General features: G+C 67.4%; 37 protein-coding genes, 4 pseudogenes and 2 CRISPR repeat arrays (1 of these 43 running past the window's edge). Of the genes and pseudogenes, 10 read left to right on the top strand and 31 right to left on the bottom strand.

The features are described from left to right. The 4 genes and pseudogenes from ACFPCY_RS05945 to ACFPCY_RS05960 all read right to left on the bottom strand — a co-directional run. Positions 1-260, bottom strand: a pseudogene (locus ACFPCY_RS05945) (hypothetical protein); the annotation flags it as partial. A 195-nt stretch (positions 261-455) separates the two neighbouring features. Then, positions 456-875, bottom strand: a complete 420-nt coding sequence (locus tag ACFPCY_RS05950) for a group II intron maturase-specific domain-containing protein (protein WP_378253752.1) — start codon at positions 873-875, stop codon at positions 456-458. A 21-nt stretch (positions 876-896) separates the two neighbouring features. After that, positions 897-2,132: pseudogene (locus tag ACFPCY_RS05955) on the bottom strand (reverse transcriptase domain-containing protein); the annotation flags it as partial. Between the two features lie 287 nt (positions 2,133-2,419). Beyond that, the gene (locus tag ACFPCY_RS05960) at positions 2,420-3,211 is read right to left on the bottom strand and encodes an ISL3 family transposase (RefSeq protein WP_465251213.1); all 792 of its coding nucleotides are present in this window, start codon (positions 3,209-3,211) and stop codon (positions 2,420-2,422) included. A 291-nt stretch (positions 3,212-3,502) separates the two neighbouring features. Here ACFPCY_RS05960 and ACFPCY_RS05965 point away from each other — a divergent pair, with 291 nt between their 5' ends. Then, a complete protein-coding gene (locus ACFPCY_RS05965) occupies positions 3,503-4,750 on the top strand; it encodes an IS701 family transposase (protein ID WP_378252598.1) in 1,248 nt (415 codons plus the stop codon). Positions 4,751-5,146: 396 nt separating this feature from the next. On the opposite strand, the gene ACFPCY_RS05970 is transcribed toward ACFPCY_RS05965, so the two are convergent. From ACFPCY_RS05970 to ACFPCY_RS06000, 7 genes are all read right to left on the bottom strand, one after another. Continuing rightward, on the bottom strand, positions 5,147-7,177 hold the full coding sequence (locus ACFPCY_RS05970; RefSeq protein ID WP_378252599.1) for a DUF8189 domain-containing protein: 2,031 nt from the start codon (positions 7,175-7,177) through the stop codon (positions 5,147-5,149). A 231-nt stretch (positions 7,178-7,408) separates the two neighbouring features. Beyond that, positions 7,409-8,575, bottom strand: coding sequence for an acyltransferase family protein (locus ACFPCY_RS05975; protein WP_378252600.1), 1,167 nt, complete (start codon positions 8,573-8,575; stop codon positions 7,409-7,411). A 92-nt stretch (positions 8,576-8,667) separates the two neighbouring features. Continuing rightward, positions 8,668-11,505 (bottom strand): stealth conserved region 3 domain-containing protein, encoded by a 2,838-nt coding sequence (locus tag ACFPCY_RS05980; protein WP_378252601.1) that lies wholly within the window; start codon positions 11,503-11,505, stop codon positions 8,668-8,670. Continuing rightward, positions 11,502-12,608 carry a hypothetical protein gene (locus tag ACFPCY_RS05985; protein ID WP_378252602.1) on the bottom strand — a complete coding sequence of 369 codons (1,107 nt, stop codon included), beginning with the start codon at positions 12,606-12,608 and terminating at the stop codon, positions 11,502-11,504. Before ACFPCY_RS05985 ends, ACFPCY_RS05980 begins: the two co-directional genes overlap by 4 nt. Before the next feature lie 22 nt (positions 12,609-12,630). Next, on the bottom strand, positions 12,631-14,745 hold the full coding sequence (locus ACFPCY_RS05990) for a PIG-L family deacetylase (RefSeq protein ID WP_378252603.1): 2,115 nt from the start codon (positions 14,743-14,745) through the stop codon (positions 12,631-12,633). Beyond that, complete coding sequence (locus ACFPCY_RS05995; RefSeq protein WP_378252604.1) at positions 14,742-16,340, bottom strand: stealth family protein; 1,599 nt, start codon at positions 16,338-16,340, stop codon at positions 14,742-14,744. The genes ACFPCY_RS05990 and ACFPCY_RS05995 overlap by 4 nt, the downstream gene beginning before the upstream one ends. A gap of 329 nt (positions 16,341-16,669) precedes the next feature. Continuing rightward, on the bottom strand, positions 16,670-18,010 hold the full coding sequence (locus ACFPCY_RS06000; RefSeq protein WP_378252605.1) for a phospholipase D-like domain-containing protein: 1,341 nt from the start codon (positions 18,008-18,010) through the stop codon (positions 16,670-16,672). 253 nt (positions 18,011-18,263) lie between these two features. On the opposite strand from ACFPCY_RS06000, the gene ACFPCY_RS06005 reads away from it, so the two are divergent. The 4 genes from ACFPCY_RS06005 (at position 18,264) to ACFPCY_RS06020 (ending at position 29,661) form a co-directional block, all read left to right on the top strand. Next, complete coding sequence (locus tag ACFPCY_RS06005) at positions 18,264-18,602, top strand: hypothetical protein (protein ID WP_378252606.1); 339 nt, start codon at positions 18,264-18,266, stop codon at positions 18,600-18,602. A gap of 1,050 nt (positions 18,603-19,652) precedes the next feature. Next, positions 19,653-22,496 carry a LamG domain-containing protein gene (locus ACFPCY_RS06010; RefSeq protein WP_378252607.1) on the top strand — a complete coding sequence of 948 codons (2,844 nt, stop codon included), beginning with the start codon at positions 19,653-19,655 and terminating at the stop codon, positions 22,494-22,496. A 252-nt stretch (positions 22,497-22,748) separates the two neighbouring features. Then, entirely contained in the window at positions 22,749-29,165 is a 6,417-nt protein-coding gene (locus ACFPCY_RS06015) for an RHS repeat domain-containing protein (protein WP_378252608.1), read from the top strand. A gap of 19 nt (positions 29,166-29,184) precedes the next feature. After that, entirely contained in the window at positions 29,185-29,661 is a 477-nt protein-coding gene (locus ACFPCY_RS06020; protein ID WP_378252609.1) for a hypothetical protein, read from the top strand. 201 nt (positions 29,662-29,862) lie between these two features. On the opposite strand, the gene ACFPCY_RS06025 is transcribed toward ACFPCY_RS06020, so the two are convergent. The 10 genes from ACFPCY_RS06025 to cas3 all read right to left on the bottom strand — a co-directional run bounded on the left by ACFPCY_RS06025 (position 29,863) and on the right by cas3 (position 39,715). Beyond that, complete coding sequence (locus ACFPCY_RS06025; protein WP_378252610.1) at positions 29,863-30,321, bottom strand: DDE-type integrase/transposase/recombinase; 459 nt, start codon at positions 30,319-30,321, stop codon at positions 29,863-29,865. Then, complete coding sequence (locus tag ACFPCY_RS06030; protein ID WP_378252611.1) at positions 30,213-30,770, bottom strand: IS3 family transposase; 558 nt, start codon at positions 30,768-30,770, stop codon at positions 30,213-30,215. The genes ACFPCY_RS06025 and ACFPCY_RS06030 overlap by 109 nt, the downstream gene beginning before the upstream one ends. Further along, entirely contained in the window at positions 30,767-31,039 is a 273-nt protein-coding gene (locus ACFPCY_RS06035; protein ID WP_378252612.1) for a transposase, read from the bottom strand. The genes ACFPCY_RS06030 and ACFPCY_RS06035 overlap by 4 nt, the downstream gene beginning before the upstream one ends. Positions 31,040-31,119: 80 nt before the next feature. Continuing rightward, positions 31,120-31,542, bottom strand: a complete 423-nt coding sequence (locus tag ACFPCY_RS06040) for a DUF6193 family natural product biosynthesis protein (RefSeq protein WP_378252613.1) — start codon at positions 31,540-31,542, stop codon at positions 31,120-31,122. Between the two features lie 471 nt (positions 31,543-32,013). Then, a complete protein-coding gene (cas6e, locus tag ACFPCY_RS06045; protein WP_378252614.1) occupies positions 32,014-32,706 on the bottom strand; it encodes a type I-E CRISPR-associated protein Cas6/Cse3/CasE in 693 nt (230 codons plus the stop codon). A 6-nt stretch (positions 32,707-32,712) separates the two neighbouring features. Continuing rightward, a complete protein-coding gene (gene cas5e / locus ACFPCY_RS06050; RefSeq protein WP_378252615.1) occupies positions 32,713-33,459 on the bottom strand; it encodes a type I-E CRISPR-associated protein Cas5/CasD in 747 nt (248 codons plus the stop codon). Next, the gene (gene cas7e / locus ACFPCY_RS06055) at positions 33,456-34,601 is read right to left on the bottom strand and encodes a type I-E CRISPR-associated protein Cas7/Cse4/CasC (RefSeq protein ID WP_378252616.1); all 1,146 of its coding nucleotides are present in this window, start codon (positions 34,599-34,601) and stop codon (positions 33,456-33,458) included. Before cas7e ends, cas5e begins: the two co-directional genes overlap by 4 nt. Positions 34,602-34,615: 14 nt before the next feature. After that, positions 34,616-35,308: a type I-E CRISPR-associated protein Cse2/CasB gene (gene casB, locus ACFPCY_RS06060; RefSeq protein WP_378252617.1), complete on the bottom strand. Its 693-nt coding sequence runs from the start codon at positions 35,306-35,308 to the stop codon at positions 34,616-34,618. Between the two features lie 2 nt (positions 35,309-35,310). Continuing rightward, entirely contained in the window at positions 35,311-37,020 is a 1,710-nt protein-coding gene (casA, locus tag ACFPCY_RS06065; protein ID WP_378252618.1) for a type I-E CRISPR-associated protein Cse1/CasA, read from the bottom strand. Further along, positions 37,013-39,715, bottom strand: a complete 2,703-nt coding sequence (gene cas3 / locus ACFPCY_RS06070; RefSeq protein WP_378252619.1) for a CRISPR-associated helicase Cas3' — start codon at positions 39,713-39,715, stop codon at positions 37,013-37,015. The genes casA and cas3 overlap by 8 nt, the downstream gene beginning before the upstream one ends. Positions 39,716-40,663: 948 nt before the next feature. Here cas3 and ACFPCY_RS06075 point away from each other — a divergent pair. Beyond that, positions 40,664-41,437 (top strand): transposase family protein, encoded by a 774-nt coding sequence (locus ACFPCY_RS06075; protein WP_378252620.1) that lies wholly within the window; start codon positions 40,664-40,666, stop codon positions 41,435-41,437. An 81-nt stretch (positions 41,438-41,518) separates the two neighbouring features. Here ACFPCY_RS06075 and ACFPCY_RS06080 read toward each other — a convergent pair. Both ACFPCY_RS06080 and ACFPCY_RS06085 read right to left on the bottom strand, forming a co-directional pair. Beyond that, positions 41,519-42,301: pseudogene (locus ACFPCY_RS06080) on the bottom strand (IS5 family transposase). A 39-nt stretch (positions 42,302-42,340) separates the two neighbouring features. Continuing rightward, positions 42,341-43,603, bottom strand: a complete 1,263-nt coding sequence (locus tag ACFPCY_RS06085; RefSeq protein ID WP_378252621.1) for a hypothetical protein — start codon at positions 43,601-43,603, stop codon at positions 42,341-42,343. Between the two features lie 205 nt (positions 43,604-43,808). On the opposite strand from ACFPCY_RS06085, the gene ACFPCY_RS06090 reads away from it, so the two are divergent. Next, positions 43,809-44,252 (top strand): transposase, encoded by a 444-nt coding sequence (locus ACFPCY_RS06090; protein ID WP_378252622.1) that lies wholly within the window; start codon positions 43,809-43,811, stop codon positions 44,250-44,252. 303 nt (positions 44,253-44,555) lie between these two features. On the opposite strand, the gene ACFPCY_RS06095 is transcribed toward ACFPCY_RS06090, so the two are convergent. Further along, a complete protein-coding gene (locus ACFPCY_RS06095; protein WP_378252623.1) occupies positions 44,556-45,203 on the bottom strand; it encodes a hypothetical protein in 648 nt (215 codons plus the stop codon). A 279-nt stretch (positions 45,204-45,482) separates the two neighbouring features. Between ACFPCY_RS06095 and ACFPCY_RS06100 the strand changes: the two genes are divergently transcribed. Together ACFPCY_RS06100 and ACFPCY_RS06105 are read left to right on the top strand one after the other, a co-directional pair. Then, positions 45,483-45,608 carry a hypothetical protein gene (locus tag ACFPCY_RS06100; protein ID WP_378252624.1) on the top strand — a complete coding sequence of 42 codons (126 nt, stop codon included), beginning with the start codon at positions 45,483-45,485 and terminating at the stop codon, positions 45,606-45,608. 226 nt (positions 45,609-45,834) lie between these two features. After that, on the top strand, positions 45,835-46,206 hold the full coding sequence (locus ACFPCY_RS06105; RefSeq protein WP_378252625.1) for a hypothetical protein: 372 nt from the start codon (positions 45,835-45,837) through the stop codon (positions 46,204-46,206). A gap of 101 nt (positions 46,207-46,307) precedes the next feature. On the opposite strand, the pseudogene ACFPCY_RS06110 reads toward ACFPCY_RS06105, so the two are convergent. The 7 genes and pseudogenes from ACFPCY_RS06110 to ACFPCY_RS06140 form a co-directional block, all read right to left on the bottom strand. Continuing rightward, positions 46,308-46,883, bottom strand: a pseudogene (locus ACFPCY_RS06110) (hypothetical protein); the annotation flags it as partial. An 811-nt stretch (positions 46,884-47,694) separates the two neighbouring features. Further along, a complete protein-coding gene (locus ACFPCY_RS06115) occupies positions 47,695-49,227 on the bottom strand; it encodes an ISKra4 family transposase (RefSeq protein ID WP_378253756.1) in 1,533 nt (510 codons plus the stop codon). Positions 49,228-49,306: 79 nt separating this feature from the next. After that, entirely contained in the window at positions 49,307-49,894 is a 588-nt protein-coding gene (locus ACFPCY_RS06120; RefSeq protein WP_378252626.1) for a hypothetical protein, read from the bottom strand. Positions 49,895-50,449: 555 nt separating this feature from the next. Further along, entirely contained in the window at positions 50,450-51,787 is a 1,338-nt protein-coding gene (locus tag ACFPCY_RS06125) for a NucA/NucB deoxyribonuclease domain-containing protein (protein WP_378252627.1), read from the bottom strand. Between the two features lie 640 nt (positions 51,788-52,427). Continuing rightward, positions 52,428-52,822: a CRISPR direct-repeat array (repeat unit 29 nt; unit sequence GTGCTCCCCGCGCACGCGGGGATGGTCCC). Between the two features lie 115 nt (positions 52,823-52,937). Further along, positions 52,938-54,389, bottom strand: coding sequence for an ASCH domain-containing protein (locus tag ACFPCY_RS06130; protein WP_378252628.1), 1,452 nt, complete (start codon positions 54,387-54,389; stop codon positions 52,938-52,940). 17 nt (positions 54,390-54,406) lie between these two features. Further along, positions 54,407-54,979, bottom strand: coding sequence for an AAA family ATPase (locus ACFPCY_RS06135; RefSeq protein WP_378252629.1), 573 nt, complete (start codon positions 54,977-54,979; stop codon positions 54,407-54,409). Then, positions 54,976-55,926 carry a hypothetical protein gene (locus ACFPCY_RS06140; RefSeq protein WP_378252630.1) on the bottom strand — a complete coding sequence of 317 codons (951 nt, stop codon included), beginning with the start codon at positions 55,924-55,926 and terminating at the stop codon, positions 54,976-54,978. The genes ACFPCY_RS06135 and ACFPCY_RS06140 overlap by 4 nt, the downstream gene beginning before the upstream one ends. 522 nt (positions 55,927-56,448) lie before the next feature. On the opposite strand from ACFPCY_RS06140, the gene ACFPCY_RS06145 reads away from it, so the two are divergent. Next, complete coding sequence (locus ACFPCY_RS06145) at positions 56,449-57,063, top strand: hypothetical protein (protein WP_378252631.1); 615 nt, start codon at positions 56,449-56,451, stop codon at positions 57,061-57,063. Positions 57,064-57,330: 267 nt separating this feature from the next. Continuing rightward, positions 57,331-57,671: direct repeats of the CRISPR family, unit length 29 nt; unit sequence GTGCTCCCCGCGCACGCGGGGATGGTCCC; it runs 428 nt beyond the window's last position.

Below are 57,671 nucleotides of genomic sequence, written 5' to 3' on the forward strand. Positions count from 1 at the left end.
AGCTGGAGAACCGGGACCGCGGGGTCCTCGGCCCGGCGTTGACGCAGGTACTCGCGGTGGGGATCGACGAGCGTGGGCCGGTACTGCGGTGCTCGCCGCATCCGTTCGGGCTTGTCGATCCGGGCATGGCGTTTGACGGTGTTCAGGGCGAGGTTCAGCCGGCGGGCGCATTCCAGCAGGCCGACTCCCGCCTCGAGCAGGTCATGGACCTGCTGCCATCGCTGCAGGGCGGTGGTCGTTCCGCCGTTGAGTTTGCGCACCCGGGAGGCGGTAGCCCAGCAGCCGCTGTGAACGGCCACTTCCTTCCCGACGGCCTGGGCGAGGTTGGTGGGTCGGGCCGGGGCGCCCTGCCGGGGTTGCTCCCGGTGGGTTTCCCCGCCCCGCCCTCCGAACCCGGCGTGCGGCTCTCACCGCACCGGGCTCTCCACGAGGTCATGCCGTCGGGATCGGGCTGGTCAGGCGTCCGGCCAAGGGCTGGGGATGCCGAGAAGACCTCGGTAGCGGTGACGCGTGATCGTCACTCTGCCGAGGTCGAACAAGGTGATCCCGTCCAGTTCGATGGGCTTCCAGTGTCCTTGCGGATCTCGGAGCCATCGCTGGATGGCCGTCCACGTCATGCGGTGCCGCTGCATCACCCAGCGGATCATCCGCCACCAGACGAAGGTGTGCAGGCGTTGCAGGGTGTGCTTGGCGACCGCGTGTTTGAAGTAGTTGGCCCAGCCGCGCAGGATCTGGTTGATCCGGATCAGCGCGATCCTGTAGTCGAGATGCGACAACCTCTGGGTCAGTGCCTTGATCTTCCGCTTCAGCGACTCGACTGGCTTGTCGGCGATGAAGGTATAGACGTGCCACTTGTCCGTTCCTCGCTTGCGCATCCAGACGACGCGGAAGCCGAGGAAGTCAAACCCCTCCGCAAGATGGACGATCTGGGTCTTGGCCGGTGACAGCACCAAGCCCATCGTTGCCAGGACCTCACTCACCTGCCCGCGAAGGTCGTCGACGTGCTCCCGAGTGCCATGGACCATGATGACGAAGTCATCCGCGTAGCGGACCAGTCGCCAGGTGGGCAGGCCTCGGTTGCGTCGTCGTTCGCGGTCCCGCCGGGTGCCCATAGCGGTGTCCCAGGTCTCGGCGGCGAAGTCGTCGAGCACCGAGAGCGCGATGTTGGCCAGCAGGGGTGAGAGGATCCCTCCTTACGGTGTTCCGGAGTTGGTCTCGTTCCGTTCGCCGAGCTCGGTCATGATCCCGGCCTTGAGGAACGCCTTCACCAGCGCGAGCACCCGCTTGTCCTTCACTCGCATCCGGACGCGATCCCTCAGGGCCGCGTGGTCGATGCGGTCGAAGCACGCTTCGATATCTGCGTCCAGCACCCAGCGATATCCCTGGGAACCGAACAGATGAATCTCCGCAATCGCGTCGTGCGCACGCCGGTTCGGCCGGAACCCATACGAGCACGGACGGAAGTCCGCCTTGAAAATGGGCTCCAGGACCAGCTTCAGCGCCGCCTGCACCACCCGATCGGTCACGGTCGGGATCCCCAGCCGGCGCAGCTTCCCGCCGGTCTTGGGGATCATCCGCTCTTTCACTGGCAGCGGCCGGAAGAGGCCCGCTCTCAGATCGGAACGGATGCGGTCCAGGTGCGTGTTCACCCCGGACGCCTCAACGTCGACGGTGCGGACCCCGTCGACGCCTGCGGTCCGTCCTCCGGTGTTGCCTGCGACTCGTTCGAACGCCATCACCAGGACGGCCGGGTCGCAGACGAAGTTGAACACATCGTCGAACCGGAAGCCGTGATCGGCGACCGCCCAACGGTGCAGTTTGATCTGCATTCTCCGTACCCGTAGCTCAGCGGCTTCCACCGTGGGCCACGCGACCGGGGTATCCACCCCGGATTCTCCGGACATTGCAGTACCTCCCTTGCGATCTCGCTGCCGCCCTTCCCCATGTGCCGGGCTTTCCCCGGCTCGGAGTACTACGGCGGCTCCGCCCCTCACCCGGCCCGTTCGGCCGACGGTGCGCCCAGCCCATCCCGGCCGCGCTGGTAGCGCGGACGAGGGCGAGGCCAGGGAGGTTCCCGTGTTCACTGATCGATCGGTCGTCGGAGTAGGCACCCGGCTATACCCCCGCGGCATCGCCACGGCTACCCCGCAGCACGTCACCGTGGCCTCCCGGACCGTCTGGTACTCACGACCCGGAAGTTGCCCGTCCTGATAGAAGGACGAGCACGCACCGCTACCAGCCCAGATCCGCCAGGTTCGAGCTGATGGCACCTTAGGAGGCTTCAAACACCAGTTCCTCTCGTATACCTCTCCGTCTCGCTCGCCGGACCCGCACCATCTGGCAGTACTGACACGTCCCGGCTTTGTCGGGGCCGCTTGCCACCCTCCCCGGCACCTCCCAGGTCAGGCTGCCCCCAGCTTCACCGCCCTGCTGCGACAGGACAGCGGCGAAGGTCTCCCACCTCCACCCGATCAATCAGCGCCTCACGGCGCACGTGCCAGATGTGCCACCGGTCACCGACCTGCAGGGCATCGGGCAAGGCCTGGTGGACGGCGTCGGCATAGCCGGCGGCTCCGTCACGGCAGACGATCTCGACGCCCGGGTGTTCACCTAGCCACGCCGCGAGGGTGTTGGATCTGCGGTCGGGCAGGACATCGACCCGTCGGCGGGTCTCGGCGTCGATCAAGACGGTGGCGTAGGTCCGGCCTCGCCGCAGCGAGAAATCGTCCACGCCCAGCACTCGCGGCGTCTCCACTGCCGGCAGCGGAATCCCCAGGAGAGCCCGCAGCGCGGTGTGGCGGGAGATCCGCACTCCCAGTGCGGGTAACACACGGGCACTGGCCCGGCTCGCTAACTCCCGGACCACCGCGCTGAGCTGGCAGGTCAGGCGGGTGGTTCGTCTTTGGTGACGTTCCAGCACACCGGTCACCTGTTCGCGGAACGTCCGCTGAGGACACCGCCGGTCCCGGCAGGCCAGCCGCCGCACCCGCACATTCACCACCGGCCGCCCGTCGATCGGGACATCGGTCACGGTCCGCTCGCACCACGCGTGGACATGCGCAGTCTGAACAGCACATCGCGGGCACGGCACCGGAACCTCCCGGCTACGGGCCCGCACCCGAATCAGCTCACCCTCGTCGATCACATCATCGATGACCAGGCCAGACAGGCCCGAAAACATCACATCGACGAGCTGACCGACCTCAAGCATGCCCCAGCGTGACAGGACACCACCGTCCGTTACCACCGAAAGAACGACAGAGCCGAAAGAGCGACAGAGCCGTTAACTGGACAGTCCCCATGCGAGAGGCCGATGTCCAAGTCGACCATACTTCGACAACTAACCCCGCGTGTGCGGGGAGGACACTTCCTGGCGTGCGGCTTCATGAGTTCGCAGCGAAGGCCTGTCGGTGATTGTCGGTCGAGCGCTCGCTAGCCCTTCAGTTGGAGATCGGTCCTGCTGTGGGAGTTCGACGATCTCCGTGGCGGGCAGCGGCGGAGCATGCGTGCGCAGGTGTTGGATGTCCCGCCGGTCGTGACCGATGCCGAGCGTGTGGCCGAGTGGTCCGATCGGTTGGAGGACCTGCTGGTCGAGGTGGGGTGGGTCTTTCCTCGGGTGGATCTGCGGCGGCGGGCGGCCGCGTGTGTGCGGGGTCTGCTGGCCCCGTTGTCGCGTAAGAACGGCTGGCAGTTGGCCGAGTATGCCGGTGACAGCGAGCCCGGTGGGCAGCAGCACTTGCTGAGCCGGGCGCGATGGGACGCTGACGCCCTGCGCGATTTCGTGCGCCGCTATGTGGTGGCGGGGCTGGACGACGGCGGCGAGGGCTTGGGGCCCGGCGGGGCGGGGGTGCTGGTGCTGGATGAGACCGGGTTCGCCAAGAAGGGCCACGCCTCGGCCGGGGTGGCGCGGCAGTTCACCGGCACCCTCGGCGGGGTGTTTCCCTGCCAGGTGGGGGTGCTGGCCGCGTGGGCCACCGCGTGCGGGCAGGCGCTGATCGACCGTGAGCTGTATCTGCCCGCCGAGTGGACCGGCGACCGGCCGCGGTGCCGGGCCGCGCACGTTCCCGAGCAGGTCGGCTTCGCGACCAAGCCGCGGAAGGCCGAGCAGATGATCGAACGCGCGCTGCCGGACCTGCCCACCGGGCGGGTGTGGGTGGCCGCCGACGAGGTCTACGGTCGCGACGGGGGCTTCCGCGCGTTCCTGGAGGAACGGCGGCTGCCGTATGTGGTGACGGTACAGGCCAACCACAGCGTGCTGCCGCGTCCCGGCTGGCGGCACCTGGCCCGCCTGGTGGGGCGCTTCGCCACCGACGCCGACTGGATCACCCTGCCCGCCGGTCCGTCGGTGGTCGAGAGCCGCAGCTGGCAGTGGTGGGTGCGGCGCGTGCCCGACCCTGACGGCGAGCTCGGCGAGGGCGCGTGGGCCCGCTGGATCCTGGCCCGACGGCGCGAGCCCGACGCCGACTGCGACTACTTCGTGGGTTGGGGGCCGCAGGAGACGCCGGTGGAGGAGCTGGTGCGGGTGCCGGGGGCGCGCTGGCGGGTGGAAGAAGCGATCAAGCTGGCCAAGTCCGCCTGCGGCCTGGCCGACTACGAGGTACGGTCCTGGCACGGCTGGTACCGGCACATCACCCTGTCGATGCTGGCCGCCGCGTTCCTGGCCGTCCAGGACGCGACGGCCCGCCGCGATGAACCGGCTGTCCTGGCGGGGCCGCCGCCGTCCCCGGCGCAGAGAGGGGGACCACGGTAGCCCCAGCGCCCGCATCGTCCCCGCCCGCTTCACCGCCTACGAGATCTGCCGCCTGCTGCCACTCACCCAGCCCACGCCCTCGCCGGCCGAGCGGCTCGAGCACGGACTGGGCTGGTCCTGGTGGCGACGCTGCCACCAGGCCATCGCCCGCAACCACCACCGACGACGCAACCATGCTGGCACCACCGGTCGAGCAACGGCCCGGCCGCCCCCGGCAACTCCCACAGCAGGACCGATCTCCAACTGAAGGGCTAGTGGTCAAAGTCTTCATGGTTCCTCGGCCTCCCAGGAGCTCTTTTGCTGCGAGCCACGAACCATAACGCGCATCGCAACCGAGCGGACTATCAAGAGCGCCATCTCCCGCCGCTGCGGGGCGGGAGATGGCGCCGTGCTGTGTCAGCCGACCTTGGTCCATGGCGAGAACGAGGTGGGGTTGCCGGGTCGGGTGGCTCGGCGGCTGTAGAGGTAGCCGTCGCCTGTGAACGCGAGGACGACGACACGTCCGGAGGCGTCCTCGACCGCGGTGGGTGCGCCGACGGCGTTTCCGTCCAGGTTGGTCCAGCGGTAGGGCGCGTCGGCTGACGGCCGGTAGCCGACCATCACACCGGACCCGGTCGTGCGGCCGACCAGGACGTTCCCGCGCGTCGCGCTCGCACCCTCGAACAGCAGGGGCCCGGTGGGTGCGGAGGGAGGCGAGCCATCGGTGCGCTGCTCGACCATGGCGGCGGTGCCGGGCGCGGGGTAGAAGATGCGAGTGGCGTCTCCGGGCGCGGTGGTGATCGGCCCGGCGGGCGGGTCGCCAGGGAAACCGTCCTGCAGGGTGAGCGGGTCGGAAGGGCTCGGCTGCTGCCAGTGCGCGATGCCCTTGGTGGTCGGTGCGAAGACCTCGATTCGCCCGGAGGCGTCGGCGGTGGCGGCCACGCCGTCCCGGACGCCGCTGCCGCCGAGGCTCTGCCATTTCGACGGCCAGACACCGGCCTCCTGGGTCTTCGCGCTGACGCCGCCGGCGCGGTCACGGACGAACACCGCCAGGTCCCCGTTGGGACGAACGGTCGCGGCGGGTGCTCCGACCATGTAGGAGGAGCCGGGGTCGGGGTTGCCGAGGGAGGTCCAGCCGCTCCAACGCCCGGCGGGATCCACGACGCCGGTCACGACGGCGTCGTCCGCCATGCGCAGCGCGAACAGCCGCGCGCCACCTTGCGCGTCGCGCAGCGCGGTGATGTAGGGAGTGAGCCCGGCTCCGTCCAGGAACCGGCCTTTCCAGGCGCCTCCCGGCGTCGCCTGCGTCCACTGGGCGGCTTGCCCGTTGAGGACGGCGAAGGCGCTGATCCCGCCCTTGCCGTCACGGACGGCCCAGGACGTGCCGTTCGACCAGCGGACGTACTGCCGAGCGACGAAGTTGGCGTAGAAGGCGGGCGAAGTCGGGTTCGGGAACGGGTCGTTCACACCGTTCTTACCCAGGTAGGTCAAAAACAGCTGGCTCTTGCCGCCGGTCAGGGACCCCAGGTCGGCGGGCGCGGACCGCAGGTTGTAGCCGCGGTAGAACCGCACCAGCACGTGCCGGTTTCCACCGGGACCGGTGTAGCGGGGCGCCGCGTCGACGACCAGGCGTCCCGTCCCGCGATGGTCGGTGTGGTCGCCCTCGGCGTAGATGTCGGTGGTCCAGTTGCCGGCTGTCACCGGCGACTTGGGGTCCTGGGTGAGCACGACCGTCACGTTCAGTTGGCGCATCAGCCAGGCGAGGGAATCGAGCAGCCGGGCCCTGGAGTAGCTCTGGTTGCCGATCCTGGGGTCGCAGCGGCCGTCGGTCTTGTAGGTGCCGAGCGTGGTCGCCGAGCCGCGTCCTCGGGAGAGCGACTCCAGCGAGGACGACGTTTTCATGGCCTGGTCGTTGCCCGCTTCGTGCAGCCGAAAGAAGATCAGCTTCACCTGGGGGGCCTTGTTGAGGGTGTCGAGCTCGACCGTGCGTCCGGTGCCCAGTTTGAGCAGACTGCGGTGCCATGAGTTCGGCAGTCCGGCCAGCTTCGCGCGGGCCGCGCGGGCGCCGTTCTCCCGATGCTCGGCGAACGCGCAACGGTCCAGACCTGGCGCGCCGTCGTTCTCGCCCCCGGTCAAAAAGACCGTGGTGGAGGCCGCGGCGCCGTGGCGCACCTCGTCGGGGTACAGGAACAGGGTGTCGTCATCCTCGTGCGCGACGACCTGGAAGAACGAGCCGACTCCCTGGGCACGGGCGGCCAGCTTGGTGATGCCGTCCGCCGCCATGGTCGGCTCGCCGACGGGAGCCTTGGGCGGTGTGGCCGAGGGGCTCGACTTCCGGGGCCCGGGGACTGGGGAGCTGGGAGGCGAGGGCGAGGCCAGGGCTGGAAGGGGGAACAGCAGCACGCCGGCGGTCAGCGCTGCGCCCGCGGCGTGGGTACGGCGGATCATCGGCGCTCCGTGAGCATGTGGAGCGTTCCGTCCTCAGTCGTGTAGACACAGGAGGCACAGAGGTTGAGCATGGGTTTCTCTCGCTTCAGGGCAGGTGCGAGGAACTCGCTTAAACAAGACGCAGGTTTTGTATGACTGGTTCAAATATTTAAAGTCAATGCTTCACATTCATCATATTTCTTCTTCTCGGGCGCACGGGAGTCGCAGTTTTTCCCTTTGTGCATGGCAGGCTCAGTCGAGTTTTCGCCTGCCTGGTTGAGGGCCCGAAGGGTGCGAGTCACTTGCAGTGGTTCGGGTACGGAGTTCGTCGAAGCTGCTTTTGAGGGCTGTGCGCAGGAGTGGGGCGAAGGGTTTCTCGACGGTCTGGTGGATGAGCCAGGCCGTGATCACCATCAGGACGATCAGTGCCCCGACCAGGACGGCGTGGGGCAGCCGGTCCGCGAGGTGGTAGATGAGGGTCCAGCCGATGTTCTCGTGGATGAGGTACAGCGGGTAGGTGGTGACGCCCAGGGTGGTGAGCCAGGCGCCCCTGATCCAGTCCAGTTTGCCGAGCGCGAGCAGGGCCATGACGCCGAAGAAGGCCGTGAGCAGGACGATGACCGGCCATTCGGGGACGTGGTAGCCGAGGTCCTTGAGCCGGCGGGTGTAGTTGACGTAGGTGGTCTGTTGCGCGAGCAGGTAGGACACGGCGACGATGCCCCACAGCAGCGCGGTGGGCTTGAAGCGGTGCGTCAGGTAGAGCGCGATGCCGGCGATGAAGAAGGGCGCGTAGTCGGTGGCGAACGCGGAGGTCAGCAGTTGGCTGCCGGTCTCGGCGGCGATGAGGGTGATGACCGTCCAGCCGAGGCAGAACGCGATCGCCGAGCGGTAGTTCAGGCCCTTCCAGAGGAGCAGGGCCCAGAGGAAGTAGAACTTCATCTCGGTCCACAGCGTCCAGAAGACGCCGTCGACGCGGCGTGCTCCGATGGGTTCCTGGAGCATGGTCAGGTTGGTCAGGATGTCGTGGACGGTGGGCGCGGGCCGGACGACGGGGGAGATGATCAGGACGGCGGCGATGGCCAGGACGGCGAACCAGTAGGCGGGGTAGAGCCGGACGACGCGTGAGGTGAAGAAGTCGCCGAGGCGGCGGTCCCAGCTGCTCATGCAGATGACGAAGCCGCTGATGAGGAAGAACAGGTGGACGCCCATCCAGCCGTAGGCCGACACCAGGTGCAGGTGGGGGAAGAGGTCCTTGGGGGATTGGCCGCGCCAGTGTTTGTCGGAGATCGCGGTGTAGTGGTAGAGCACGACGAACAGCGCGGCCAGGAAGCGCAGGCCGTCGAGGGCGGCCAGCCGGGGGCGGGGCGCGGTCGGTGTGCGGACGGGCGGAGGCGCGGCCGCGGGGGCGGCGGTGTGCATGGGGGATTCCTGTCCGGGCAGGGGGGCGGGCTGGGACCCGGAGGCCGGCCGGTGTGGGTGATCGGCCTCCGGGAGGTCGGGCGGGGGAGGGGTCAGGCCCTGCCAAGGCGCCGGTTGCGCTTGCTGCCCTTCTCGAAGGAGCTGGCGATCGGGAAGTAGCCCTCCAGGAAGCCGAAGACGACCTGGCTCTGCTCCTCGGCCGACAGGTCGCCGTGGTGGGTGTCGTTGAGGCAGATCACCTCGTGGCGGCGCTGGGTGAGGATCTGGGTGAGCCTCGGGTGCTGGCTGGCGTCGCCGACGTTGACGTAGGTGCAGCGGATGTCGCCGGGCACGCCGCGTCCGGTGAAGTAGGCGTAGTAGTGGTGCAGTGAGGACGGGATGGAGATGTCGGTGTGCGAGCGGGTCTGGGCGGCCGCCGTGCGCGCGACCGCCTCCGGGAACGCCTGAGCGATGTCGGCCAGCACGTCGCGGCGCAACGGGTGGGGCGCGTGCAGGAAGGCGTGCGTCAGCGTGTGGCCGAACGCCTCCTCGATCAGCACGCGGTTGTTCTTTCCGGCGCTGAAGTTGAAGTCGTCGTCCGCGTCGACCGGGGTGAGGGCGACCGAGGTCGGCGACATGAAGTACTTGGTGAGGCCGCTCGGGTGGAAGAACCGCTCGGGGCCGACGGGCGTGCCGAGGAACACGTCGTCGTTGAAGTACAGGAAGTGCTCCGACAGCCCCTCGATGTTGTGGATCTGGGACTCGATCGCGTGGCTGTTGAAGCTCGGCAGCCGTCCCCGGTCGCCGAAGATCTCGCGGTGGTCGACGATGCGGATCTTCGGGTGGCCGGTGTCCAGCCAGGCGGGGACCTGCCGGTCGGTGACCAGGTGGATCGTGCGCGCCCAGGGGGCGAACATCTCCAGGCTGCGCAGGGAGTAGCGCAGCTCGTCGCGGGACCGGAAGCGGGCCTCGGAGCCGGCGGCCTCGACCGGCGGGCGTCCCATCGCGGTGAACGCCTCGTCGCGGCGGGCCCGCCAGGCGGGGTCGTCGCCGTCCACCCAGGTGTAGACGATGTCGATGGGGAAGGTGATGTCGGCGACCAGCGTGCGGTCGAGGGCGGCGACCGCGGGGTGGGTGCGGTCGCCGATGGTGACGCGTCCGGTGTCGGCCAGGACGGCCTTGGGGACGGCGTCGCCGATCAGGGTCCGGCGCAGCGGGACCAGGTCGCCGCTGTCGGGGTCCTCGGTCCAGAACTCCAGGTCGCAGCCGTAGGCGGCGCTGTAGCTGAGCGTGCGGGACGCCGACACGACGGGCTGGAAGATCCGCAGTCCGGCGATGTCGAGGCTGTCGGCCAGCTCGGCGACCAGGGTCGCCTGGCCGGGCCGTCCGCCGGGATGCATGCGCTCGGCGTAGACGGGCCGGTCGGCGAACGCGGTGGTCAGCGCCTCGATGGCGGCGGTCCGGTGCTCGGCGCCGGTGATGACGCGGTGCCGGGGGCTGGGGTCGCGCAGGAGCCGGTAGGTGATCCCGGCCTCCTCCAGCACGGTGGTGACCAGTTCCAGGTTGGCGCGGACGACGTCCTGGGGCATCAGGTCGTCGGCGACGCGGCACAGGCGTCCGCCGAACCGGACCAGCCCGGTGTCGGCGGCGGCGAGCTTGGTCTCGCGGCGCGCGGCGGGGCCGTCCAGGCGGGTGGCCGGGGCGGGGACGGCGGGGGCGAACCCCGAGCCGCCGGTGCGCACGCCCCAGGCGGCGAGCCGGTCGATCTTGGCGGCCTGCCGGGTGGGGGCGTCGCGGCCGTCCAGCAGCCGCCGGTACAGGTCCTCCCACTGGCCCATGATCAGGTCGATGTCGTATTCGGCGGCCTGGCGCAGCGCGGCGGCGCCGAAGTCGGCCAGCATCCGCGGGTCGTCGATCAGTTTGAGCAGCGCGGCGGCCAGGCCGTCGATGTCGTCCTGGGCGACCAGGAAGCCGTTGACGCCGTCGGTGATGATCTCGGCGGGGCCGGTCTGGCAGTCGTAGCTGACCGCCGGCACTCCGGCGGCGAACGCCTCGCCCAGCACCAGCGGGAACGCCTCGCCGTCGCGGGAGGTGAGCAGGCAGATCGAGGACTTGGCCCACTCCTCGGCCATGTGGCCGGTCGGGCCGAGGAGCTGCACGTTGTCGTGCAGCCCGAGCGCGTTGACCAGCCGGCGCAGCGCGCTGGCCTGCGGGCCGTCGCCGAACACCCGCAGCACCCAGTCCGGGTGCCGCTCGACGACCTGCGCGAACGCGCGGATGGCGTGGTCGACCTGCTTGTCGGGCACCAGCCGCCGCGCCATGGTGACCGCCTTGGCCGACAGCGACGAGCGCGGCCGGAACCCGGCCGGGACCGGGTTGACGATCACCTGGAGGAGGGGCGCGCAGTCGGTCAGCGACTGGGCGAACCACTCGCGGGTGCGTTCGGTCAGCACGACCAGGGCGTCCAGGCGCGGCGCGTACCGGAACAGCGGCTCGCCGGTGCCGCCGCGGATCTGCGACGGCCGGTGCTCCTGGTGGACGGTCAGCACCCGCGCGGGCGGCAACGTGGTGGTGACCGCCATCAGCGCGGGCGAGGTGGACACCAGCACGTCGGTGTCCAGGTCGCGCAGGACGTGCTCGATCTCCATGTCCGACAGGCGGTGGAACGCCTTCTCCCAGCGCGGCTCGATCAGCCGGGACGGCGCGGCGGCCAGGGTCCGGCAGACCTCGTCGCTCATGTCGCTGGCGCGGACCGGACGCGGTACCGGCCCGGTCTCGTCCACCAGGTAGCGGACGGGGACCGTGGTGTCGAAGAACCGCTCGGTGCTGGTGCGGAAGACGCTGATGATCTCCACGTCGTGCCGTGCGGCCAGGTACTCGGCCTGGGTGTAGACGGCGCGCTCGGTGCCGCCCATCGCGTCGGCCCAGGTGAGCATGAACGTGATCTTCACGAGGAGACCTCCGGGGAAGCGGCGGGGGCGCTGGTCGGGACGGGCGCGCAGGCCAGGACCAGGTCGCCGGCACCGGTGTAGTACGGGCGGACGCGCAGCAGCGCGCCGGGCGAGACGGCGATCATCCGCTGCGCCACGCGCAGCGCGCGGCGGGGATCGCGCACGTCGTGCAGGTGGCGGCCGAGCCGCAGGGGACGCTCGCCGGACGGTTCGGCGAACAGGTGCCACAGCCGTTCCCGGCCACCGCCGCCGGAGGCCATCTGCCGCAGGGGCACGGTCACGCGGAAGACCGGTCCGCGCGCGCCGGGGCGTTCGACCGGCGTGGCCGCGACGGTGTGCGCGGGCGCCGAACCGCCCGCCTTGCCCCGTGCCTGGAACCGCACGGCGACCTGCGCGGCAGCCTGCGCGGTGGCCAAAACCCCGTCAGCCGGAACTCCGACGGACGGAACCCCGACCAGTTCGAAGTCGACGGTGGCCCGGGAGAAGGTGAGGTCCAACCGGACGATCTCGGCGTTCGGCTCGGGATCGGTGACGCGCAGCAGGCACATCCCGGTCGTCGAGGTCTCGGGCACGAACCGCATCCCCGTCAGCGGGCACGGCGGGGTCAGCGTGGTCGGGCCGTCCCAGGTGCCGAGCACGCGCGCGCCGCCGAGCAGCGTGAACGCGCGCTCACCGGTGGCGGTGTGCACCTGGAGTCCGATCCGCCAGCCGCCGGACCGCAGCGCGACGCCGCCGGCCGCCTCGCCCAGCGGCACGGTCGCGGTCAGCTCTCCGGCGGCCACCGGGTCGGCGGGCGCGCGCAGCCGCTGGCCCGCGCGGGCGAACACCAGCTCGGCCGGACCGTCCACCGGCTCGGGGAGCCGGGCGTGCAGGTTGAGGGTGCAGCCGTCCAGGACCGCGAAGTAGGACACCTCGGCCGACGGCCCGGAGGCGACCACTTTGGCCAGGCCGCTGCGGGCGATGGCCGCCCGGACCGCCTCGTCGGTCTCGCGGCGGATGCGCCGCCGCGCGACCACGGTGCGGGCCTCGGCCTCCTCGCGGAGGCGCTGGGCGAACCAGGCGGGGTCGTTGCGCGCCATGCGCCAGTACCGTGACGCGTTCATCGGTGTGTGTCGTCTCCTGCTCTCACTCGTCACTGGACGCTCGCACGCCGACGCTCTGCCACTGCCATCGGGCCGCGTCGGCTCCGGAACCGGCGAGGGCGTACGGGCGGGTCACCCGGAGTCGTCCGAGGGTGTCCAGCACGGCTGTGACGGCCCGGCCCTGCCCGTCCGCCACGGTGGCGGGGGCGTGCATGAACAGGCCCGGCGCGTCCTGCCAGCGGGTCCCGCCCAGCGAGGCGCCCACCCCGCCGGACGCGTCGCGCCCGACCAGCAGCGGACCGGTGCCCACCGCGCCGACCGGTCCCACTCCGCCCGGTCCCGGCAGGACCTCGGGCTGCCCGGGCCATGCCCCGTCCGGGGTCTGCTGCCGGAACGCCAGCGTGCCGGGCCCGCCGACCTGCCGTGCGAGCAGGCTCAACCGGCCCTGTCCATCGCGCGTCATCGTCAGCGGTCCGGTCACGCCCGTCTTCGTCGGCACCCACTCACCGGGCCCTTCGAGCGGCCGGCCGGGGCCGGGCTGCCGCCAGTGCCACAGGCCCGGCGTGCCCGGCGGCTTGTTCCATCGCCACTTGGCCCAGGCGGGGATCGCCGCCCCGAACACCTCGATGCGTCCCGAGGCGTCGGTTGCGGCGGTGAGCCCGTCCTGGACGCGCTTGCCGCCCAGATCGATCCACGGCCCGAACGTCTGGTCGGGGTTCTGGTAGCGGACGCTGACCCCCTGCCCGGCGTTGCGGCTGAACACCGCGATCCGGCCCGCGCCGTCCACGGCCGTCACCGGCGCTCCGGCGTCGCGCTCGCGGACCACGGCGAACCCGGCCGGGTTGCCCAGGTCGCGCCAGTCGCCGAACGGCCCGTTGGGACGGTCCTGCCGCGCGTACATGATCCGGTAGCGGGGCTTGGTCAGCGCGGTGGTCCGCAGCACCCGCAGGCCGAACACCGCCAGGCGGCCGTCCGGCAGGCGGGCCACGTCCAGGTCGGAGACGAACCCGGGGTCCGACATCGGCACGCCCGGACGCCATCGGCCGCCCGGCCGGTCCTGCTCCCAGCGCGTCACCCTGTCGCTGACCACCGCGAACGCCGTCAGCCGTCCGTCGGCCTGGGGCTGCATCCAACGGGTCGAGCCGACGTAGCGGGTATGGGTGCTCTGCGGCCAGCCGTTGCGCTCGCCGGAGTTCCCGGTCTGCAGGTCCCCGCACCCGCCGGGCTCGTGGCAGGGGAAGCCGCCCTTGTCGGCCCATCCGTAGGTGCGGATGAACGACATCTTCTCCTCGAACGCCTTGCCGCTGAGGTTGGCGGGCCAGTGCCGGTTGTAGTAACCCCGGTAGTACTCGGTCACCACCGGCCCGCTGACCTGCTTCTGGTAGCGGCGCGCCGCCTCCCGCGTCATCAGCGCCGTGGCGGTGTGGTCCGGGTGGTCGACGCGATGCTCGAACCCCTTGAAGTCGCCCCCGCGCTCCGGGTCGGGATCCAGGGTCCGGATCACCGACGGCCGGAACCGCCGCATCAGCTCGTCCAACTGCCCGATCAGCTCGGCGCGCGTGTAGGACAGCGACCTGCGGACCGGACTGCCGAGCGCGGGCCGGGTCGCCAGCTGCTTGACCCTGTTCTCCCACAACCCCATCAGGCGCTGCATCTTCCCGTCAGGACCGCGCCAGTTACCGGTGTTGAGGAACACCAGCCGCACGTTCGGCCGCTCGGTCAGGGTGTCGGACTCGACCGGTCCCTCGTCGGTGGGCAGCACGCCCCGGCTCCACGCCGCGTTCGGGTTCCCGGTCGCCATCTGCGCGTAGGCACGCCGCAGCCCGGCGTGCCGCGCGGCGATGTAACCCGGATAGTCGGTGGGGATCTCCGGCGCGCCCTGCGCGATGTTCTGCCCGTTGGCCTCCCCGGCGGTGACATAAACCGTGGTCACCGGCGACCCTGACCGCACCGACTGGACCAGGTCGGGGTTGATGAAGTACAGATCGTCGTCCGGATGGGCGACCACCTGCATGAACGTGACCGACGTCGGCCCGGCGGTCCGGGTCGTCCGGGCCGTGCGGCGGCCGTGCAGTTCCCGGACCGCCACCGCGCCCAGCAGGAGCAGCAGCACGACACCGATCACGGCACGCTGCCGCATCGGGATGAACGACCTCATTGGCCCGTTCCGATCTCGAACGGGCTCGGCACCGGAAAGTACGACCGCAGGAACCGTTCGACCAGCTGGTGCTGCTGCACGGCCGCGCCCGCGTCGAACTCGGTGTCGTTGATGCAGAAGCAGTCGTACGGCCGCTGGTCCAGGGCCGTGGCCAGCCGCTCGGCGGCGTCCGGGGCGGCCAGGTTGATGTACCGGTAGGCCATGTCGGCCTCGACCGCACGGCCGGTGAAAAAGCTGTAGTAGTGGTACAGCGAGGACGGGATCGCCACGTCGTCCGGGTGCCGGAACTGGTGCGCCGCGGTCTCCGCGCTCTCCTCGGCGAACTGGTGCTCGATCTCCGTCAGCACGCTGCGCCGCAACGCGTGAGGGGTGTGCTTGATCCGCGCCAGCGGCACCCCGCCGAAAGTCCGCTCGATCAACCGCCGGGTGTTCTTCCCGGCGGCCGTCGCGGGCTGGTCGGCCGCCGACCGGTCGCGCAGGTCCACCCGCTTGCTGGACGGGAAGAACTTACCGGTCCCGTTGGGATGGAAGAACGAGGTCGGCGCGAGCGGACGCCCGAGGAACACATCGTCGTTGAAGTACAGGAAGTGCTCGGACAACCCCTCGATGTGGTGCAGCTGCGACTCGATGGCGTGCGAGTTGAACGTCGGCAGCACGCCGCGGTCACCGAAGATCTCCTTGTGGTCCACCACCGTGATCTTCGGATGAGCGGTGTTCAACCAGGACGGCACCTGAGCGTCGGTGACGAGGTAAATGTGTCGCACCCAGGGCGCGAACAGCGCCAGGCTGCGCAGCGAGTACCGCAGCTCGTCGCGGCTGATGTACCTGGACTCGTTGGCCGCCTGCTCGTGCAACGCCTGCCCGGTGACCCGCTCGTGCGCGGCGTCCCGGCGGGCCCGCCACGCCGGATCGCCGCCGTCCACCCACGTGTAGACCACGTCGATGGGAAAGGTGACCTCGTCGGCGACCGGCAGCAGGAAGTCGGTTCTGGTGGGATAGCGCGCCTCGGCGTCGTCCCGGCCCGCCATCGGAGTCAGCACGGACGCCGGAACGTAGGTGATCTCACCGTCGGGGGACAGCACGTCGGTGATGCGGTTGTTGCGCGGAGCCACCAGTTCCCCGTCCCGCGCCTCCCAGAACTCCACCACGCAGCCGTGCTCGGGCCCCAGGATCATCTCCCCGCCGGGCGCACAGAAGTTCCGCGAAACCCGGAACGCCTTGCGCGCCCCCATCCGCACCCATGCCTCCGGGCCACTGGAGGCGCGGCTCCCGTCCGGGTCGTTCACCGGACCGACCTGCGCGTACACCTGCGCGGCGGCCGAGGCCAGCGCCTCCACCGCGCGCTTCTGGTAGGTGCTCGGCACGGCGACCCCGGAGGCCCGGAAGTCCGTGGGACGCAGGCAGAAGAACGGCACCGACGCCGCCGACAACACCGAGCAGACGAACTCCAGCGTCTCCCGCCACGCCTGCAGAGGTGACGCGTCCGCCCGCATCCCGGCCACCCGCAACCGGCCGTTCACCGGGAGCATCAGATAACCGTCACGCAGATGACGGTGGCGGCGCTGGAACAGCGAGTTGGAGAGCCTCAACCGCATTTCCGGTGACAGTAAGGCCCCGATCCGCTGCTTGGCCGATCTTCCCGCCTCCGGCGGCGCAGCCTGGGGGGCGCTGTCTCCTGAGTTTTCTCCCGCGCGACCCATATCCCCGGTCACGGACACGCGGAACTCCTTTCTAAAACGGCCAACAAACTCCCCGACCAGGGTGTTGACGCATCTGGCCGGGGCAAGTCTGTGTGGTGTAAACGAGTGATTCATCACGTGCGGCTCGCGTCCCGGAGCCGCAGCGGCCGGCAGCGGTGGCCAGGTCCTCTCAACGAGGCCCGCCCCCTGGAGCCGGCCGCGTCCGCCAGGGAACGCTTGCGCGCCTATCGGTATCCGTGCAGGTCGTCCTGGTCGAAGCCGTCCGGAACGGTGGTGTCGTGGTCGGGACCGAGCGCGGGGGCTCCGCCCGGGAGGAACGTGCTGCTCGTCCCGGAAGCGATCACCACGTCGGTCGCCGCGGCCACCTCGTTGAAGTTCGCCTTGTAGGCGTCATGGATCGCGTCATCGTTGATTTTCAAAAGCGTCTCGTCGTTCTCCCGCAGGGCGGCCGTGGTGTAGTTATGGCTCCCCATGAAAACGATCTTCTCGTTGGTGACGCCGTCATAGGTTCCTTCGATCGTCAGATACTTCGAATGGACCCCGTTGTCCTTCTTGGCGTCGGAGAAGGTGCGAACTCGTGCACCTCCATAGGAGGTGAAAGGAGCGGTGAGTTCGGTCCGTGAACCGTCGTCGATCGTGGTGTAGACGACGTCGACATAGCAGCCCGCCTGGTCCAGGTCGTGCAGCTTGCGCGCGACCGCGTCGCGCGTGAAGGAGAACATCGCCACCCGCACCACGGTGCGGTGGTCAGTGGGAGTCCCAACGGTGGTGCTCCCGGTACAGGACACCGCGTTGAGCGCGGCGAGTACGGTGTCCCCCTTGTCGGCGGCCGTGGTCTCCTTGCGCGGGAAGTAGTAGACCTTGGCGTTGCCCGAAGCGACAGGCGGGCGGACGGTGTAATAGTCGTCGCTCTTGCGCTGGGCGGCCAGGTCGGCGAAGTAGCCGGCGTAGCTGGTGAACAGAGCGTCGTTGCCGACGATCGTGCTCGCGCTGTTCCAGCCGTCCAGCCCGCCGATGCCGTTGGTCAGGTTGGCGGTGGACTGCACCACCACGTTGGTCGCGCCGGAGGTGTGGGAGAAGAGGTAGAACTTGTTGTGGTTCTTGGGACTGCCCGCCGACCCGATGCAGGCGCCCTCCTTGGCCGCGTCACCGGCGTCCTTGGGCGAGCACAACATCGTCCAGGACGGCTTGGCTTTGTCGGTCCCCAGCGCCGCGGCCAGCTTCTTGTAGGGGTCTAGGTCCTTGCTGGCCCAGTAGTCCGAGATCACCTGAACGCTGACCGCGCGCCCGGGCTGGGCCGCCGCGATCAACGCGTCCACCACTGGTGTCGAGTTGATCCCCCACACCGACATCCGGATCGTAGAGCCGACGGCGGCTCCGTTGATCAGGTTGATGAGGTGCGTGTTGATGGTGCTGCGTTCCACGTCGGTGCCGAGCGGCTTGTTGAACAGCGTCCCGGTGGTCACGGCCGCAGCAGCCGGAGGCACGGCGACGATCGAGATCGCTACTGAACTCGCCAGCAGTGCCGCCGACGCGAGCGCCAGCCGGGGAAAGGCAGAAGACATAAGGAGGGCTTTCTAGCGAGAACCCGGCGATGACCCCCGGGCTGGAGGACCAGGAGCAGACCCCTGGCAAGGTCACAGATCGCTGCGCGGAGGGAAGCGCAACCGGCGCGGCGGCCCGAACCTAGAGCCGCCTGCGTGCAGGGAAGGCTCGACCGATGGCTTCGAATCTGGAGCGGCCGGGCCACCAGCAGCTGTGCGGTCGCCGCGCGCTCTTCGCCCACGGGCAGGAGCCGCAGGTCGATGCCGCAGGAGCGTGGACGAACTGAGACGACCGGCGCTGGTCGGCCGAAGCAGCCGGGACAACACCACCGCGCCTATGGCCAGCAGAAACATCAGCCAACTCGCCTGGCCGATCACGACCAGTCGGCGTGGCTGCTCGGATGAGTGGGCGGCGCGCAGGGAGACCGACGGCAAGACAGCAGACCCGCCCACCGGCGAGGGGGCTGCCGCGATCTCCGGAAGGGTTACCTGTCGGCTCCTCGGTACCGGCAGCGGCAATACGGTCGCCGAGGTCGGCACCGGAGGCTTGCTGGTGGGCGGCGAAGCCGAGGTGGATGTACGGCTCGGCCGATGTGTGGGCGCGAGGTGGTGAGCCGGACGAGGCGGAGAAGGCTCCACCGACAGCGCGGGGGCGGGCGTGCTCCGCCCAGGCGGCGCGACCCGCAGCGTCGTGTGTCCGGTCACGCGATCGGCGTTGTCGGCGACCACACTGATCTGGACACGAACCCAGATCGGGGGACCGGACCGGGGCAGGTGCAGCCTGACCTTCAACGTCACGCTGTGTCTTGGCCCGGCAGCGGGTATCTCGCCCAGATCGCAGGCCTCGTCGGCCGCCGTGACGCATTGCGGTTCCGTCCAGTGTGGAGCCGAGGTGACCCACACCCGCACGTTCCGCGCGGTGTACCCGTTGGCGGTCAAGGGGAGCCTCAGGACCGTCGCCTCACCGAACGACGGAGTGCCGGTGGAGGCAGCGCCCAGGCGCAAGACCGACCGGTGTGGCCCCTGACTGGCGGTGGGGGAGAGAGCGGCAGACTCCGCCGAGGCCCGCGCGGGGGTCGGCGCGACGGCCATCACTAATAGTAGCGATGATGCGCCCACACCAGCCGTGCCGACGGTGCGCCAAGGGGCCACGTGCGGTCCTTCCATGCCGATGACGGATGTCACGATCGATCACGCTGTGCAGCCGACGAAGCTGAAAGAAAGGTGATCGACTCATGAAGACGCCCATCGTAAAGACCCGGTTTACCCGGCGCTAGTGTGACTCAGATCACTGCGCAAAAGGGCGATCTTGGAAGCGGTGGTTTCGCAAAGCCCTGCTGACGTTGTTTTTTGAGCATGATGTCCCAAATGTCCAAAATTAAGATCACTTTAATGTTGCTCCAAGGTTCCGGTACGTAGCCGACGTGATCTGGGTCACAGGATGATCATCCATTGACTACGTTCCGTGTCCTGACTAGCTTCCGCATGATCAGAAAACCTTGCTTACAGTTGCACCGTGCCGGTCACTGACCGTGTTCACGGGGCGAGCTGTACGCCTTCGTGAGGAGGTGGCGCTCTGCGTCATGGACACGGCCGACCCGGGTTGGCAGAAGAATCAGGATTTAGGCATCGGTCAACGGCCCGGAGACCGCGGCTGAGCCTGTTGGCAGCTTTTACCGCTGCTCTCGCGGTCACCGCGCAGATCGCGGTGCTTCCGCAGTCGGCCGATGCCACCCCGCTCAAAGCCGACCCGAGCACTGAGGCCGGGGCTTCGGCACAGGCGCGCAGCACCGGCAAGCAGGTCGAGGTCACCGGCATGCGCGGGGAGAACCTCACTACCTGGGCCAACCCGGACGGCAGCTTCACCTCGGTGCAGACTGTCCAACCCACGCGGGTTCATGCGCCCGACGGATCGTGGAAACCCATCGATCTGAACCTGGAGCAGCGCAGCGACGGCTCGATCGGGCCGAAGACGAGCACCATCGACACCCTGTCGTTCTCCGGCGGAGGCGACGACCACCTGGTGCGCATCGCCGAGGGCGGCAAGGGCGTCACGCTCGACTGGCTGAAGAACCTCCCCAAGCCCCGGCTCCAAGGCGACACTGCCACCTACCCTGACGTCCTGTCGGGCGTCGACCTGCAGATGCGAGCGTTCGCCACTGGCTTCAAGCAGGTCCTCGTGGTCAAGGACGCCCAAGCCGCCCGCAATCCGGAGCTGGCCAAACTGCAGTTGGCCATGGCCGCCAAACAGGCCAAGGCAGCCAAGACCGACGACGGCGGGCTCGCCCTGGAAGACACCAGCGGCAAGGTGGTCCTCCAATCCCAAAAGCCGCTCATGTGGGACTCCTCCGGAGCACAGAACCCTTCGTCGGCGCAGGCGGGCGGCCAGGGACCCGAAGATGTCCGCGCGACCGGCCCGCTGGCGGGCGACAAGGTCGTCCCGATGAACCTGGAGGTCTCCGACAAGCAGCTCACGGTCGTCCCCGACCAGAAGATGCTGGCGGACCCGGCGACCAAGTTCCCGGTCTACATCGACCCGCCGGTGGGGTACCCGACCAAGACCCAGGCCGTCTACGTGGCGAGCAACGGCGAGACCGACTGGACCTTCGACGGCCGCAGTGACAGCCGTGGCATCGGGCGCTGCAGCGGCGCCACCATCGGCGGAAACTACTATCTCTGTGATTCGTCCGGGTTCACGGCGCGGGAGTACTTCGAGTTCTCCATGGCCGGGTGGAACGGACGCAACGTGCGCAGCGCGACGTTCCGGATCGGTCAGTACTACACGTTCTCCTGCGTCACCGCCAAGGTCGAGCTGCGCCGGGTGAGCCCGCTGACCGACTCCGGCGGAAAGCGCAAAAGCATCAGCTGGAGCGCCCGGCCGACCAACGTCGACCTGCTGGGCGACCGCGAGGTCGGCCCCAACCGCGGGGACAAGTGCTCGACCTCGCAGGGGCAGATCGAGTTCAAGGACAACCCCGCCGAAACCAACGAGAACCTGACCTCCACGATGCGGACCGCGGTCAAGGAATGGCCGAAGATCACCTTCGGCCTCAACATGGCCGACGAGGACGACACCGCCAAGTGGAAGAGGCTGCAGAACAACCCCGCCCTGGAGATCACCTACAACACCCGGCCCGACCAGCCCCGGGACCTGAAGACCGGAACCACGCCGCTGGCCTGCCAGACAGGGGCCAACCGGCCCTACCTCAACGAACTGAACCCCTATCTGCGGGCGACGGTCGGGGACAAGGACAACCAGAACCTGATCTCGAACTTCGAATACTGGTCGCTGGCCACGCCGCAGACACGCAAGAAGATCACCACGGCGGCTGCGAAGGCCGGACAGCATTCGGTCCGCCTGCCGAACCTGGCCAATGGCTCCTACGGCTGGCAGGTCTACACCGACGACGGTTCGGGAGCCGGATACAACGACAACCTCAGCCCCAAGTCGGCGGTCTGCGAGTTCACCATCGACACGAGCCTGCCAAGCCCGCCGACGATCTCACTGGACCCCGGCAACCCCTACGACAACACCGCCGGTGCCCAGGGCGGCCCCTCCCAATCCGGAGTGTTCCGGTTCACCCCCGCCGCTGACGACAAGGACGTCAACGCCGTCGAGTGGGCACTGGACAACTCGACCACCTTCAAGCCGGCGACCAAGTCCGCCGACGGCAGCGCTTGGACGGCCGAAGTAAGACCCGGCCGCTATGGCCTGCTGACGCTGTTCGTCCGGACGATCGACAAAGCCGGCAACCGCAGCAAGACCCCGGCCGAGTATCCGTTCGAGGTGAAGCGCCCCGAGTGCCAGCCGGCCAGCCGCGACTGCCCAGTGTCCAACGCCTGGTGGAAGCTCGACGGCGACGGTGCCGACAGCACGACCATCGGAACCACCCACCCGCTCACGCTCAACGGCACCGCCGCGATCACCGACGGCCAGGTGGGCAAGGCGGCTCGCTTCGCCGGCAAATCCACTTCTTTCGCCGAAAGCGCACCGTTCACCGAGTTTCGAAGTGACAAGAGCTTCACCCTGTCCACGTGGGTGCGGCTTTCCCAGCTGCCCACCGCGAACGCGACGATCCTGAGCAAGAACGGGTTGCTGCACACCGGTATCTCTATCGGCTTCCTGAAGACCCTCACGGTGAACGGCAAGTCTCAGGAGGTCAACTCCTGGTATGCGATGGGCAACCTGCCCAACGAGGGCGAATCGGCTCCGACCCGAGTGCTGGCCGGGGAGGACTCCGCCAAGGAGAACCTGGGTTCCTGGGTACACCTGGCCGCCACCTACGACAACGAGAACGAGACCCTCACCCTCTACGTCGGTGGACAACCTGTCCTGTCCACTCACTATGTTGCGCCCGACAACGCGGCAGGCCCCGTGGAAGTCGGTCGGCACCAGTACAACAAGACCTGGGTCGACCCCTGGAGCGCCGATGTCGATGACGTGCGGATCTTCCAGTCCGTCCTGAAGGACAGCGAGATCGACGAACTCGCGCACACCACGGCCTGACCCCCCCTGATCTGAGGGCCGGCGTTTCCGGACGCGCCGGCCCTCTCTCATTCTGCCCATGTCCGGGAACCCGAGAGGTTGTTGATGCGTAGTCGCCGGAGAGGCGGCCGCAGGTGGGTCCCGCAGGTATCCACCGCAATGGCCGTTCTGTTGGCGGGGACACTGGCATCTGCCGTGCCCGCCAACGCGACCCCCAAATGGCGCGACCAGCGCCCTCCCACCCAGAAGATGAGGTCGGTCCCCGGGGAGGAGGTGAAAGCCAAACCGTTCACCCGAAGCCCGATCATCGCCGCAGCCGAAAAACCCCTCCCCGAAGGGAGGTGGCCGGACGCGGGCACGGCCACCGTCGACCTGAAGGCGTCGGGAGCCGCGACCGGAGACTCGAACAAAACCGGACTTCGAGCCGCTGATGCCGGAGCACCCGTCAAGGCGGGCGGTCTGCCCATCTGGGTCGGCCGCGGTCCGACGGCTGCACCGAAGCGAGGCCTGGCGGTGCCGCCCGCCACGGCGGAGCGCGTCCAGGTCGACCTGCTCGACCACAAGGCGGCCCAACACCTGGGCGTCGGCGGCATCGTCGTCAAGGTGACGCCCCAAGCGTCACCGGCATCGCCCCCGGCCGGCACCGATGCCCCCGCCGACAAGGGCACCACGGCGAAGGCGGCTCCGCCGGCCACCCCACCGGCGCAGGCGCCGACCGCCGTCAGCGGCCCGGTCGAGGTGACCGTCGACTACGCGGGATTCGCCAACGTCTACGGCGGTGACTTCGGTTCCCGGCTGACACTGGTGGCGCTGCCCGACTGCTCCCTGAACACTCCGCAGCTCAAGCAGTGTCGGACCCGCATTCCCATCAAGGGCGCGCACAACAACGTGCGCGATCAAAAGCTGGTCGCACGGGTCAACGCCCCGGCGACCGGGATGGTGCTGGCCGCCACCGCCGGCCCGTCCGGCCAGGCCGGCGACTACTCGGCGACCTCCCTGTCGCCCTCGGCCACCTGGCAGGTGGCGGCGCAGTCGGGCTCGTTCTCCTGGAAGTACCCCTTCCGGGTGGCACCGGGTCTCGGCGGCCCGACGCCGGAGTTGTCGCTGCAGTACAACTCCGGCGGCATCGACGGCCGGGTCGCCTCGGTCAACAACCAGCCGTCCTGGGTCGGTGACGGCTTCGAGATGGCGCCCGGCTTCATCGAGCGCAAGTACCGCTCGTGCACCGACGACGGCCATGACGACGATGACGGCGATGGCAAGGGCGCCAAGCACGACCTGTGCTGGGGCACCGACAACGCCACCATGTCGTTCGGCGGACGGGCCGGGGAACTGGTCAAGAAGTCGGCCAACGAGTGGCGACTGAAGTCCGACGACGGAACCCGAATCGAGCGCAAGTTCGACGGATTCAACGACGACAAGGACCACGAGTACTGGCTGGTCACCACCCCTGACGGCACTCGTTACTACTTCGGTCGTGGTCGACGCTCCGCCCAGGACGGCCAGCTGCTGAACTCGGCCTGGACGGCCCCGGTCTTCGGCGATGACGACAACGAGCCCTGCCACGCCGACACCTTCGCCTCGTCGTTCTGCAACCAAGGCTGGCGCTGGAACCTGGACTACGTCGTCGACGCGCACGGCAACTCGATGACCTACTTCTACAAGACCGAGTCCAACAAGTACGGCCGCAACGAGGCCGACACCGTCGACAGCTACATCCGCGGCGGCTACCTGGACCACGTCGAGTACGGCCAGCGCGAGGGCAGCGAGACCACCACGCCCGCACCCGCCCGGGTGTCCTTCGGCGTCGAAGAGCGCTGCATGAAGACCGGCTCGGTCACCTGCACCTACGCCGAGTTGAAGAAGGAGACCAAGAACAACTGGCCGGACGTGCCGTTCGACCAGATCTGCACCGGTGAGAAGGACCCCGACGACAAGGACAAGAAGCCGTGTGAGGACCAGCCCGGCCCGTCCTTCTTCACCACCAAGATGCTGTCGAGTCTCACCACCCAGGTCTACGACCCGGCGAGCAAGACCTACAAGCCGGTCGACCAGTGGACCTTCGACCACAAATTCCTGGACGTGGGCGAAGGACTGAGCAGGCAGCTGTGGCTCGACCGGATCCACCACAAGGGTATGGCCACCGGCGCGGGGATCGAGGGCGGTGACCTCACCCTCCCCGACGTCGTCTTCGACCCGGTGCAGCGCGCCAACCGCGTCGACTCCGGCTCCGACAACCGCCTTCCGCTGATCAAGAACCGAGTCCGGGCCATCGTCTCGGAGTCCGGCGGCACCATCTCGGTCAACTACTCCGAGCCCAAGTGCACCCCGGCCGACGTCAAGGACGCCGACCCGGCGACCAACGACCGCTACTGCTACCCGGCGTTCTGGACCCCGATCAACCAATCCACCCCGGTGAAGGACTGGTTCCAAAAGTACGTCGTGGAATCGGTGGTCGAGGACAACCGCACCGGCGGCGGCGTCCCGGTCGAGACCTACTACAAGTACCTGGACAAGCCCGCCTGGCACTGGGACAACAGCGAACTGGTCAAGCACAAGGAACGCACCTGGAGCCAGTACCGGGGCTTCTCCAAGGTCCAGATCGCCAAGGGGCGGCCCGGTCCCGGGCAGCAGGTCACCGAGTTCACCTACCTGCGCGGCATGGACAACGACCGGCTGAACGCCGATGGCACCAAGCGGCGTGACATCAACGTCTCGCTCGGCGCCGACAGTGTCGTGGAGCCGCGCTGGACCGGCGACCCGGTCGGTCGCGTCGCCTCCGTCGCCGACAAGGACCGCTGGCAGGGATACCAGCTCGAACAGGTCACCTACAACAACGGCAAGGTCGTCTCCGGCTCGGTCACCGTCCCGTGGATCTCCGAACCCACCGCGACCGACACCGACGACAAGGCCTACCTGGTCGGCACCGCCCTCACCGAGAACCGCACGGCCCTGGCCGCAGGAGGCTGGCGGCGAACCCGCGTCGACAACACCTACGACGACTACGGGATGCTGCTCACCAGCACCGACATGGGCGACCTCAGCAAGCCCAACGACGAGGGTTGCACGCTCAACACCTACGCGCGCAACAGCGACAAATGGCTGCTGACCCTGGTCGGACGGGTGGAGACCCTCAACGCCAAGTGCGGCGACCCGGCGATCGAACGCCCGAAGAACGTGATCTCCGATGTGAAGACCACCTACAACGGCGCCGGCGACGCGGTCAAGACCGAGAAGATGACCGGCTACACCGACGGCAAGCCGAACTACCTGGCGACCGCCCGAGTCACCTTCGACCCCAACGGACGCGTCCTCACCTCGACCGACGCCAAGGACAACACCACCAAGACCAACTACATCCCCGCCAGCGGCGGCCCGGTCACCGGCATGAGCGTCACCAACCCGCTCGGCCACACCGTGACCTCCACCGTGCAACCGGCCTGGGGCCTGGTCACCGGCACCACCGACGCCAACAAGCGCGTCACCACCATGGTGTACGACTCGCTCGGACATCGCCGCAAGGTATGGCTGCCCGGCAGAGCGACCAGCACCAGCCCGAACCTTGAGTACGAGTACCTGATCCGTCAGAACGACCCGACGGTCATCTCGACCAAGAAGCTGATGCCCAACGGCAACATCAGCACCAGCTACGACCTGTTCGACGGCATGATGCGCAAACGTCAGAGCCAGGTCCCCGGGTCTGCCCTTGACGGTGGCCGCAGCATGACCGAAACCGTCTACGACAGCCGCGGCCTGGCGATCGAGGACAACGGGCCGTTCTGGAACAAGGACGCCCCCACCACCTCGCTGCTGAACGTCACCGCCGGCGACCTGCCGACCCAGACCGTCACCGAATACGACGGCGCGGGACGGAAGATCAAGCAGACCGCACGCAGCCGCAACGAAGAACTGTGGTCCACCACCACCACCTACGGTGGCGACCGGGTCAGCGCCACCCCGCCCAGGGGCACCACGCCGACCACCACCCTGGTCGACGCCCAAGGCCGCACCACCGAGTTGTGGCAGTACAAGGGCACCACCCCCGAAGGCGAGCACGACACCACCCGCTACACCTACAACAAGGGCAACCAGCTGGCGTCGGTCACCGACCCGGCCGGAAACACCTGGACCAACGAATACGACACCCTCGGGCGACTCGCCAAGACCACCGACCCCGACAAGGGCGACAGCGAGACCCACTACAACGACCTGGACCAGGTCGAATGGACCAGCGACGCCGAAGGCCGCAAGCTCTACTACGCCTACGACGCCCTGGGTCGCAAGACCTCCGTCCGGGCCGGCTCGGCCACCGGCACGCTGCTGACATCGTGGTCCTACGACCAGACCAAGCTGCCCGACGGGACCGTCGCCAAGGGCCAACCCAGCAGCTCCACCCGCTACGTCGGCGGTGAGACCGGAGCCAAGTACGTCACCTCCGTCACGGGCTACGACGACGGCTACCGCCCCAAGGGCTCGTCGCTGACCGTTCCTTCGGTGCCAGGCGAGGAGAAACTCGCCAACACCTATACCGCGACGGCCGCCTACAGGGACGACGGCACCCTGGACTCCACCACGCAACCCGCAGTCGGTGGACTGCCCCAGGAGACCATCCGCACCGGCTACGACCTCAACGGTCTGCCAGTGTTCACCAAGGGCCAGTCCACCTACGTCATGGAGGCCAAGTACTCCAACTTCGGCGAGCCCTACCAGTACACGCTCGGCCTGTCGTCGGCCGACAAGTGGGTCTCGCTGACCTACGGCTACGAGGACGCGACCCGCAGGCTCACCGAAGCCCGCGTCGACCGGGAAGGCACCGGAGGCGGCAACCCCGACTCCCACGTCTTCTACAACTACGACGACACCGGCAACCCCCTGCAGATCGCCGACAAACCCGAAGGCAAGCCCGCCACCCAGCACGACGTCCAATGCTTCCAGTACGACTACCTGCGTCGACTGACCGAAGCCTGGGCCCAGGGGGCGGGAGCCTGCGCCGCCAAGCCCGCCCAAGACACCGTCGGCGGAGTCGCCCCCTACTGGGAGTCGTTCTCCTACGACGCGGTCGGCAACCGCACCGGCCAGGTCAGCCACAAGGCCGCAGGCGACACCAGCCGCACCTACTTCTACCCGGCTCCGGGCTCACCACAGCCGCACACCCTCAAGGGAGTGACCCAGACAGGTCCGGACGGCAACAAGTCCGAGACCTACACCTACGACAAGACCGGTAACACCAAGACCCGCCAGCTCCCCGGCTGGAACTCCACCCTCGACTGGGACGTCGAAGGCCACCTGGCCAAGAACACCGACACCGGAAAGGGCACCACCGAATTCCTTTACGACGCGGGCGGAAACCGCCTGTTGAGGCGGGAGGCCGGAAGCGCCACCGTCTACCTCGGCGGCACTGAGATCAAGCTCGACAAGAAGACCGGGCAAATTTCCGGAACCCGCTACTACAGCCACAACGGCACCACCGTCGCCGTCCGCGATAACTCCGGCAAGGTCACCTTCCTGGCAGGCGACCACCATGGCACCAACGACATCGCCATCGACGCCAAGACGATGACGGTGACGCAACGCCGTTTCCTGCCCTTCGGTAATCCGCGAGACGGCAATTACGGCTCGTGGCCCACTGACAAGGGGTTCGTCGGCGGCACGGTCGACTCCTCGACCGGACTCGTCCACCTGGGAGCACGCCAGTACGACCCCAACACCGGCCGCTTCATCTCCCTGGATCCCGTGGTCGACACCAGCGACCCCCAGCAGATGCACGGCTACTCCTACTCCTACAACAACCCCCTGGCCTTCACCGACCCCACTGGACTGTGGGGCTGGTCAGACTGGGGCCATCTCACCCTTGACGTCATCGGCTACGTCCCCGTTGTTGGCGAAGTCGCCGACGTCGCCAACGGAGTCTGGTACGCCGCTGAAGGCAATTACGTGGATGCCGGTCTCTCCTTCGGTTCCGCGATCCCCCTCGTTGGCTACGGTGCCAGCGCAGCCAAGGCGCTGAAAACTGCCGATAAGGCGGTCGAGGGTGTCGATACGGTCAAGGACATCGCCAAAACCGCCGACAAGGCGGAAGATTTCGTCAAAACAAGTGACAACCTGACGCCGCCGAACACCAACACCTTCGCCAAAAAGGCACCCGAAAATCCGGCTCCAGCGAAGCCTCGCGAGCAGCCAGCAGCTAAGGGCAAAGCCGACGATGGAGGGTCACCATCCGGCAGCAAGGGTGACAAGGGAGGCGGTCGCGGCGACGGGGAGTCTGGTGGCCGTGGATCCAGCGGAGGGCAGAAGAAGAGCGATGCCGAACTGAGCGCTGATGCGAAGGCCATTCACAAGGCGCACGCCGACGGGGGAAGCACTCCGCTACGTCAGAAGTTCCGAGACCAGAAGACTACGGTCGCTGTGGGTGAGCTAGACGGGGAACTGGTCTACACTGTCAACCGTAACAAGACGTCCCCGCAGATGCGTGACAAGGCGGACGAGCTTGGATACCGGCGGGTTAATGGCAAGAGGTTCACGGGACCGGATCAGACCGATGCCGAGCAAGTCATGCTGAATGCAGTTGACCAGGGCGCGCTTCCTGCTTCTGGACGCGTAGCGCCTAGCCGTCCCGCGTGTGGGAGGAAGAGACAAGACTGCGCCGGTCGATTCGAAAACTATCCAGATATTAGACTGATCGACCCCTAGCGAAAGAGGCTGAATAGGAATGCTACTCTGGGACCTTGAAATGAAGCCTTTCAAGGAGGAGATCTCACTACTCTCGCCAAGGCGACGGCTGCGCGTTGCCGCCGATGCGTTGGAATGGACGCTCGGTACGTTCGATTCGAGGATCGACGAGGTGGCTGCGGAGGCGGTTCGGAGTAGCATTTCTCAGCTACGAGATGAGGAATCTCGAGGGAACGTCTCTCCTTCCACACCTGAAGGGCTTGAGGGGCGAGTGGAAGAGTATCTCGCTCGAAGCGATGACCTGGGAGTGGAGCAGCTTCTCATGGGAACTGTGAACTGCTTTGAGTTGCCCGAGACGGGCATGGGAGTAGATTACCTCTACACGACTCTCTCCGATTGCTACGAGTCGATTCTGGATCGAGAAGAGATAGATATCGTAACTCCAGAAGCGGAGCGCAATCACCCTCGCCTGGTAGAGGCTATTCGAGTCCAACAGGAATTGATTCGCCGAGCTTGAGGTCATTGTTGATCTTCGGACGGATGCCCAGCCTTTGCTACTTCAAAGGTTGGGCATCTTGCGTTGTCGCTAAAAGTCCGGTGCGCCTTTGAAGCTTCCAATAGACGCGGCGCTGCTCGGGGCTCTAGTGCCCCGAGCGCAGTTGGTGACTGCGATTTGGAGGGCCCCGGCGTTTCCGGACTGTAAAACCTGTGCGGTTACTTACGCAGCTTCATGCGATCTCAGGTACTCGTTACGGACCTCTTGAGGGGGCCGGTACCCGTTCGCCGTGTGGAGACGGGTACGATTGTCGAACAATTCTATATAGCGCGCAATGTCGCGCATCGCCCGTTCTCTTGTGGGGTAGACGGTCCGGTAGACGCGTTCTTTCTTGAGGGTGGCGAAAAACGATTCCGCGGAGCTGTTGTCGAAGCAGGTTCCGGTCCGGCCGAGAGATTGCCGCAGGTCGAGAGCTGCCAGGAGTTCGGCGTAGGCGTGGCTGGTGTAATTGCTACCACGGTCGGAATGCGCAATGCACCTGGAGGCGAGAGGGTGGTTGGCTGCGGCCATGCTCATGGCGTCTGCGATGAGCTCGGTTCGGAAATGATCCGCCATCGCGTAACCGATGACTTCCTTGTTGAAGCAGTCGATGACGGTCGCCAGATAACCTTGCCTTCCCATGTTTTGATCTCGGTGATGTCGGCGATCGGCTTCATGTACGGGATGTCGGCGGTGAAGTCTCGCCGGACCAGATCAGGGATCTTCGCGAGGTCCTTGGCCTGCACGGTCAGGGACTTGGGCTTGCTGACCTGGCAGGGCACCAGGCCCAAGCCACGCATCAGGCGGCGGATCAGCTCGTCGCCGGCCTCCTCGCCCTGGCACAGCAACTCGGCGTGCACGCGCCGATATCCATAGGTCTCGTCACTGTCCTCGAAAATCGTCTTGATCTGCGCCCTCAGCCGTTCCTGGCGTTCCGCCGTGGCGCTGAGCGGACGATTCCGCCACTCGTAATAGCCGGACTTGGAGACGCCCAGCCACCCGAACATCTGGCCCAGCGACGGAGCTCCGACCGCATTCGCGGTCTTGCCCTCGACATACTCAGCCGCGATGAACTCGTATTTGTCGGTCACCGCTGCTCCGACGCAAAGTATGTCGCGACTTCTTCCAAGAACGCGACCTTCTGCCGCAGTTCTCGGAGTTCCCGCTCGGCCTCACGGAGCCGCGCCCGATCCGCCAACTCCAGTGACGGCTCACCATCGGCACCCTTCGCCCGATAAGCCTTCACCCAATTCGACAACGTGGTGGCACTGACCCCGAGACTCTTCGCCACCGACACGATCGACTTCGAGTTCTCCACCACCTCCCGAGCCGCTTCCTCACGGAACTCGGGCGAGAACATACCTCTACCCGCCACACCCACCCCTACCTTCCGGACAGACCCTAACTCTGAGGTCCACAGTCCGGAAGGTCGGGGGCAGCTCAGACGGCGATGGCGACCGCTTCGGCGAGTGTGGTGACGTGGTGTAGAGGGGGGCCGTTCGACCATTGCCTGATGGTGTAGTCGCCGGTGCCCCGGGGTGATTCGATCGAGACGAAGGTCAGGGTGTTGTAGAGGACGTCGGGGGCGGCGGCGAAGCCGAGGGCCCAGTGGCTGGTGTAGGGATAGAGCTTGCGGAGTTTCGGTTCGGCGTGAGCGGTCTCGATGAGCGCCTGGTACTGCGGCCAGCCGACGGTGGCGGCCTCCTTGCGCATCCACTGCCATTCCGAGGCGGTGACGTCGGTGGGGTTGTTGTCGGGCACCTCGAAACGTCCGGTCAGCAGATCGAAGGACGCGGCTTGTCCGATCTGTTCAAGAGGTGCTCCTTCGGCCCAGCCGCGGATCACACGGGGGAGTTCACGCATGTCGGTGGTGTTTCCGCACATCATGATTCTGTTGTTGGACGAACCCCAGAGGGACCACCTTCGTTCGTGATGCCAGGCTATGACTGACCCGCCCCGAAAGGTTCCGGACAACCTCCCCATTAGACTGGGGGTGTCCGGAAAGGCGATAAAGGTTTGGTTCGTTCGAAGAGATCATTCTCTCCCGAGTACCGGGTCCATGCCGAGTACCTGAACAGCCAGCTCGCAGCGTGAGTTAACCCTCCAAACCAGCTGTCCGGAACCTTCAGGGCGCCTCACGCGCCACGTGGGCGATGGGGCGCGGACCATCCAAGACCATGCGGACGGCCTCGCCCTTGAAGACCTGGGAGAAGTACCGCCCTTTACGCCTTGCCAATGACCTTCCTTCCGGTTCGTCCACAATCCTAGCTATGGACGTGTCCGGAAGATCCGGGGCACCTCACTCCCAGCGCATGGTCCGGGACTGTCGAGCGGTCATTCCGCCGGACCTGGACGAGCAACGGTGAGCAGTCCGCAGCCGTAGGCGCGGGCACGGCCGATGCCGCGGACGAGAGTGGCGCGCAGGACGGTTTCGTCAGTGATCTCCAGCAGACCTTGAAACGTCACACGGTGAAGGGTGACCTGTTTGGTCCCCTGACCTCGGGTGAACTTGATGCGATGACGGTCGACGACGCGGAGGTTATAGGCCTGTTCGGACGGCAAGGGATGCGCTGTCGGGGACGGAAGGATGACAAAGCCGGCCCTGGACGACTGCTCGAGCAGCCAACCAGTCTGCTGTTCCACCGTGACGTGCGGCCGCCGGATGCCACGCTGCCCACGGCGGGCGATGACGTAAGTGGGATTGGCGGTCAGGCGAAACGCGTACCGCTGGCCCGTCTTGAGCTGCTGCAGGAGCGGCTCGTAGGACTTCGTGGCCCACGACGGGACGTCCGAGCGAGGCCATCCGGCCTGCTCGACCAGATGGGTAAGGTCGGGCCGATGTGCCGAGACGATGTACAGGGAGAGTCGGTGGGTGGACTCGGTGTCTGCGCGCCACAAGACACGGTCGTCGGGAGACAGGATGGGGGGAAATCCTGCCATCACTGCCGCATGCATCCGCTGGGGGCTGCCCAGCAGATGGATCGCACCGGCTCGGCGCGGATTGAGGAAGGCACGTGTCAGGTACATGGGCACCTATCCGAGCAGGTCCATGGGGTCGTGAGGAGGGGCGATGTCGCGGTCGGGGCGGACTGGAACAGCGACTCGCTTGTGGGTGACGGTGCGTGGGCCGAAACGTCGTAGGGAAGGCAGCGAAGGGAATGGCAGGTCGGTCAGCACGTCGTCCCCTTCGTGATCATCAAGGACGACTTCGCAAAGCACGTGCTCGTGACCGCGGTGGCGGTGCCTTTCCGCGGGGCCTGCCTGCCAGGCTGCCTGCTGCAACGCCACCTCAACCGACGGGTGGGGGGTAAGGTCCATCAGCACCGGCCGCGACGGCGGGCATGAGCGGCGTCCGAGATACAGCGGATGTCGCGGATGGCGGAGCGCTTCGGCGAGGTGAGCGATGTCGCGTCCCTGGAGTGCGGCGACGAACACAGCGTCGGTCAGGTAATGGCGGCGCGTGACCTTGGTCGAGTCCTTGGGTTGCAGGGTGGCTCCGGACGCGGTCGGCAGCCGCCGCAAGGCCGGGTCAGCGCTTCGGGACGCCGCGGTGACGACGTGGTAGTCGACCAGCAGCGCTCCAGGTTGGTCGACGCGGACACCGAAGTCGAGCATGGTCAGGTCGGTCAGGTCGGCTCCGCGTGGGCGGCCCAGTGCCGAGGCGAGCAGCCCGATCACGCCGGACTTGGTGGGTGCAGTGCGGGTACTTCGCGTGTTGTGGCGGCTGGCGATGCCCCAACACTGGAGGGGGCCGGCGAGGCGCAGCAGCAGAACGCTCATGTCGTGATCTGCTCGGCCAGCACTTGGCGAACGGCGTCCAATGCTGAGGCGAGCGGTTGAGCGGCGGGAAGGTCGATCTGCTTTTCGTCGCGGACCCGGTTCCCGAGCCAGGCAGGGTAGACCAGAGCGCTGCTGACAGGCCCGGTGCCGTACATCTCGTCCTGCTGACCGTGATAGGTGAACAGTTGCGCGACGGAGGCGGGGACGATGCCGCCCTCAGGCGCCTTGATCGGTTCTTCGAACGCGCCGACGAGGTTGACCGGCTGGTCGGCGCGGACGCTGAGCAGGATCAGGTCGGGCCGGGTGTGAGCGGCGAAGGTGTTCTGCTTGCCGGTGGGCATGGCGGTGGCGAAGGTACGAGCGAACGCCAACGTCAAGTCGAGGGTCCGGTCGATTTCGCCGTCCAGGTTGGCCAGGAGATCGCGGATCGAGACCGTGGCGAATCGGTACAAGGTCGCGGAGTTGAACTCGATGGTGCCGATCATTCCCGCGCCGGTCTCGTCCTGGCGGCGTGATTCATCATCGACAGCGGTGAAGTAGTCGAACTGGTCGGCGACGACCTTATGGGTCGACAGGGCGTGCGCGACCTGGCAGGCGGCGTCGACGTTCAGCTCGGGGGCGTCGGCGATCATGCGCCCGAACAGGGCGACGGCCCCGGCGTGCCCCTTGATGCCGAGTTCGTGCAGAGCGAGCCCGGTGATGCGTTCGCGCAGCAGGTCCGGTTCGTCAGCGACCTGTTCGAGGTTGGCGGCCACCAGGGTGTCGGCGACCCGTTCGACCTGGTCGTGGCCGAGGAACAGCATGTACTCGGTGATCGGCTTGTTCTTGGCGAGCTTGACTTTCTTGAACAGCGCCAGGGTGGCGGCGGTGCCGATGAGGTCGGATGCTGCGCCCAAGGCCGGGCGGCGGGCGGTGACGGCGTCGCCGATGACGCGGGGGAGCTGTCGGGTGCGCAGCCCACCGTCCTTCGCCAGGTCGGGATCGGCCAGGAATACGTCGCGGACAGCGCGTTTCCATGACTGGGAGGATACGCGGGCGCGCAGCACACCTCCGTAGATCGCGGACTTGGGGCTTCCGGATTCGTCGCGGTTCAGGTTGGACGGGGGGACGGATTGCAGCACGTGGACGTCCAGGAATGTCATCGTGATGCTCCTCGCTAGTTGGATGGGGTGTCAGGGTGGTCGGCTTGGCTCGCATCGTCCGGGCCGGAGTCGTCTGCGCCGGAGGGGACCCAGCGGTAGTCCAAACCCCAGCGCCGGCGCACTCGCGCCCGACGCTCGGAGTCGGGCCATTGCTCCAGGTCGCCGGCCAGCATGATGTAGTCCAAGGCGATGGCATGCCGGCGCAACTGGGGGACCAACACGCGCAGGTGGCCGATCACCTCCTCCGTGCTGTCGGCGGTCATCGCGGCCAGGAAACGCCGATCCACCCCCTCGGCGGTGCCGTCCTTCAACGCGCTGTGGAGACGGCCCGTGGCCTTACCCACGCTGGGCCCGGGCCAGCCGAGGGGGCTCTGCGGGTCGGAGAACTGATGCATCGGCCGGTCCTGCGACTGCTGATGGAAGGCATACAGAGCCAAGACGTAGTGGGTGGCGGCTTCCACGCGCGCCTGAGCCTGCTCCCCCCAAGATGCCGGGACCGCCAGGCTGACCGGTGCGATGTACTGAAACATCGCCGGCTCTTCCATCGGTCGTTTGGCCAAGCCGCGTCGGCACGCCGCAAGCCCCGCCCGATCGAAGTCCGGCTCGCCGTTGCGATGGATGACGAAACCTTCCAAGACCTTGGCCAACTCACGCTGCCACTGAGGGCGGTCGCCCGCAGGGCGGGACCTGTTGGGTGTGGTGGTCACGGCTAAATCTCCTGGTCGGGCCGGGGTAGATCGTTGTTGAGGGCCTTGCGGAACCAGAACTCGGCGAGGGCGGCGGAGATCCACTCGCTGCGGTCCCGGTTGATGCGGACACGGCGGCCTCGGATCGCGGTAGGCGGCACGCCAAGCAGTAGGTTGTCGGCGATCTGGAAGGTCCGTGCACGGACGTCGGAACGCCACTCGTCGCGTGCTTGCTGCTGCGACACCCGTGCCGTCCGCTGAGGGGCATGGGCACCCAGGCCGGCCAGCCATCGTCGGAACAGCTGGTCGAGCGTGGCGTAGAGGATCATTTGAGCGTTGTCTCGGCGGGATCCCAGCACCCGATCGTCTCGACAACCCGCGGCCTTCGCCAGGTTGGTCGCCAAGTGCCCCAGGTGACGGGCGGCGGTTTCGGCATCGCGGACGCCGTCCAAGGCGACGCTCTCCCAGTTCTGGTCCGCGCGCAGCACAGCCACCGGCAGCGGAAGGTCATCAAGGTAGGTTTCCTCGATCACTGCGTTCTGGTTCCCGTAGCTCATACCGACGGCGCGCAGCAGCAGCGGATGCCCACGCAATTGTTCGGCGAACTCGCCGTCGGCTAGACCTCGAAGCTGAACCAGAACGCTCGCCGGTTTGCGCTCCGAGCCGGAAGGCTCGGTGGCTTGCTGATGCGGCAGGATCGTGCCGAGTCCTCGCCAGAGCTGACGACCAGGACGATGGGTGACCGGCATGTAGACCTCGCGCCCGAGCTTGGCCGGCTGAGTCTTGCTGCGCCGCCAGGCGGTCTGCGGTTCTGTCTGAAACAGATCCTCGCTGCGTAGGCGGTCACCCGCGCAAACGATGATCCGCTGGATCCGGGGCCCGTCGGCGGCAGGGGCGACGACCAGCCGGACGCGGCGGCTGAGCCAGGTATACAGATCGAGCAGACCGGCGGGGGTGCGTTCTCGCCACGTCGCATCAGCGGCGGGGCGTTCCCACGACGGCTGGTCTCCCGAACCGCTGATCTCGTTCTTCAAAATCATCAGGTTGAACAGCAGGGTGTGCCACAGCGTCTGCCCTGTCGGAATCAGCACCCCCATCTGGCCGAGAGGACCGGTGGGATTCCCCGTCGTCTTACCGGCCTTGGCCTTAGGATCCCCGGCGGCGGCTGTCTTGATTGCGGCGGTGTCCCAGGCGTGAGCGTGCAGCAACCAGCGGGCGGCCTCCGCCGGCGTCAGCGCGGGCGGCTGATCATCTCGGACCGAGCAGAACAACGGCGTGTTGTTGCCCGCCGCCAGGTAGGGGATGACCAGGGAGATCGTCTTGGTGTCGCCGCTCGCGCTGCGCAGCCCGGCGACCTGCCCGAACGGCGTTTGGGGGTGAAACAGGTCGAAGCGATGCCGAACCTGGTCCAGGTACTGGTCGATCCGGTCAGCCGGCAACTTTCCCAACTCCCACAGCGCGCCCCATTCATCACGGGAGCGGGGCCCGGGATTGGCGCCCTGACCGACGGCGCGATGGATCACCGCCAACATCATCCGCACGATCGGGGGGTACTGGGTGGCGGTGTCCAGGACCAGGTCCTGAACCTGATGCGCCTGATGAAGCAGGTCGCGAAGAGACAGAGCCCGAGCGGTGCCATCCAGCAGCAGACACGGCAGCCACGGTTCGTCCACCAGGTTGAACGTGAGGGGCGGTGACTGCTGCTGAGGCGGACCGGATGCGCGCTCAAGCACGAGCGTCCTCCAAACCGATGACAGGGTCGTAACTGACCAGACGATCGCCCATGCGCAGCGGACCCGCCGGAGGAAGAAGCAGCACGCGGGCCCGTGACAGCCAGGGAACATGGCGCCAGGCCTGCACCAGGAAACTCTGCTCCAGGGCAGCATCGGTGAGCTGCTGAGGAAGGCGGATGGCCTGGTCGAGAATCGTGTCGATCGCCTGGCTCGATGGCTGGCGACGGAGCGGGATCTCAAGGAGGCTGCCAGCCGACACAGTAAGACCGCTTTCTGCGGCATCGCCGCTGGTTGTCGCCCGCAGCAAGATGACCTCAACCGTGCGAGGCCCCAGCCTTACCGTTGCGTGGACATCGGGATCGTCCTCGTCCCGCGCCTCACCGATGTCGCCGATCTCGGCCAAGGACTCACAATCAGGTGGCGGCAGAATGATTTGACGTGCCGCCAACGCCATTGCCTCCAGCACGTCCTGGTGATCCTCAGCGGCCCGGCGCAAATCACGCTGCCAGCAGTCCGGACCGATTCGCGCAGTCCCGTACACCTGCTCGATCAGGGCAGGGATATCGCGGGGCAGGTCGATGTGGTCGCGTCCCCACAGAGCTGCCGCGGTTCGCCAGAGCAGGTGCTCTCCATACACCAGCGCGCTCCCATACGGCACCCTAGGCGGCCCGTCCGGTACCGCGGCGTGCCCTGCGACCAGTAGCCGCGGCCGCTTCACTGCCTCGGGCCGGTTGTCGCGAGCATGACGATGGACGCGCCCCAGACGCTGCAGAAGCAGGTCGACCGGCGCCAAGTCGCTAACACCGACGTCGAAATCGACATCCAGTGACTGCTCAGCTACCTGGGTCGCCACCACCACATGCGGGCTCGGCCGGTCCTTGCGCTCCGGCCCGAAATCGGCAACCAGCAGCTCGTCACGAGCGCGACGATCGGCGACGGTGAATCTGGAGTGAGCCAGACTCACCGCATCAGTGCCCAGCTTCTCAGCGAAAGCGCGCCAGGTCTGCTGGGCCCGTCGGACGGTATTGCGGACGACCAGCGCGCTACCGCCGTCGGCCAGCAGATCCGACACGGTGTTGACGACCTGGCCGGCGGAGGCTCCCGGCTCGTCGAGCAAGTCCAACCGCACCTGCGGGCCAGTGGTCGCTCGCGCGGACACGACCTGAACGTGGGACGCGTCACGTGCTGCCCAACTCAGCTGCGGATAGGTCGGTGCCTCAGTGGTGTGTTTTAGCGCCTGACCGGAGTAGGCGTCCAGCAAGTCCTGACGCACCCGCCTCGGCAACGTCGCAGACAACAACGCCACCGGGACCTCAAGGGCACCAAGCCACGACAACACCCGCCGCAAAATGGTCGACATATAGGCGTCGTAGGCATGGACCTCGTCGATGACCACCACCTTGCCGACCAAGCCGAGCATGCGCAGGGCGACATGACGCGCGGCGACCCCGGCAAGCAGGACCTGATCGACGGTGCCGACGACTACCGGCGCCAGCAGCCTCTTTTTGCCTCCCGACAACCACTGCGAGGCGGTGATTCCGCCATCGCACTCGTCGATCCCCACGCCCCGCGGTAGGAACAGCTGCCGGTACTCTTCCTGCCGCCGTGCCTTGCCGTGCGCGAGCGCCACCGTTGTCTTGGCGTCCTGCTCACCCAGCCACGCACTCACCCGCGTGAACATCTGGTTGCTGGTGGCCTGTGTCGGCAGTCCCACGAAGATGCCCTGCGCACCGGTGTGCACCCCGAGCACTTCCGCCGCGGCCAACGCCGCCTCGGTCTTGCCGTCGCCCATCGGCGCTTCGATGATCACAAGCCCGGCGCCGCTGGCCTCCTGCGCCAGGTGGAGGGCCTTCACCTGCACGTCACGAGGTGTAGCGATCTTCGGCCAGCGTGCAGGGAAGAACGTCCCTGGTGCGGTCGAGGCCAGCCGACGGTCAGGCTGCCACATCTCTCGCAACCCGATCAGTTCCCGGATTCGCTCGGTGGCCGCCGCGGACGCTTGAAGGTAGTCGTCGCCGAACGGGGCCCGATAGTCATACAGGGACTCGTTGCTGGCTAGCCAGTCGGCGAGGATGACCGCCCCGGCAAGACACACCTGCACTGGAACCGAAAACCGAACCGCTCTCCACTGTGCAGGATCGGCCCCGAAGTGATCGGTGACCGCCTCGAACAGCTCTCGCCGAACCTCGGCCCATCGCGGATGCTCATACGTCAACGCCCGCCGCGCCGTGCTCTGCCACAAAGGGCTGGGGAAAGCCCCGTGATGGCCACCAAGGACCAGGGCGGGCCCCTCCGGTTCGTCCCAACCGTATTCCTCCAGCAGCTCCCAAAGCGCTGACGCCGACACCAAGGAGTGCGGAGTCTTGGTGCGCTCACTGAAGGGGAGTCCCGCACCGCGCCCCAGGCGCGCATGCCAGGCGCTCTTGGACTGAAAGTCCGACGCCTTACCGAGATCATGAAGGCCGGCGAGCCAACTCATCAGCCGTTCGGCCTCGACCTCGTCTCCAGCCATGCCCTCAGCCAACTGGGACTTCAGCCTCGGGGGCAGAAACTCTCGCCACAGCCAACCAGCGACATGGCCGGCGTCGACCAAGTGCGCGATCAAGGGATGCCACGCCTCGGCCGAGATCGACTTGTTCCGGCTGGCCTCACCGGTCTTCCCCCACACCGCACGTGCCGCGCCCGACAATTCCACGAGGCCCCCTCAAAAACGACTGTCATCGTTCTACAACCGACCACCGACAGATTTCCGGTGATCGCTGAGGCCGGTCGGCCCAGCAACAGACGACCCCAGTTCCGGTCAGGCGATAATCCCCGCTCGTGCGGGGCAGGTTTTCAGGCAAGTTCCCAACAAGGGATGATCTCCGTAACCGCAGAGCGCCGAGACCTTCCACCAAAGTAACCCGTGAGCGTGCCGCAGCGGGTCGCATTCATCGAGGACGGTCATCAACTTGTTAGGAACGTGGTCCACGACGTTGGGTTGAGTGACTCATACCAGGATCGGCAGCTCACTTGTCCGTCCCGTTTGGCGCCTGTACAGATAAGGAGCCGCGCATCACAGACCCAAAGACGGAGGGCAGATGGATCTGAGGAAGATCGTGGGTGGATGGCCCACACCCAGCTGGACCAGAGACGTGCCGCACTATAAAGTGCGCGGATGCCTGGTCACATGGCTGCTCATCGATTCCCTGCTGCGGCATCTCACCTTCGCCATCGGGTGGCACTGATCGCACTGCTGGGAAAGTTCCAGCGGCGTTGAGTGCTCGGACGCTACCCAGCCAGCCTCTGGGTAGCGTCCTCGCAGCTGTGAGCTCATGACGCACCCAATTGCCGTGTGGGGCTAAAGGGCCAGCAACTACTGAGTTGTCAGTCAGATTATTCGACAGACCCGAACCCTGTTCCACCGGCGCCGCGGGACCGCTTCCTTCTCTAGACCAGCATAAGAAAGGGCAACTCCGTAAAAACGGCTGTGCGGTTCTGCGTGGTTGATCACCTACTTGGCCGACACTGACCCTTTTTCATCCGTCTGGGCGGGCGTGGATCACAGCATGATTGCAGTGGGAGCGTTCGGCTGGTGACGTGAAGAAGCCCCTGGTAGACGAGTTGATCACCACAATCTCGACGTCCGAACCAGGGGCCCTGCGTGCTGTTCTATCGTGCTGCCGTCGATTTGTCGCGTCCCACGCTGAACTACCTGGCCGGAGTGCTCTGGCGACACCGCAAGGCGATCGGGTCGTCCGGGCGGCGGCTCAACCCCGGGCGGCAGGCCCTGCTGGTGCTGGTTCACCTGCGCAAAGGCGACACCTACGCCGAACTCGGGGCCGGGTTCGGGGTGTCGACGAGCACGGCCTGGCGGTATGTCCAGGAGTCGGTGGCGCTGTTGTCGGCGCGGTCGCCGAAGCTGACGGCGGCGTTGCGCAAGGCCAAACAGAATGGGCTGCATCTGCCGGTACTGGACGGCACGCTCATCGCCTGCGACCGGGTGCGGGCTGACCGGCCGTACTACTCGGCCAAGCACCGCTGCCACGGAATGAACATTCAGGTCATCGCCGGCCCGGACGGGACGATCGTGTGGACGTCGGGGGCGATGCCCGGCCGCACGCACGACCTGACCGCCGCCCGCGTGTGGGGCATCCTGCGGGAACCGGCGGAGGCCGGGATCATCACGCTGGCCGACAAGGGGTATCAAGGCGCCGAGGCGTCGGTGGTCCTGACCCCTTACAAGGGGCGCAACAAGCCCGAGTCCCAGAAGCAGGCCAACCGCTCACACGCCAAGCTCCGCGGACCCGGCGAACGCGCAAACGCCCAGCCCAAGTCATGGAAGCTGCTCCGCAAGCTCCGCTGCAGCCCCAGCAAGGCCGGCCACCTGGTCAAGGCCATCGCCGTCCTACACAACTACGAAGCCACCCGAGGATGAAAAAGGCTCACTGAACCGTCCTGAATTCGGTGGAGGCTTTTCGTATGCACTGGGTGTGGTGGAGGTGGATTAGACGTCGTCTCATCTGGTGAGGTCGCGGTAGCAGATGAGGGCGGCGACGATGCCGACGAAGGCCAGGAAATGGTCGGCCTTGCGCTCGTAGCGACGGTGCAGGCCACAGAGGCCGTTCATCCATGACACCGTCCGCTCGGCCACCCGCCGGTGCCGGCCGAGCCGGTTGGAAGCCTCGATGCCGCAGCGGGCGATCCGCGGGACGATGTTGCGACTGCGCAGCCACGCCCGCGGTCGACGTAGTCGTAGCCCTTGTCGCCGTGCTGCTTGTCTAGACGGCGCCTGCGTGGGCCACGCCGGGAGCGGACCGGTGGGATACCGCGCATCAGCGGTTCCAGCCCGAGTTTGTCGTGGGTGTTGGCAGCCGATCCTGACAGAGATGGGCAGACCGGTACGGTCGGTGACCAAGTGGATCTTCGCCCCGGCTTCTCGCGGTCGACAGGGTTCGGGCCCGTCAGCACCCGCCCTTGGTGGCGCGGACGCTGACGGAGCCGCTCGCTCACCGCGACCAGTCCAGTTCCCCGGCCGCGCCGAGTTCGTCCAGCATCGCCCGGTGGATCTTGGTCCACACCCCGGGCGGCGCTCCAGTCGGCGAAACGGTGGTGCACCGTTTGCCAGGACGCGTCGAACGTGGGCGGGAGTTGCCGCCAAGTGCAGCCGGTGGTGGCCACGAACACAATCGCCGCCAGCACGCTGCGGTCATCGGCACGCCGCCGTTTCCAACCCTGCGACCCCGCCGGCGCGGGTGGAACCACTCGTTGGAACATCTCCCACAACCCGTCCCGGTACCAGCCGTTCCTCAAAGCTCGCCCCGGCTGGCTCAACGAGACATCACCCATCAAACACGGTCTGACTCGACGACTCTGTCGCTGGCGGGACACCGCACCGCTTGCAGCCGTTCGCATGATCGTCCCGACAGACGTAGCCGATTGCACCTTCCACGCACCATTCGGCAGCTGCTTCGGACAGCAGGTCCGGCCCGGCAAGCAGGAGCCGACGCAGTTCAGCGTTGTCCGCAATGTCGGCCGGACGGCTGGTGAACCACTCGTCGAACCAAGGCGTGTCCCGGTGCACGCGCCAGTGTCCGTGCTCCCGGTCGTCGGCTGCGGCAACGAACCGATCGACGATGCGTTCCCAACTAGGTGCGCCGAACCAGCCGTTGTCGAACGCGCAGAAGAATTCGATCAGGGTCCGCAGGCCGAACTCCTGCTCGTGGAGGCGGTACGCACGGCCCCAACTGATCGCGTCCTGTGCCATCTCCGCAAGGTCGTCGCGTGGATCATCCTCGTGCGCCGGGTCGTCAGGGTTGTGGCAGGCCAACCCGAGCTCGAGCACGGACTGTCCAGTCGGCAGAACCCGAGACGGGTTGACGATCGCGAGACCGACTGCGACCCAGTCGACATGGTCAAACGACAGCATCGAGCGCACGAGCCGGGTGGTCGCCGCGTTGATCCGCATCATCATGCCGTCGTGCAGCGGGCTCCTGCCGGCATGCCAGTTCTCGACAGGCGTGTTGCGCCACAGGGCGAGCGTGATCCGAGTGGCGGCGAGCCACAGCAGAGCGTCGTCGTCAAGGTGCCCGAACCGGCTGGCGCACTCCTGGGCGCCGTACTGGATCAACATTCGCTGGTTCGGTCGCGCGTGGCTGTCGGACTTTCCAGGTTCGACGTACTCGTAGTCGGTGGCGTACTCGTCGAGGATCTCGTTGAGCTCGGCTGCGCTGTCGGCGACGTCGTACTCGAAGCCGTCCGACCCATTGACGGCGTACACGTCGTGGTCCCACGTGACTTGCACGTCGCCCCAGAGCACGACGTCGTCGCACTCGTCGATGGCGCCGTCAGTCACTACCGGCTTGATCGTGATCGGTGCAGTTCGCCCATCGGTCCGCCCGTCGTCCTGTTCAGCTGCCCACGCGGTGATGACGCCGAGCGGCTTCGGGACGAAAGGACCGACCTCGGTGAAGCTGAACGGCTCGTCGTTCTCATCGGTGTCGAACCGGCTGTTGATGAACGCGACCGCCTCGGCAGGCGTACTGACGACGGCCTCGGCGCCACTGTCGTTGTCGACGACTCGCCACAACACGCTGTTCTTCACGACGGTCTCCGATCTAGGTGGGGACACCCGGCGCTGGCAGGACGCGCCGAGCTACTCGGCGCTGACTCCAATGATGGGGTGACCGTCCCCTCTGTATGGTCCCGCAGGCGCTCGTCGGCGAAGATGAGTGAAGCGCCCCGAGCCTCGTGGAGGCTCTGGTGTGCCCCGGCCGTAGTGGAGGTGGATTAGTGGTTTCTTGTGCCACTTGAGTCGAAGGAGTGGCCGGGGATGTCGTGGGTATCCGCCGGAGTTCCGACGCAAGGTGCTGGACCTGCTGGAGGCGGGCCGCAAGGTCATTGACGTGGCCTGGGACCTGGAGATCAGCGAGCAGACAATCTGTCTGTGGCGGCGCCAAGACAGGATCGACCGGGGCTTGGAACCGGGGCTGACCGGTGCGAAGAAAGCTGAGCTCGCCGCGGCCAGGGCCCGCATCGCCAAGGTGGAGACTGAGCTGGTGGCGACCCGGCGGGCGATCCCGTTGGTGCGCGAGGGGTGCCCCACAAGGAGGTGCCAAGCCATCGCGGTGACGGCCGGCGAGGGCGTCCCCACCGAGGTGGCGGGGGCGGCGTGCTGGATGTGTCGGTGTCGGGCTACCACACCTGGCGCACCCGCCCGCCGTCACAGCGCGCGATTCGGCGCGCCTGGCTGACCGACGTCATCATCCAGGTGCACCAGGGCCTCGCGCAGCATCTACCGACCTCGGCGCATCCACGCCGAGCCGGCCCTCGGTCGCGGCAACGCCGGCCCCGCGCTTGCGGAGATGACCCTGGCGCATCTAGGTGGATGATCGCCTGCCGGCTTCGACTCCTCGTGCGCCGGGACGACACTTCCTGACGTGCGGCTTCATGACTTCACATAAAAGCCTGTCGGTGATTGTCGATGTTCAAGCTCTCGCTAGCGGTCTGCCATGGGGATGGGGCGTCCTCTTCAGGCCGCGTCGTTTTGGACGAGGCTACCTCGGCAACTGAAGGGCGGTGAGTGCCTCCTGGACTGGTCGCACAGCGAATTGCTGAGCGTCGGCGGCGGACCATTCTGCGGGGTGCGGGCGGCGGTTGGGTCCGTGGGGCCAGTGGCCTCGTAGGAGGGCGATCAGGTCGAGGTCGGCCCAGTATTCGATCGTCTGGTACATCACATCGGTGTGGTCGCCGGGCGTGGTGATCCAGACGGTGGTCGGGGCGGTGTGGCCCGCGCGGATGTCGTCGGCCTTGGCTTCGAGGTGCTCGATCGAGTCTTCGAGGGCGGTGAACACGTGGAGCCGATCGGCGAGGGCGTCGTCGACTTCCCACTGATGGCCTCGGAGCATGAGGGTCAGGTCGTGTTCGGTGGTGACGACGTCGGGGAGGCGCTCGTCGGAGACGAGGGCTTCGACGAAGGCTGCTCGGAGCCAGTCGTTGGCGAACGCGCCTTCGATCCCGGTGTGGAGGGGCCGGGCGATGTCGTGGAGAAGTCGCCGCTTGGCTGGGTCGGGGGGAGTGGCCGAAGGTGACGGCTGAGTGAGACGCGCTTCTGACGTGTGGCGGCTGGGAGCGTTGAGCGTGCTGGGCGTTGATGCGGCGGGGAAGTGGTGGCTCTGAGTGGGGCTCTGCGGCTGCTTGATCACCGTGACTCCTGGTCGTCGCTGTTGCGCAGGGCTTAATGGAAGCCGAACGGGCAGGTCAGAGGCCAGGTTCAAAGTCGCCAAGACGGGAAGTCACCGCACGGGAGGCTCGCGTTGCGCTCTGGCGCACAGGACGAGCTGGCTGACGAGCTGGGGTTTCAAGGGCCTTGTTGCCAGCAGGGCTTGAAGTGACGGGTTCCTGTCACTGGCAACGAATGGCCAGGGCCTTGGCTGGACGTTTCGCCGCGCGGCGTCTCTGCTTCTGACTGCTAGTGGAGCGAGGTGGCGGACGAACGTGAGTCTGAGGCGCAGCTGCTGGAGAAGCGCGAATGCTTCAGCGAGGAGACCGACGGGATCATCGGGGCTGCGGAGGTGGTCTCGGCGCTCCTCGACCGGGGGATGGCCTAGCAGCGGCCCGAGCCGGGGAAGGCGCCACGAATGATTCCGGCAGCGCCGCACCTGGCGCTTCAGGCGGTGTTGGTCGAGATGAATCAGCGACTGGCCGAGGAGCACGAGCGCTTGTTGACGGGGTACCGGCGGCTGGTAGAGGACGCTCCGGCGTCGACGGCCGACGGCCGACGGGCAGGGGGCGGCGTGCGGGCTGATCGAGGTCGTCACTGAGCCGGCGGAGTTCATGCGACTGTCCGGCGTCCTGGTGAACGCGGCCCGACATGACTGGCTGACGTTGGAGAACCACCTGGCTGATCGGCTGATCGATCACACGGCGATCGTCGCGCCGCCGCCGGCTCTGCGGAACGGAGTACGGCGGCGCACGATCTACGAGAGCCGCTGCGCTGAACATTCCGTCGTCGCGGAGAACATTCCCAGTGCCGCCGCATCAGGCGAAGAGGCGCGGCCGCTGGCCGGGGTCGGGACGACCGGGGCGGTACTGGCGCGTTCGCCGGTCATCGTCGCTGCGCTCTGTGAGTACTTCGAGCTGTTGCGGGAGCGAGCGATGCCGATCGGGGCCGCCCAGGCCGACAGTCCGAATGAGCGAGGATGTTAGTGGCCAGTTGGGATGTCCCGCGGGTGGCCACTTTCGTCGAGGCGGTATCCGACAGCGGTCAGCGCTGCGGCCTGCGCGTGGAGCGGTCACGTCGCGGCCACTTATTCAGCAAGGCGGAACACCTCGGACATCCGCCGTTCGAGATCATCCTCGGTGACCGTGGAGTCCACAGCGAGCCTGTGAAGGCCGAGCCGCCGGGTCTGCTCGACGAGCCGGTCGGTGAACATCGCGTCGCGCCGCAGCAGATTGCTCAGCGCTTGCGCAGGGTCGCTGGTCTTGGCGATGAATCCCCATCCCGTACCGCCCCGCCGGTCGAAGACCGCCTGCCGGAACCCGGGGGTCGGCAGCAGCCACACGGCGTGGCTCGTCTGGGCCAGCAGCGGCCGGACGAGAGCGGGCAGCAGCCGGAACCCCTCGGCGACCACCGGCCGGTCGGCGCCGAAAGCGAGCAGGTCTTCGATGATCAGGGCGAAGCCCTCGCCGCGAAACCAGTGGAAGGTGTCGAGCATCTGACGCGGATCCCGGCTCATCCACCGCTCGTCCATGTCCATGGCAGCGAACTCGGCCAGGTAAGGAGCCACGTGCTTCGGCATCTGGCGAGCGTGCTCGGGCATCGCCGCGTCGGTGTCGTACAGCCGCATCCCGTACCGGTCGGCGAGGCGCCGGGCGACCGTGGACTTCCCGGACCCGCTGCCACCGCCGACTCAGTAGACATGGCTCAACCGCTCCGGACGAACGTACGGGAACGTAGCTTCGTGCATGCGTCGATTCCTCGTCAGTGCCTGGCATCTTGGGACATCACACTCCAGCTCTACTCGGTGATGCCAGCGTTGTCCGCCAGCCGCAGCCCGCGCTCTGCAGTACTTCGAGCGGACTGAGGCGCGGCGCGGACGCACTGGTTGGCCAGGCGGAGCGCCGAGCTTCAGCGCGGACGAGGAGTCCTGGCCCACGACGATCCCGAAGTGGATGGCGATCCAGGCCAGGCCAGGCCGGTACCGACACCGACCGGGGCGGCCGTCCGGACGATGCTGACGGCGTAGTCGTTGAGGGGCATGGGGCCTACTCCCGTCTGGCGAGGATGGCGTTGGCCCAGAACATCGCCGTCTCGAGCAGGGGCCTCGGCGTCCCCGGCGTGCCGACCTGGAGGCAACGAACGGCCCTCGATCTCCACGCCGGACTCCGCCGCCGTCTCGGCGCGGTCGACCAGACCGGCGGCGGCCCACTGCGCGACCGGGCTGGCCATCGCCGGGTACTACGCCGCCGCGCGCAGGATCGAGCACCGCCGGCCCCGAATCGGCCGGATCTTGACCTCTATGGTCCTGACCAGCGGGGCTCCGAGGTACCGGTAGTCCGCGGCAGTTGGCTCAGTGGAAGTTTCGGCGACCTGCGCAGCGTCCCGCTCTTCCAGGCAGAGCGGGACGGTGCGCAGGTGTTGACTCAGACCGGCCAAACCTGGAGGGTGCGGTTCCTCCTCGGGGAGTGAGGTGATCAGGCGGTGAGGTAGCACTCGGCCTGGTCGTGGGTGTGGTGAACGCGGTGGTGTTCTCGGTGGAGATGGAACCGCCAGTAGCTGGGGAAATCGCCGTTGGCGACGACGGTACGGAGCTTGAGGACGGCTTCGGCTCCGGCCAGGCCCCAGCGGGCGCCGCCGATGTCGAGTCTGTCGGCCACGATGTGGCGGACGGCGCCCTCGATGACGCCGGTGGCGATCGGCCATCCGGCCGCCAAGGCCTGGTCGTAGCGCAGGAACGCGGCATGCCCGGTCAGGTAGCGGATGGCCGTGTCGATCTGTCGGCGGCGGTGCGGCGCAAGAGCGGCGGCCTGGGCGTCGAGGGCGGCGACGACCTGGCCGGTGTGTCCGGCCAGTAACGCCAGGGCGCAGGTGGCGACCCAGTCCTCGGTGGCGGGGTCTGCGGGTTTGTGCAGGTCCCAGGCGCAGGCCCAGATCTTCTCCAGCACATGGATGAAGTCGATCACGATGTGGATGGTCACCTTGCGGCGAGCGGCTTCGGCCCGGATGAGGTCGAGTTGGTGCTGGGCGCCGTCGATCAACACGATCCAGGTGCGGGCGTGGGTGGGGTCACGGGCCTCGGCGTGGTCGAACACCTGCGAGATCACCTGATCGGGCTCGGCGATGACCGAACCACACAGCCACTTGCGCCGGGCGACCGGCCCGGGACGGGGTGGCCGGTGGCCGCGTCGCCCGCCGGGAACAGCGATCACATCATGTGGGCGGCGGGGTGCGGGGACGGTGTCATAGACCGCCCCGAGCGTGGCCATGCGTTTGCGCGCGGATTTCTCGCCGGCGGCCAGGCGGGTGCGGAAGGTGTGCCCGGCGCGGGCGGCGGCCTTGGCCGTGGCCGGGCGCAACGCCTCGGGACGCATCACGATCCCCTTGCCGTCGGTGCTGATGACCAGCACCTCCTCGGCGGTGCGCGGCACCGGCATGAGGCAGGCGTTGAAGGCGTCGATGTCGACGGCCGCTGCCCGCACCAGCTGAAGAAGCTGCCGTTTGCCGACCACGTTTCCGCAGCGGGCGGTGATCGCGTCCTGGGCGTCATCGAACGAACCGCGCACCGCCTCGACGGCGGCCAACCTGGCCAGCCCGTGCGAGTGCCGCCCGGCCGGCAGCGACAAGGCCGCGTCGGCCGGATACCGGTTGGTGGTCCCCCGGGCGCGCCAGGCGCAGCGGGTCACGGTCACCGTGCCGAACACCGTGGCCAGCAGCCGGTGATGACCGACCTCCAGACGACGGCGTGCGACCCCGTCGGGTCCACTCACTGCGGCACCGATGCCACGAAGGCGCTCGGCTGCCCGCTGTTCACGTTCGGCGCGAAGGTCCAGATGCGCCTGCAACAGCAGCCGCATCAGTTCCCGTCCCTGCTCGGCCAGCAGCTCTTCGAGCAGGTCATGCGGCAAGTCCAGGGTCGACGGGTCGACCAACTGGCCAAGCAGATAGTTGAAGGTGTTCCTGGCGGCCGCAAAGGCGTCAACACCGGCCCCAGCGACGTAGCTTTCCATCGCGGGCTCTTCTTCCCGGCGCGGACGGTTCATGGTTTGGTCGCCTTCGAACCTGCACCGGGGAAGAGCCCGGCCGCAATCACCTCGCCGGTGAGGAGGCGATGCCGCCCTCCCGCTCATCCGGCCCCGCGCCTGGCCCGGCGGCCAGCTCGCCAGCCACCGCGGCGGTCAGCGTGAACAGCCCCGGCCCGTCCTCGACCGCCCAGCCGCGCTCAACCAGCCGCTTGAGCTTGGTCCGCAGCCCCTCCCGCTTGGCCGCGGTGTCCTGCAGACCCATCACCGCCGCGATCTGCCCGGCCCGCATCGGCTCAGCGGCGTCAGCCAGGATCTCCACCGCGTCGCGATACGCCTCGGGCAACGCCGACCCCGTCATGCCCGGCCGCCACGGCGGCACCGTCATCACCCCGATCGAAGACCCCGCCCCCCGTCCCGGATCCACCGCGCCGCGCTCGGCCGCCAGATCTTCCACAGTTCCGGCCGCCTCACCCACGACCTCCTCCACCGTCTCCCGGGTGATGACCAGCCGCGACAGCTTGTCTTCCTCGACCTCCAGCAGCCCGGTCAACTCGGTGATCCGCTCACCGATCTCCTCGATCCGCTGCCGGACCGCCGCCTCCCGCCGCGCCAGCTCCTCAAACAATGAGCCCATCGTGGTCGCCTCCACCATGAACGGTAGAAGACAACCCCACCCACGACGAGCTACCGCTCGAAACCCCAGCTCACCCCAGTCCCCGAGCGAGAACTACACCCAAACCTGGATCAGGTATTGCTCTACGCCCCTGGGGAACGGGCGGACCCGTGCTTGAAGCTTTTCACTGCCCCGGCAGAGGATGCGGATCCAGTGCCAGCCTGGGTTCACTGCGAGGGTTGCCTGAGATGGCCCTTGCGTGGGTGCCCAAGCCTCCAGCGCGTCGTCCTCGATTTGGGCGCGTAGCCGGCCGACCTGCGTCCACGAGGAGGTGGCGGGGGCGGGCTCTTGGTCCCACTGTTGAAGAGTGACCTGAGGGTAGTGGTCTTCGCCGGGGCTGACTACGAACAGGTAGGGCGGCATGAAGGACAGGCGCTCCCCGAGCTCAGGAGGCGAACCGTCCGAGCTTTGGAGTTCTGCGATTCCCAGCAGGGCGAACTGGTGGCTTTCGACTAGGACCAGGTCACTGCTTTCCTGGATGGGAGAAGGCACCGCACCTCCAAGGCTCGTCAGCGGGGGGTGTCCAGGCTATGCCTATCGGACCCAGATGACGAAGGGGTCACGCCATGTGGTGCCGCTGACGGGGTCCTTGCCGCTCCAGTCCAGGATGCGGTCTTGGCCATACCAGACGGAAATCATGTTCCCGCCCTTCTGATTGTCCGCTGCTTTGACTGGATAAACGGAGTACCGGCCTGGCACGGCGTTGCGATCCCAGCCGGGCGCGTCCGCCCCTTCGTAGGTTGAAGCGAAGGGGAACTCGTCACAGTCGTTGCCGTGGTCGGGATAGCCAGGCCATTTGGCTCTGCATGTCCGGATGGACATGGCTCGGTTCCTCTCATAACGATCATAAATGAGCGTCTGCTTGCCGACCTTGACCTTCTTTTTCTGTGGATGGTACAGGCGGTGGAGGGGGTCTTCGTTCTTGCAGCCGGGAATTCTCTTGTTTTTGATCGTTGGTATCGTGGATGCGGGCTGATTGCAGGCGCGCCAGAGGTGGTTCGCGGTTTCGGGAACTCCATAACGGGCAGCACGCCTGAACAGTAGATGGGGAGTCACCTGGTTGAAGACGGCGCCGATCTTTTTCGGCAGATAGGAAGCCGAGTCGAAACGCGCCGACTGGTCGATGAGGGGAACGTGGTTGATGACTACGATCTCTGGGCTTTTTAGTAGCAGTTGCCAGCGAGTGAAGTTAACCTTCTCGGGGCCCTGTCCGACATTGCTGGGCGAGGTCATCTTCATGAGACTGTCGTACGGTGAGTGCTGCCATGTCGAAACGCGCTTCATTGCGGTAGGGCTGAAGCCCTCCTTGCATCCGGCATCGTTGCTGCGTAGCGGCCCGCAGTAGATGTAGAACTGGAGATGAATGTTCAGTTTCTCGACATCGCCCCATGGGACGATGTCGACGAGTTTCATCTGAAAATCGATCTCGCGCTTTCCGTTGCGCCCTGTCCCTACGACGGTGATGTGGTAATGAATACCTCCCGTGATCTTCTTTCCTGTCTGGTGGATTACCTCACTGTTCCCCTTGGTGCAGAATAGGAAATGGCTTTGAACGAGCCCGTGTTGGGGATTGCTCACTTTCTGCTTTGCGCAGTCCGCGAGCGGGTCGGCGGCTGCGGTCACGCCCGGTTCGGACTTGGGGTTGGCAGCGTCGACCTCATAGGAATGTTCGCGAGTGCTACGTTGCACTTCCTGGAGTGACGCTGCTTTGGGACGCGCTTGTGGCTCGGGAGGCGACTTTAGTGGCGTCGGCTGGGTCGAGGCCACCTCCAAAGGGCGTGTATACCAGAATTCCGGTTCCTTGGCCTTTGACGTAGAGGCGGAAGCCGCTGGCACCCCCAATGTCAAGGGTGCCAGCAGGACAGCGATCACGGCTGCGAGTCTTCGGGGCATCGAGCCTCCTTGCTTCGACCGGTCAGGGCATGTGACATCACCGTCAAGATCGGCGACTCGACAAAGATCTTGGATGCTCCATGAAGCCTGCAAGGGCCATGGCACCTATCGGCCAGAAGCGGTCGTCGCCGGCCGAGCTGAGGAAACCCGACCGACACAGACAGGCTCGTTCGTAGTCGGAAGGGGCAAGTGAGGTCGGCGTATTTGAAGCTGGCGCAGGTCTCACAGAACCACTCGCTAGCCCTTCCCGCTGTGCCCGGCAGGGGCAGGTCAGGCCCAAGGGCAGGTGTCGCTGCGATTGGCCGGTTCCTGACCTCGTTCTCCCTGACCAGCGGAAACCCGACCTACAGGTAGCCTGCAGACGTCGGCGAGTGGGGAAGCTCGACCGGCCGAACAGCCCGTCCTCCTTCGGGAGGGCGGGCCGTTTCTTCGTGCCTAATGTCGCGCATCTCCGTGTTCGTGACACCACATGCGCAGTGCCGCCGCTTCGGCATCCGGGTCGGTGGCCGACTGGTCGATCGCCAGCACGTGCGAGACTGAGTACATGTCCGATTTGCCGGGCTCGCCGAAAGTGCTCGAAACTGGTCCTGAAGCCAGGCAAACACGCAGGTCATCAAGTGTGCTCCCCGCGCACGCGGGGATGGTCCCCGCTCGCGGAGTTCGAGCAGCTCGTTGTAGTAGTGCTCCCCGCGCACGCGGGGATGGTCCCAGGGTGCCGTTCGGCAGGCCGGACAGCTTGGCGTGCTCCCCGCGCACCCGGGGATGGTCCCCCGCACTACATGTGGTGCGTTCGCGAATACACGTGCTCCCCGCGCACGCGAGGATGGTCCCACAACGTGCGTGGCCCGTCTTCTGCAGCGCAGGTGCTCCCCGCGCACGCGAGGATGGTCCCACAACGTGCGTGGCCCGTCTTCTGCAGCGCAGGTGCTCCCCGCGCACGCGGGGGTGGTCCCGCCTCCGCGCCCTGTACACCACCGTCGAGCGGGTGCTCCCCGCGCACGCGGGGATGGTCCCTAGGGTGGGGGAACCTGCGGACAGCCAGAGCCCCAAAAATGATCTTGGGGGAAGCGGGTAGGCCCCGTCGGCGTCGGGGGCGGGCCGTGTGGGGGCTGCTGGGTGTGGGGTTGGGTCAGGCTGGTGCGTTGAGGAGTTCGATCTCGATGGCCAGCACGCCGAGGGCTTCTTTCTCGGGGCCGTAGATGCGGCGGATGTTGGCGAGTTGCTGGTCGCGGGGGCTGGTCGGGTTGACGTGTTCGGGGCCTTCGGTGTCGAGGAGTTCCTCGAATGAGGCGTACCGGGCGACGCGTTTGACGCGGGTGAGGGCGTCGTCGCGGCCGCAGATGAAGCGGATGTGGTCGCCGGCTTTGAGGGTGCGCAGGTTGGGGTAGCAGACGCGGACCTCGATGGTCTTGGTTCCGTTGGCGACCAGGTCGAAGTAGCGGCGGTAGAGGTTCATCTCGCGGGCGCGCACGCCCGTGGTGGTGGTCGGGCGTGCGGTCATGATCCTGTCGAGTTCGGCGGTGGTGTAGGAGCGGTAGAAGTGCTTGGGGTCGGCGAGCATCTTGCTGACCAGCCAGACCATGGCGTCGATGAAGGAGTCGACGTCGCCGTCCCAGGCGGTGATGTCGAGCATCCACGGGCGGGCGCCGGGCGGGGCCGCCACCTTGCCGTCGCGGATGAGGGACTTGGACAGCTTGGCGCCGGTGTCGGTGAGCACCATCGGGGTGAACACCCGTGGTGGCGGGGCCAGGCTCGGGAGCTGGGCGAAGGCCTCGTCGACGAGCTGGCAGCCGTAGGCCCAGTCGCCGCCCTTGACCATCACCGACAGGGTGATGTGGTCGCGGACGGCCAGGCGTTCCTTGACCAGGTTCCGGTAGAGGGTGGCCAGGTCGAGGTAGGCGCCGGTGTCGGCGGTGATCGCAGCGTTGTAGTCGCCGTGGTCGGTGCACACCGCGGCGAAGTCCGCGCCGCCGGACCCGGTGCGCAGCAGGCGGGTGCGTTCGGCGCGTTTCTCGGCCCATCCGCAGTCCGGGCAGGGCAGGCGGATGTGGACCTGGCCGTGTGAGGGCGCCAGCGGCCAGCGGATCTGCTCCAGCCGCCCCAGCGTGGCGAGGAACTCGTGTCGGAAGGCGGGGTCGGCTTGCTGGGCGGTGTAGGTCTCGATCTCGTAGTCGACGCCGGTGGCGTCGGCGAGTGAGTCGAACATCGCCCGGTAGTACTTGCCGATCAGGTCGTCCACGCCGTCGGTGCCGAGGGCGTGGAAGTAGGTCTGCTGGTAGGCGTGGTGGGTTTCGGGGTCCAGGCGGATGTCGTGCGGGGCGTTGTCGAGCGCCCCGAACCGGACGATGGTGTCGACGCCGAAGGTCCGCTTGGCCTGCTTGGCGAGTAGGAACGCCGCGGTCTGCACCAGTGAGGTGCCCAGGTGCGGGGCGCCGTTGATCTGGGTGCCGACGCAGAACGCGACCCGGTCGGGGCTGGTGGCCTGGATCCGGGGGCGGACCATGTCCACCGCCCGCAGCATCGCGTTGGCCAGCACGTTGTTGGGACTGATGAGCTCCACGGTCTCGGTAGTGCTGTTCACGGGCTTCTCCCGGACGGTCAGGTGGTCGGGACGGGCAGCTGGGCGAGGATGAACTCCACCCGGCGGCCGGCCTCGTCGGCGGGCACGAAGATCGGCCGGTATCCGGCGTCGTAGTAGCCCTGCACGATCAGCTCGTGGACGCGGCGGATCTCGCGTTCCTTGGCCCAGACCAGGTCGTCCTCGGAATCGAAGTCGTCGAGGGGATCCAGGATGAACACCGCGTCGTAGCGGTAGACGCGGGCGGCCTCCTCCAGTTCGGGGGAGGGACCCAGCCCGAAGAAGGCGTCCCAGCCGTACCCGTCGGGGATGCCGCGGTTGTAGAACCGCAGCCCGCTCTTGTGGTCGCAGAACTCGGCGACGAACGCTTCCAGAACGTCGCGGGAGTAGGCGCGCCGGTCGCCGACCTGAAGGTGGCGGCCGAGCCGGTCGCGGTGCTTGCGGTAGATCTCCCGGGCCGGTTCGCCCTCGGTCGCCGGGATGCCCCGGCGGTGGAGTTCGTCCAGGACGGCCTCCTTTCCGGCGGACGGGCCGCCGGTCACCACGAACCGGCGCGGCGGGGTGGTCGGGTCGAGAAGCTGGTCCAGGCTCATGCGGGTCGTTCTTCCTGATCGTGGGGCTGGTCATCGGGGCTTGGTCCGGGTGCCGGTCGGCCGGACAGTGCCCGCCGCCAGGCGGCGGCGAGCTCGGAGCCGCCGGCAGTCGTCTCCAGCCGCGCGGTGAACTCGGCCAGGCCGTGCTCGGGATCGGCGAGCTCGGTCAGCAGCAGTTCCTGGGCCGGAGTGAGCGGCGGGGTCCACCCGGCGTAGCTGGCGATCTCCTGCGGTCCCAGCTCGGTCGCGGCGTGCAGGAGCGCGGCTCCGTAGGCGGCGCGGTAGCGCGCGGTGGCGCCCAGGACCTGGGCGTGCCGCCACAGCGCCGCCGTCGCCGCCCGGTCGATCTCGGCCGTGGCGGCCTCCATGCTGATCAGCCGGGCGAGGTTCAGCAGTTCGGCGCGCAACAGGTAGACCGTTCCCCACAGCGCGGCCAGCGCGTGCTGGTGCTCGGCGGACTCCCACGCGAACACGTCGGCGGGCAGCACCAACGGCCTCGAGGCGGCGCGCAGCTCCGGCGGGGTGGCGTGCCGGACGGTGAGCTCCTCACTGTCGCGGCGCAACTGCCAGGCGACCAATGCCAGCACCTTCGGCTCGATCCGCTTACGGAAATGGTGCACCTCATACCCCGAGGCGGCGGCCGCCGCCTGGCGGCGGGCCGTCAACGTCGCCCCGGAGGTCGCGGTCTCGGCCCCGAACAGCAGCCTGCTGGCCGCAGCGAGCTCGGCGTTCTCCAACCGGTCGAGCTGCTCGCGCAACAACCCGTCCAGCGCCCGGGCCCGACTCGCCGGGTCTTCGGGGTGCAGCGCCCGCGCCTTCACCCCACGCAGGCTCAACAGCCCGGGGCCGCACGCCTCGGCCCGCACCGGCAGGCCGCTGCGCACTAGGACCCGGATCTCCTCCGGCAGCTCATCGGCAGCCTCACCGGCCGCCCCTTGGCCCCTCATGCGCCCAAGTCTCGCACAGGATGCCCAGAAAATACCCAGTCACGCACCCAAGAAATGCCCAACCGGCCGTTGGAGACCGCCAACGTCTCCGTACGTCAGGCGGGCTGTGGGTGTGGCCCGCGAGGGCGCCGTCGACAGCCCGGCCGGTGGGCGCGGGGCTCAGGTACGGGTGTCGCGAAGGAAGCCGCGGATGAGGCCGCCCACTGCTCGGACTGCTCGATCAACGGTAGGTGTCCGGTGAAGATCTCGGCGTGGCGCGCTCTGGGCATGGCGTCGGTGAACTGTCGGTGGTGGTGTGGGCTGACGAGTTGGTCGAGCGTGGTGGAGATGACGAGGGTCGGCAGCGTGAGCGCGGTGAGGCCAGCTCGTACGTCGAGGTGGTTGACGAGCGGGACGAGGTGCTCCGACGTGCCGGGGCGGGATCGTGGCCGCGGTGGTTTTGCCGACCGTGTCGTGGTCGTCTTCGCCGATGGCGTCCAGGGCGGGGGCGCTGAGGCCGATGAGGGATAGGAAGCCGGCCAGGTGCCCCAGGTCGCCGGCGCGGGGCAGGTCGCGCCACAGCTTCGCGGCGAGCAGGAACCGCCGGTTGGGATGGGCGAAGCCTGCGGTGAGGACCAGAGCGGCCACGCGCTCAGGGTGAAGGATGGCGACCGGCTTGCCGAGCGAGTCACCCGCGATGGCGAAGGTCTCCACACCCTCCTCTACGGCGGTGGCGACCAGCTCATCGGCCAGGCCATCCAGGGAAAGCGGGGCTTTTGCGCGCGGGGTGCGGCCGGTGCCGGGGTAGTCGGGCCCGACGACGGTGTGCTGGGCGGCCAGGGTGTCCAGGATAGGGCCGTAGTTGGCGTCGATGCCGCCGCCGGTGCCGTGGGCGGGAGCAGGCCCGGGCCGGTGCCGTGCATCACGCGGCCGAGGCCGGAGCTAGGCAGAGCAGTGGACATGCGTTGTTTCTCCACGTCGGTGATGTCGAACGATTCGGCCGGCGAGGCAAAGCGCAGCATCGCCGATTTGTATCCGGGCGAGGCCAAGACCGACGCGCGTGACGCCGACCCCACGCCCCCACTTGACGAAGACATAGGGGGCACCCCCGCCACCATGACCAGGCGCCCTCCGCCGAGCTTCGAACACCCCTGGTAGTCATCCGTCGGTCGCACGGATCACCGACATATCTCCGACACCGGCGTTCGAGAGCTCGGCCGAACAAGCGTGCTTCGCCATGCACTGCACGCCCTCGATACCGCATTCAGGTGACCGCGTATCCGCAGGTCACTGATAGATGAGCCTCACTCAGGCGATGTCCTGCGGCCCGCGGGTAGCAGCGCTTGGCGAATGTCCGATTTGCCGGTCTCGCCGAAAGTGCTCGAAAATGGCCCTGAAGCCAGGCAAACACGCAGGTCATCAAGCGTGCTCCCCGCGCACGCGGGGATGGTCCCTCGCCCGCGCCCAACTCCTGCCGTCCCACTACGTGCTCCCCGCGCACGCGGGGATGGTCCCGGCTCACGGGGCGCGAGGGTGAGCTGACCGGGGTGCTCCCCGCGCACGCGGGGATGGTCCCGAACGGCTGGTTGTGGGAGATCGTCCGGACGCGTGCTCCCCGCGCACGCGGGGATGGTCCCGACCAACCACCGGGGCGGGGCCTGGAGCGCGTCCACGCCGTGCTCCCCGCGCACGCGGGGATGGTCCCGCTGCTCGGAAGGACTGGTACTGCTTGCTCCAGTGCTCCCCGCGCACGCGGGGATGGTCCC

The organism is Actinomadura gamaensis, from assembly GCF_042652125.1.
In the GTDB taxonomy this organism is placed as follows: domain Bacteria; phylum Actinomycetota; class Actinomycetes; order Streptosporangiales; family Streptosporangiaceae; genus Spirillospora; species Spirillospora gamaensis.

Excerpts from the sequence above, each read along its gene's own strand:
- ACFPCY_RS05950 (WP_378253752.1), bottom strand. The coding sequence starts at position 875 with ATGCGCAAGCGAGGAACGGACAAGTGGCACGTCTATACCTTCATCGCC.
- ACFPCY_RS05960 (WP_465251213.1), bottom strand. The coding sequence starts at position 3,211 with ATGCTTGAGGTCGGTCAGCTCGTCGATGTGATGTTTTCGGGCCTGTCT.
- ACFPCY_RS05965 (WP_378252598.1), top strand. The coding sequence starts at position 3,503 with ATGCGTGCGCAGGTGTTGGATGTCCCGCCGGTCGTGACCGATGCCGAG.
- ACFPCY_RS05970 (WP_378252599.1), bottom strand. The coding sequence starts at position 7,177 with ATGATCCGCCGTACCCACGCCGCGGGCGCAGCGCTGACCGCCGGCGTG.
- ACFPCY_RS05975 (WP_378252600.1), bottom strand. The coding sequence starts at position 8,575 with ATGCACACCGCCGCCCCCGCGGCCGCGCCTCCGCCCGTCCGCACACCG.
- ACFPCY_RS05985 (WP_378252602.1), bottom strand. The coding sequence starts at position 12,608 with ATGAACGCGTCACGGTACTGGCGCATGGCGCGCAACGACCCCGCCTGG.
- ACFPCY_RS05990 (WP_378252603.1), bottom strand. The coding sequence starts at position 14,745 with ATGAGGTCGTTCATCCCGATGCGGCAGCGTGCCGTGATCGGTGTCGTG.
- ACFPCY_RS05995 (WP_378252604.1), bottom strand. The coding sequence starts at position 16,340 with ATGCGGTTGAGGCTCTCCAACTCGCTGTTCCAGCGCCGCCACCGTCAT.
- ACFPCY_RS06000 (WP_378252605.1), bottom strand. The coding sequence starts at position 18,010 with ATGTCTTCTGCCTTTCCCCGGCTGGCGCTCGCGTCGGCGGCACTGCTG.
- ACFPCY_RS06020 (WP_378252609.1), top strand. The coding sequence starts at position 29,185 with ATGCTACTCTGGGACCTTGAAATGAAGCCTTTCAAGGAGGAGATCTCA.
- ACFPCY_RS06025 (WP_378252610.1), bottom strand. The coding sequence starts at position 30,321 with ATGGGAAGGCAAGGTTATCTGGCGACCGTCATCGACTGCTTCAACAAG.
- ACFPCY_RS06035 (WP_378252612.1), bottom strand. The coding sequence starts at position 31,039 with ATGTTCTCGCCCGAGTTCCGTGAGGAAGCGGCTCGGGAGGTGGTGGAG.
- ACFPCY_RS06040 (WP_378252613.1), bottom strand. The coding sequence starts at position 31,542 with ATGCGTGAACTCCCCCGTGTGATCCGCGGCTGGGCCGAAGGAGCACCT.
- cas6e (WP_378252614.1), bottom strand. The coding sequence starts at position 32,706 with ATGTACCTGACACGTGCCTTCCTCAATCCGCGCCGAGCCGGTGCGATC.
- cas5e (WP_378252615.1), bottom strand. The coding sequence starts at position 33,459 with ATGAGCGTTCTGCTGCTGCGCCTCGCCGGCCCCCTCCAGTGTTGGGGC.
- cas7e (WP_378252616.1), bottom strand. The coding sequence starts at position 34,601 with ATGACATTCCTGGACGTCCACGTGCTGCAATCCGTCCCCCCGTCCAAC.
- ACFPCY_RS06105 (WP_378252625.1), top strand. The coding sequence starts at position 45,835 with ATGCGACTGTCCGGCGTCCTGGTGAACGCGGCCCGACATGACTGGCTG.
- ACFPCY_RS06115 (WP_378253756.1), bottom strand. The coding sequence starts at position 49,227 with ATGGAAAGCTACGTCGCTGGGGCCGGTGTTGACGCCTTTGCGGCCGCC.
- ACFPCY_RS06120 (WP_378252626.1), bottom strand. The coding sequence starts at position 49,894 with ATGGTGGAGGCGACCACGATGGGCTCATTGTTTGAGGAGCTGGCGCGG.
- ACFPCY_RS06135 (WP_378252629.1), bottom strand. The coding sequence starts at position 54,979 with ATGAGCCTGGACCAGCTTCTCGACCCGACCACCCCGCCGCGCCGGTTC.
- ACFPCY_RS06140 (WP_378252630.1), bottom strand. The coding sequence starts at position 55,926 with ATGAGGGGCCAAGGGGCGGCCGGTGAGGCTGCCGATGAGCTGCCGGAG.